Consider the following 55,023-nt stretch of genomic DNA (forward strand, 5'->3'; position numbering starts at 1 on the left):
GCGCGGCGGCGACGTCGGCGCCGATCACCGCATCGTAGAGATCGTCGAACGCCCTGCCCTGCGCGAACGCCAGGGGATGCTTGGCGCCGTAGTGGTAGTGCTCGAAGAAGCCGGTGCTGGTGCCGACCACCCGGTAGCCGCGGTAGGAATCGCCCAGCGAGAGCGGCACCGCCCACTTCACTTCGGGCATCGCGCTCAGGTCCTGGTAGCTCTTCCACGACACGTTGTTGGTGGCGTCGCCGATGTGGAACACCGAGTACAGCAACAGGTTCACCGGGCCCGAGCGCGCGCCGACGATCAGGTCGGTGCCCGACACGGTGCTGGCAAAACCTTCGTGCGCCTGGGTGCGGATCCGCTCCACGCCCAGCAGCAGGGTCACGCTCAGGGTGATCACCAGTACGGTCAACGCCACGCCCAGGCGCCGGCTGCGCAGGCTGGCCAGGGCCAGCTTCAACAGGCTCATCGTGCACCTCCGGCGCCGGCGCGGTTGAGCGTGGCCAGGTCGGCCTGGGCGTCGAACAGCGGTGCGATCGACGGATCGTGACTGACCACGATCGAACTGGTGCCGCCCTGCCGGCACTCGGCGAACAGTAACTGCAGGAAGGCCTGCGCCGCGACCGGGTCGAGCGCGGAGGTGGGTTCGTCGGCGAGCAGCAGCGGCGGCCGCGCGATCAACGCGCGCGCGGCGGCAACGCGTTGCTGCTGGCCGACGCTGAGGCGGGCAGCCGGCCGCGACCATAGCGCCGCCACGTCCAGGCCCAGCGCGACCATCAGCCGCTCGATCTCGGTGTCCAGCGCCTGCGTGCCCGCCGCCAGCCGGCCGCGGCGCGCGGAGAACTGCAGGCCCAGCGCGATGTTGTCGCGGGTGCTCAGGAACGGCAGCAGGTTGAACTGCTGGAACACCACGCCGCAGTGGTCGGCGCGGAAGCGATCGCGTGCGGCCTTGCGCAAGGCCGCCAGGTCCTGCCCGGCCACGCGCACGCAGCCGGCCGTGGGCTGCAGCACGCCGGCGATCAAGGCCAGCAAGGTGCTCTTGCCCGATCCGCTGGCGCCGCGCAGCAACAGTTGCTGCCCACGCGGCAGCGCAAACGATGCGATGTCCAGCACCGGTGCGGCGGCGCCGGGATAGCCGAAGCGCACCTCGGTCAGTTCGACGACGTGGTGCTGGTTCATTCCGGCAGCTTCACCCGGGTCTGCCCGGGCACCACCTCGGTGCGGCCCTGGCCCGCAGCGGTGGCGACATCGACCAGCACCGTGTGCAGCCCGGGGAAACGTTGCGGCAACAGCACCTGCAGGTGATCCAGTCGCGCCGGCTGCGTGCAGTTGAACGCGTACCGGGCGTGGAACTCGGCGTGGCTGTGGCCGGGCTCGTCTGGATCGGCCATCGCCACGTCGTAGCCCTCGGTGGTGACCTGCGCGCTGCGCAGCGAACAGGCCGCCGCGACCGGGAACTGCAACCAGCCCGCACCGCGCAGGGTGGCGACCGCGGCCTCCAGCCGCTGGCGCTCGCCGGCATCGCGCGTCGGGTGTTCGAAATCGAGGATGCCGATGCCGGGCGCGCTGAGCTGCACGTCCACGGCGGTGCCGTCGACGGCGACCTCCAGGTTGGCCTGGCCGTGCACGTGCGGGCCATGGTGGCGGATCGCAGCGGTGGCTGGCGAGCTGGCGGAGAGGAGCAACAGGATCAGGGGAATGCCAGGTCGCATATGCAGCGCATCGGTTGAGTTACACTATAACATTAGTGAACTATCGAGCGCGGGCGCAAGCCTGCCGTTGCCGTCAGTCAGCCGCGGTTCGCATCCGGCCACCACCGACGCGCCTCGCGCGGCGGCCCTGTGCCGCGATGGGCGCCGAACTCCAGGGATCTTCATGTCTTCATCCATCATTCCCGACAGCTACACCGCCTGGCGCCACTGCATCGAGGTCGACTGCGGCCTGCGACTGGAGCCTGCCTACGTCGCGCAACGCATCGCCGCGCTCAACGACCTCACCGATCACCACACCCAGCAATTCGTGCGCTGCTGGGGCGAGTCGCATCGCCAGCAGGTGCTGCAGTGGTTTGCGCACGCGCAGGCCGCATTCGCCGACGGTCGGGCATGAATCTTCTCGCGCGGCACGACGCGGTCGCCGCCGGTGCCGTTGGACGGCGATGCATTCCTTCTGCGAACGCCGCGCGGCGCGGCATGGCGACGCCCTGATCCAATCAGGACCGTGAGTGGTCAAGCGATGAAGGTCGGCCGCGGCCTGCGTGCGCATTGGTGGCGCGCTCTGCCTTGAAGCGCTGACGCCCCTGGACGGGAACGCCAACTTAGCCGTAACCATCTCACTGACACATGCGCTGCAAAGCAGGCTGCCAAGCTACGACCGCTGCCGGTAGCATGCACGCGCATCGCCGCCCGGCATCCACTTCCCACGCTCCCGCAAGGACACCCAACGTGCCTCTCGCTTCCATCGCCAGCGTGCATCCCGCACGCCGCTTCCTGTCCGCCGCCATGGCCTGCCTGCTGCTGTCGGCAGCCACCGGCGCCCAGGCCCGGCCGCAGCCCTCGCAGTTCCAGATCGTCGAGAGCGTGCCCGAGGCCAGCGTCTACGGCGAACCCGGCGTGCCGCGCACCCAGCAGACCTGGCTGGCGATGATCAACGGGGCCAGGCAGCGCATCGACATCGCCGCGTTCTACATCTCCGAGAAGCCCGGCACCGGCCTGACGCCGGTACTGGACGCACTGGCCGCCCGCGCCCGCGCCGGGGTGGCGGTGCACCTGCTGGTCGACCACACCTTCCTGGCCAAGAACCCGGATAGCGTCGCCTGGCTGGGCAAGGTGCCGGGCATCACCGTGCGGGTGCTGCCGGTCGATACGCTGACCGGCGGCGTGCTGCACGCCAAGTACATGATCGTCGACGACGCCAGCGTGTTCGTCGGCAGCCAGAACTGGGATTGGCGGGCGCTGGAGCAGATCCATGAGATCGGCGCGCGCATCGATGACGCGCGCTTCGCCAAGACCTTCGCCGCGAGCTTCGACTACAGCTGGCGCCTGGCCGACGAAGGCAATCTGGCCAAGGCGCAGGCGCGCGGTGTGCAGCCGCCGGACTTCGTTCCGGTCACCGCCACCGATCCGGTGCTGCTGGATGCCGGCAGCGACGCGCCGCTGGTCGCCTTTCCCGCGTTCAGCCCGCCGGCGCTGCAGCCGGCGTGGGTCAGCGCCGAGGAGCCGGCCCTGGTCGAGATGATCCGCGCCAGCCAGCATGCGCTGCGCATCCAGGTGATGACGCTGTCGGCGATCCGCAGCTTCGGGCCCAAGGGCTGGTGGGCACCGGTCGACAGCGCCATCCGCGACGCCGCCGCGCGCGGCGTGCAGGTGCACATCATCGTCGCCGACTGGGCGCTGCGCGAACCGATGCAGGCCTATCTGAAAAGCCTGGCCGCGCTGCCGAACATCGCGGTGAAGTTCAGCCGCCTGCCGCCGGCGCCGCAGGGCTTCATCCCATACGCGCGGGTCGAGCACGCCAAGTACGCGGTGGCCGACGACCGCAGCAGCGTGATCGGCACCGGCAACTGGGAATGGAGCTACTTCAATACCGCGGTGGACGCCTCGGTGTTCGTCAAGGGCAAGGGACCGGCCGAGACGCTGACGCGCATCTTCGACCGCGACTGGAACGGCCCCTACGTCACCACGCTGCAGCCTGGGCAGAACTACGAGGCGCCGCGGACCGAGTAGTCGCTGAGTCGTCCTGCGCGGCCTGTGCGTCCATGGGCGAGCCGGCGCGTGTCAAAGCATGCGCTCGGCCCGAAGATCCAGCGCCGCGTCAATGCGCTGCGTTAACCCGTCGAATGTTGCTGCGACGGTCTTGCGCGCCGATCCCTACGAAGCCTTAACCAGCACTCCCTATCCTGGCTCCGCGCTGGAGGGCTGCCGCGGCGCCGGGCATTGCCGCATGCGCCGCAACGCACGCCTCCCACCGCGTACGGACATCAAAACAAGGAGACGCCATGAAGACGCTGCACGCACTCGTGTTCGCAGGAAGCTTGTTGGGCCTCGCCTCGCCGGCCTTCGCCGAGGTCGCCAATCTCACCAACAGCGCCGACGGTGCCAACCGCGACGCCGGCATCGCCGCGGTCAAGAAGAAGTTGCAGGACGCCTGCACCGAACGCAAGGGCAAGCCGGACGCCAACTCGTTCGAGGTGGTGTTCGAGAAGACCAGCCAGAATCCGGACGTGCCCAAGCCGTACTACGTGGATGGAAAGATGAAGTGCGATATCCCGTAGGGGGCGTGTGGCCATTTAGCCTTGCCTGTCCAGATGGCATGGCCTAGGAACAAGACCCCGCTTGCGGGGTTTTGTTTTTCTGCTGGTCCCAAATATCGGACTGCCTGACGCATACGAAGCAGTAGGCTGTAGCGGGCTGAGCGGAGTTCGGCCCCTGCTGATGAGTGCGACGCTGAGGGAATGCTGTCGGCTCAGGAAGCCCGATCAGCCAACAGCAGCGGCGACACGGTCCCGCGTTGCACCATCACGCACTGGTCGGCGATGGCGGTCAGGCCGAGGCGGTGCGAGACCGCGACCAGGGCGGTCTGCGGCAGCCGTCGCCGCAACGTGCTCAGGACCTGCTGTTCGGCGGCGGCGTCGAGCGCGCTGGTGGCTTCGTCGAGCAAGGCGACGCGCGGTTGCCGCAGCAGCACCTGGGCCAGCAGCAACCGCTGCAGTTCGCCGCCGGACAGGCGCGCGCCGGCGCCGTGCGCGGCGGTGTCCAGGCCGGCGCCGCCCTGCAGGCGCGCGGCCAGGCCGACGTCGCGCAGGGCTTCCCACATCGCCGTCTCGCTCGCGCTCGGCGCCGCCCAGGCCAGGCACTGCCGCACGCTGTGCTGCCAGGGCCGCACGCCCTGGGCGACATAGGCCAAGGGCTGCAGCGCGGCGCGGTAGCCGGCGAAGTCGAGCGCACGGCCGTCGCAGTGCGCGGCGAACTGCGGTGGCGCGACCATGCCGGCCAGCGCGTCCATCAGGCTGCTCTTGCCGACGCCGGATGGGCCACTGATCAGGGTCAGTGTGCCTGGCGCGAGGACCAGACCGGTCAGGGCCACCGCGGCCAGCGGCGGTGCCAGGCCGATGCGTTCGATCTGGATCGGCGCCGTCGATCCTGTCGCCGCCCTGGGCTGTGCCGCCACGGTGCCAGGTGGCGTTGGCAGCGTGCCGAGCGCGACGTAGCGCTGCCACAATACCAGCGCAGGCGCGGCAGAGCGCAGTTGCTGCACGCTCTGCCGGGTCGAGACCAGGTACGGCAGCAGCCGCCCCAGCAGCAGGCCGACGGTGATCAGCGCGCCGCGGTCGATGCCGTGCCACACTCCGGCCAGCAGCATGATCGCGGCGATGGCCGCCACCGCCGCCAGTTCCAGCAACAGGCGGCCGGAGGCGACCAGCGCCTGCTGGCGCGCGTAGCCATAGGCGAGCCGACCGGCGATCGCCTCGTAGGCTTCCTGCTCGCGCGCCTCGCGGGCGAACGAGCGCACGTGGCGCAGGCGCCGCGGGAAATCCTCGCTGAGCCAGAACAGCCGGGTCATGTCGGCGACGTACTCGCGGCTGACCCGGGCCTGTTCGTGGCCGGCGATGCGGAAGGCGAGCAGGCCCAGCGCCAGCAGCGGCGGCAGTGCCAGCACCAGCATGGGCGAGACCAGGAACGCCGCGGCCAGGCTCACCGCCGCGGTGATCGCCGCCACCAGCAGTTGCAGCAGCGCGCTGAAGCCCTGCACCACGATCTCGACGTTGTAGGTGAGCAGGTTGGCGATTTCCGCCGAGCTGGCGTCGGCCAGGGCCGGCAGCGGCGCCTGCAGCAGCCGCGCATGTACCTGCCGGCGCAGGTCCAGCGCGTGGCGGCTGGCCAGGTCCGCGGCCAGTCGTGTGCCCCACCAACGCAGCAGGGCGAAGCCGCTGCTGGCGGCGACGAACAGCAGGGTCTGCGCGAGGAAGCCGGTCGGCAACGGCAAGGCGTGGCCGGCCAGGGTCAGCACGTGGCCGGGTTGCACCAGCGGCACCAGCGCGACCGCGGCCAGCGCGCCGGCCAGCGCGCCGAGCAGCGACAGCAGCACGTACCCGGCGATGCGCAGGCGCTCGCCGCGACCGAGCACGGCGACGAAGGCGCGCAGCAAGTGCGATACCGGTTCCGGGCGTGTGCTCATCGGTGGGTGTCCTTGGGGCGGACCATCGACGCGGTGCGCCATCCGCACTCCCCTGCGTCGGCGATGCGCGTCGCCGGCACCGTCACGTTTTGCACGGGATCAGGCCAACAGTGTCTGCACCGCATCGACCGAGGCCTCCGGATGCGTGCCGCGCTGCAGTTCGTACACGCCCAGCCGCTGCAACTTGCGCGCGAACAACGGCCAGTGCGGCTGGCCCGCGGCGTAGGGCTGGTCCGCGGCCAGGCGTGCCGCCACGTCCGCGTCGGGCATCGGCTGCAGCAGCCGCTGCGGATCGGCGGCCATGGTGGACGAGACGAACACGGCCGCGGCCAGCCGCAACGGCGCCTGTGCCAGGCGCCCCTCGCCCTGGCGGATGTCCACCTCGTGCTTCAGCGCGCCGCTGCGGCGGCGGATCATCGGCGCCGCGGCGATCCAGGCGTGGGTCTGCGGATCGAGCAGGTGCAACAGTTCCGGCCGCAGATGCAGGAAGTTGCCGATGCCGGTGGCGAGCAGGTAGTGCGGGGCGACGAACAGCGCGTCCTCGGCAAGGAACTCCAGCCCGCGCAGCAGGCTGTGCAGCGCCAGGGTCGACTTGCCGGCGCCGCTGCCGCCGAGCAGCAGCACGCCGCGGCCGTCGCGGCCGACGCAGGCGCCGTGCAGCGGCACCAGGCGCATGCCGTGCGCGGCAAGCACGAACACGGCGAACTCGATCAGTTCGTAACGCACGTGGTAGGCGTGCGCGAGCATGTCCTCGGACACCACCACCAGCGCCCTGCGCTGCTCGGGCACCAGCACGACGTAGTTGTGCGCATCGATCACCCCGCTCAATACACCCGCGCCGGAATGGGTCTGCACCGGCGGCGGCTCCATTGCCAGCGCGTAGGGCGCGTCGCCACGGTCCACCAGGGTCAGTTCGATACGGAACGCGGCGCTCTCCGGCAGGCGATGCGCTGGCACCGCGCCGAATGCCGCTTCCACCAAGGCCAGCAGCGCCGGACTGTTGCTCTCGAAGTGGAAGCGTCCACCGAGCAGTTGCTTGCTGAGGGTGTGGGGGCGCCGCAGCTGGGTGTGGAACGGATCGCAGGCACCGCCCGCAGCGACGACTGGCGTGGCGTGGTCGCTTGTTGCCACGTCCAGAACACGCACGGTCGATCGCTGCATCGGAGAAGAGTCGCTTGGGTGGATGCAGCGTGGGTGCGCCTGCCGCGGCCAAAGGTTGCGCGGGGTCATGCCGGTGTTTCGCGCAACCAAACGGCGCAGCCCCGGCACATACCGCCACGGCCACCTGCGCGCGGCCATCGCTGCATGCGCCCCTCCCCCGCGGCGCCGAACGAGACCTTTCGCCGATGCTCAAGATCCAGGTCAGCCACTCCTACTTCCTGCGCTACGACCCCAAGCAATGGGAACGCGGCAAGCCGTACCCGCCGCTGGCCACGCTGCAGGTGGCGGCACTGCTGCGTCAGCATGGACACCAGGTGACGCTGTTCGACGCGATGCTGGCCGAGGGCGTGGAGGACTACGACCACGCCGTCCGCACGCAGCGGCCGGACCTGGTGGTGTTCTACGAGGACAACTTCAACTTCCTCACCAAGATGTGCCTGAGCCGGATGCGCGAGGCCGCGTGCCGGATGATCGCCGAGGCGCGCGCCGGCGGCAGCCGGGTGATCGTCGCCGGCTCCGACGCCTCGGACCATCCGGAGGCGTTCCTTGCGGCCGGTGCCGACGCGGTGCTGATCGGCGAAGGCATCGCGGCCTTGCTGGACCTGGTGGCGCGGCTGCAGGCGGAACCGGACATCGACCCGGCGCGCTGGGTGGCCGGCCTCGCCGAGGTGGCCAGCGCGGTGCTGCCGCAACTCAAGCGCGCGCAGATCGGCGCGCGGCCGCCGGATCCGCGGCTGTCGGTGACGGCGGCCTGGGACCTGCTGGATATCCCGCGCTACCGCGCGTTCTGGCAGCAGCGACAAGGCCATTTCAGTCTGAACATGGCCGCCTCGCGCGGCTGCCCGTTCCGCTGCAACTGGTGCGCCAAGCCGATCTGGGGCAATCACTACAAGCGCCGCGAGGCGCAGGACGTGGCCGCGGAGATGACCCAGCTCAAGCGCAGCTTCGCGCCCGACCATGTGTGGATGGCCGACGACATCTTCGGCTTCCACGTGGACTGGGTGGAGGACTTCGCCGATGCGCTGGCCGCCACCGACGGCGCGGTGCCCTTCACCATACAGACCCGTGCCGACCTGTGCAGCGAGCGCATGACCGCCGCCCTGGCGCGGGCCGGCTGCCGCGAGGCCTGGATCGGCGCGGAGAGCGGCAGCCAGCGCATCCTCGACAAGATGACCAAGGGCACCGATGTGGACGGCGTGATCGCCGCGCGCCAGCGGCTGGGCGCGCAGGGCATCCGCGTCGGCTTCTTCCTGCAGCTGGGCTACCTGGACGAGCAACTCGACGACATCCTCGCCACGCGCCGGCTGGTGGCGCAGGCGCGCCCGGACGACATCGGCGTCAGCGTGTCTTATCCCCTGCCCGGCACCGTGTTCTACCAACAGGTCAAGGACCAGCTCGGGCGCAAGACCCATTGGCAGGACAGCGACGACCTGGCGATGATGTTCCGTGGCGCCTACGACTCGGCGTTCTACCGCCAGGTACGCGATCTGCTGCACCGGCAGGTGGACCTGCAATGTCGCGAGGATGCGCGCCCGGCGCCGACGCACGCGCAGGACTGGGCGGCGCTGGACGCCGACTGGGCAGCGCTGATCGCGCGCGAAGCCGAGCATCGGACCGACGCGCCGCCAGCGCCGGCGGCCAAGGCGGTCGCCGCCGGCGGCAGCCGCCGCATCCCGCTGGTGCAGCGCTCATGAGCGACCTGGCGACGCCCTCGTCTCCGACCGTGGCGGCCGACCTGCCGACAGCGGCAGCCGCGGCGACGCCGGCACACCTGCCGTTGCGGCGCATCGGCCGTGGCCTGCGCCTGGCCACCGAAACCCTGGCGCATGAGCTGGCACGCCCCGGTGCGCCGATGCCGGACTGGAGCGGCCTGCACTGGCAACTGGCCGCAGCCGCGGCGGTCGCGCACGGCGTGGCGCCACTGCTGAGCCAGCGCTCGCAATGGCCGGACCGGCCGTGGCGCGCGTTCCTGGAGGGGCAACGCGAACACGTGGCGCAGCGCTACCAGCGCATCGCGGCGTTGCTGCAGCGGATCGACGCCCTGGCGCAGACCGCCGGCCTGGCGATCGTGCCGCTGAAAGGCGCGGCGCTGCATGCGCAAGGCCTGTATCGGCCGGGCGACCGGCCGATGGCCGACATCGACCTGCTGGTGCGCCCCGAGGACGCCGAGCGTGCCGCGACTTTGCTCGCCGCGCTGGGCTACGTGGCCGAGTTCGCGCAGTGGAAGCACCAGACCTTTCGTCCAGCGCAGGCGCAGGCGGTGGGTGGCCTGGGCGAGCACCGCGACACGCCGATCAACATCGAACTGCACGTGCGCATCCAGGAACGCCTGCCGCTGCGCTCGGTCGACCTCGGTACGCAACTCCTGCCGCGCAACGGCAGGCCCGGCCTGAATCCCTACCCCAGCAACGGCGCGCTGATGCGCCACCTGTTGCTGCACGCGGCCGGCGGACTGTGCAGCCGCAGTCTGCGGCTGATGCACCTGCACGACCTGGCCTTGCTCGCCCCGCGCATGCGCGCCAGCGACTGGCAGATGCTGACCGGCACCGACGCCTGGTGGGCATGGCCGCCGCTGCGGTTGATGCTGCGTTACTACCGCGCGGCGATTCCGTCGGCGGTGCTCAAGCAACTGCGCGCGCAGTGTCCGCCGCTGTTGCGGCTGCGCGCGCGCGGACTGGATCTGACCGCGGCGTCGTGCTCGCAACTGTGGCTGCCGGCGCTACCGGGCATCGAATGGGCGCGTTCGGGCGGCGAGGTGCTGGACTATCTGCGCCAGCGCCTGCAGCCCTCGGCGGAAAGCCGCCAGGAACGCGCCGAGATGATTCGTACCCAACTGTGGTTGCAGGGCCAGGACTGGGTGCGCCTGCCGCAGCGCCGCCGCGTGCTGCAGCGTCTGCTGCGTCCGGTGCCGCGGATGGACACGCTGTACGCGGTGCGCACCGCGCTGCAGGGCTATGCGCCGTCGTCGGAGTGACGCACGCCCTCCTAGAGCGCGCAGTAAGCGACCGTCGCGGGAGCGGCTTCAGCCGCGACAGCCGTTGTGGCGGCGCACGTCGCGGCTGAAGCCGCTGCCACGAAAAGACACGAGGCCGCCTTAAAGGCGAAGCGCCTGCACGCCGCGCTGCGCGTCAACCGTTCTGCGCCGCGCGCCGCTCATCGGTGCTGCGCGGTGCGCACAGGCGCTGGTACAGCGCGGTGAAGCCGCGCACGCTGCAGTCGGCGTCCTCGCGCACGGCCCGGCATTGCGCCGCCCAGGCCAGGCGCAGGCGCAGGTCGTCGTCGCTGAGTACCTGGCGTAGCGCATCGGCCAGCCCGGCCCAGTCGCCCACGGGCACCGCCAGCGCCGCCGACGGCGCCCACTCCTGCAGATGCCCGACCGCGGTGCCCACGGTCGGCACGCCGGCCACGGCCGCTTCCAGCAACACCAGCGGCCCGGCCTCGTGCTGCGACGACAACACCAGCAGATCCGCCGCCTCCACCAGCGGCCGCAGGTCGCGCTGGGTCTTGAAGCCGAGGAAGCGCACGCGCGCGCTCAGGCCAAGCGTGGCGACCAGGCGCTGCATCGCGCCGTCGAGGGTGTCCACCCCGACCAGGTCGATGCGGAAGTCGACCCCGGCGCGGGCCAGTGCGGCGAGTGCGCGCAACAGGGTCGTCTGGTCCTTCACCGGATTGAGGCTGGCCACGTGCAGCAGCCGCGCCGGGCCCTCCCCCCGCGCGCGCGGCGGGCGCGGCGGCCAGGCGCGCAGGTCCACGCCCAGGGGCACGCGTTCGGCGGCGATGCCCAACGCCCGCAAGCTGTCGAGGATGGGCGCACTGGCGGCGGTCACCGCACTCGCCAGGCGCAACACCAGCGCCTCGCGCAGCCGCCCCTGCCATTTGCGCCGGCCGCCGTAGCCGATCGCATGCAGTGCGACCAGTTCGCCGCCGGCGATGTGCACCAGGCTCGGCCGCCGCAGCCAGCGCGCTGCCGCCACCGCGATCAGGCTGCAGTGGCCGGAAAACAGCGACTGCACCACGTCGAACGGCGCGCGGCGGTGCTCGGCGCGGATCGCGGCGATCGCCCGCCAGCGCGTACGCGCCGCACCGATGTTGTGGATCCGCGCGCCCAGCAGGTCCCATTGCGCCGGCAGCGTTTCCTGGTGCAGCACGAAGACGTGTAATTCATGCACGCGCGCCAGCCGCTCGATCAGGCTCAGGAAGGCCGGAATCACCCGGTACTCGCCGCTGCGGTCGACGCCGCCCGGCACCACCAGGGCCAGCTTCATGCCGCGCTCCGCGACGTGGCACCGAGCAACTGCGCATAGGCGCGCGCCCAGCGCCGGCCGACTGCCGCGAACGACAGCTGCGCATCGAAATGCGCGCGCACCAGCGCTCGCGAAGGCCCGTCGCGCGAGGCCTGCAGCAGCGCGGTGGCCAGGCGTTCGGCGTCGCCGCACGGCCACAGCGCGCCGACCCGGCCGCCGTCGCTGAGCGCACGGAACGCCGGGATGTCGGTCAACACCGGCACCGTGCCGCAGGCATAGGCCTCCAGCGCCGCGTAGCCGCAGCTCTCGCCCAGGCTGCCGGACACGAACAGGTCGGCCGCGCGCATCAGGGTCTGGATCTGCGCGTGCTCCACCCGGCCCAGCAGGTGCACGCGGCCGGCCAGCCGCGGATCGGCCTGGATGCGCTGTTGCACCACCGGCAGCAGCGGCGCATCGCCGAACGCGCAGAACAACTGCAGCCCGCTCAGTTGCTCGCTGGCGCGGGCCACGCCGTCGAGCACGGTGAGCGGATCCTTGCCCTCGCTCAGATGGCCGACCCACAGCACGCAGGGCGCGCCATGCAGCCCGCTGTCGCGGCGCGCCTGGTCGCGCTCGCCGGGAGTGAAGCGGCAACTGGATTCGGGAATGGCGAACAGGCGCGTGGATCCGGCGAACAGTCCGGCGCCGACGAAACCGCGCGCCAGCTCCAGCGAGGTGAAGGCGATGCCGGCGGCGGCGGCGTACCAGCGCCGCCACTGCGGCCGCCGCCACCAGCGCGGCGGACGGTTGGCGTGGTCCTGCAGCAGGATCGGCAGCGACGGCCGCCAGCGCGCCAGCGTCGCCGCCTCGCGCGCGAACTGCAGGCCGTGCACGTGCACCACGTCGGCCTCCAGCTCGGCCAGCAGCGCGGCGATGCGGCGCAGATGGCGCCGGCGCGCGGTCTCGGCATGGCGCACGAAGTGATAGTTCACGCCGTTGCGCTGCAGGTGCGCATCGACCGCGGCGGCCTGGATCACCGAAACGCGGGTGCCGGCGCTGGCCACCGCCTCGGCGATGTCGGCCAGCGACGGCCACAGCGCGAACGCCTGCTCCGGCGTCACCCCGTCCGGCAACGGCACGAAGTTGAGTTGCACGGCATGCACGGCGCGGTCGACGTTGCCGTCCATGCTCAGATCCCGGATACCTGCGGCCGGTGCAGGCGCACCAGCCGGTTGGCCAGGTTCAGTTCCCATGGCCGGTCGTAGCGCCGGTAGCGGTAGCGCCACGCGGCCAGCGCGCTGAGGCCGCGCTTGGCCCAGCCCGGCGAGCGCTGGTCCTGCGCGGTGGGATAGCGGCAGCCGAGCACGGTGACGAAATCGCGGATGCGCTGGCGCAGCGCATCGGTGAGCCAGGGCGCATCGGCGTGGCAGGCGTAGTCCACCCACTGCGGCTGCGCCCATTCCTCCGGTGTGCGCGGGAACTGCACCGGCACCCCGTCGCGGTCGAGCAAGGGTGTGCCGGCGCGGCGGCCGCGGTCCTTCTCGTGGCGGCTGCTGTCCGGCAGCGGCGTGTACACGTAGACGATGATTTCCGACTGCGGGTTGATCCGCTTCAGCTCGCGGATGAACTCGAAGGTCTGCTCGGTCTCACGCTCGCTGTCCTGCGGCGGCGCGACCATGAACGACAGCTCCGGAATCACCCCGTTGCGCCGGCACAGTTCGGCCACTTCCAGGGTCTGGTCCGGGCGCGTGCCCTTGCGGATCTCCTTGAGCATCGCCCCGCTCGGCGACTCGGCGCCGATGTAGGCCATGCGCAGGCGGCTCTTGCGCACCAGTTTCCAGGTGCTCTCGGACAGGTTGAGCAGCGCGTCGGCGCGGGCGTAGCACCACCACGGCAGTTCCAGCTTCGCCATCACATCCAGCAGCGGGATCATGTCGGCTTCGCGGTCGAAGAAGTTGTGGTCGAAGAACTGGATCGAGTCCGCGCCCAGGCCGTATTTCAGATAGCCCAGCTCGCGTTCCAGGCGGGCCGCGGTCGGCAAGGCGGTGGCGCCGCCGAACATCGCCGCCACCCCGCAGAAGGTGCAGCGGAAGCGGCAACCCAGCGCGGCCTGGTGCGAGGCGGTGCGGCGGCCGAGGAAGGTACGGCCGAGATAGCGGCGCGGTTCGCCGAGTTTCTCGTACGGCAGCGATGGCAGCGCGTCGCCGCGCTGGAACGCGCGGTTGCGGTTGTGCACCACGGCGCCGTCGTGCTTCCAGGACAGCCCATCGACCTGCGCCAGCGTCGGCCCCTCGCCACGCAAGGCGGCCAGCAGTTCCGGCAAGGTGTCCTCGCCCTGCGCGCGGATCGCGTAGTCCACGTACGGCGCGGCCAGCGCGGTGTCCGGGTACAGCGTGGGAAAATAGCCGCCCCACACGATCGGCAGCGCCGGGAAACGCGCACGGATGGCCTGCGACAGCGCGATCGACGGCGCCAGTTGCGGCCCGCCCATCACGCTGATGCCGACCGCATCGAAGCGCTGCTCCTGCAGCGCCTGCAGGCTGCGGTCGATGAAGTCGCGGTCGACGTTGCCGTCGATGATGCGGCTGTCGCCAGTGCGATCCAGCGCCGCCGCCAGGTTCAGCAGCGACAGCGGAAAGCGGGCGCTGGACGGCTTGGCGATGGTGGGATTGACCAGCAGCGTGTTGGGTGTGGAGGACATACGGGGCGAACGCAGGACGGGGGTCACGGCAGGCGCCGCAGGCGCAGCACCAGGGCCACCGGCACCTGCAATGCAGCGGGATCGAAATGGGCGCCGGCGGGGATGTCCGCCGGGTCGAGCATCGGTTCGCTGACCGCGTCGATGGCCAGACCGAGCGCGGCGCAGGCGGCGTGCCAGTGGCTGTACAGATGCTGGGTGTGGCGCACCGCGTAGCGCTGGCCACCGGCCTTGAAGTCGCGGCGCCAGCCCAGCGCCGGGCCGATCGGGTGCACGTCGCTGCACAGCACCCAACCGCCGGGACGGGTGACCCGGCGCAGTTCCGCCAGGGCCGGCGGCAGCTGCGGCAGGTGCCCCAGCGCCAGCGCGCACAGGCTCAGGTCGGCGCTGGCGTCGGCCAGCGGCAAGGCCTCCAGGCGGCCTTCGTGCAGCGTGTAGCGGCCGGTATCGACGTCGCCCAGTTCCTGCGCGGCGCGTGCCAGCATCTGCGGCGACAGGTCCACGCCGGTGACGTGGCCGGCGCCACGCTGCAGCGCATGCAGCAGGTAGCGGCCGCTGCCGCAGCCGGCATCTAGCACGTGCTGGCCGCGCAACGACGGCGGCAGCAAGGCCAGCATGGCGCGCTGCTCGGCCTGCATCACCGGGTTGTGCGCCTGCGCCGGGTAGCTGTCCGCCCACAGCGCATAGGCGGTCAGCGGATCGAGGGTCGGGATCGCGCTCATGCCGGGCATTCCTGCGACAGTTGTGTCGTGTGTGAACGCGGTGGCGCAACGTGAAGTTCCAGGCCCGGCTCCAGCGCGAGCAGCGTCGGGTCGGCCAGCTCCACTGCGAGCAGCTTGGGGGTCCCGTCCAGCGTCACCGGTACCGTGTCCACGCCGGCGGCAGCGAACCACGCGGCGAAATCTGGATCGGCGATCCGCGGCCGCCCGTCGCGCACCACCGCGCGCAATGCGCTGCGCGGCAGCCCGACCAGGCTGTTGGCAGGCGCCCCGCCACGGTCGGCGACGATCAGCAGATCGGCGTGTGCGCCCGGCGCCAGATGCCCCCGATCCGGCACGCGCAGGATGTCGGCCGCGGCGGTCGTGGCCAGGCGCAGTGCCTGGGTCGCGTCCAGGCCGTGGGTGGCGGCCAGGCGCAGATCCTCGAGCAGGTCGCGGCCGCCGCTGACCCGCGCATCGCTGCCCAGCGTCAGGCGCCCGGCCGCGCTCAGGCGCTGCGGATCGAGGGTGCGTCCGAGCAGGGTCAGGTTGCTGCTCGGGCACCACACCACCGCCGCGCCGCACGTGAGCACGCGGGCGACGTCGTCCGCGCCCAGGCCCACGCCGTGGATCAGCACCGTGTTGTCCGCCAGATAGCCGCGCCGCTCCAGCTCGGCGAGTTCGCCGGCGGCCACCGCGTCGGTACCTTCGGCCAGGTGGATCATCCACGGCCAGCCGGCGGCGGACGCCGCGGCGAAGCTCCGTGCCAGCGGCGGTCCGTAGTCGGGGCCGTGCAAGGTGTAGCTCCAGCCGAACTCGCGCAGCAGCGCCACCGGGAAGTCGGCCGCATCCAGCGCGGCATGCCAGGGATCGTGGTGGGCCACGCAGGTCACCCCGGCCAGAAGGTTCTTCAGCCCGCCATGGCGCAGCCGCAGCGACTTGGGCAGGGCCAGCGCGGCGGTCACCGCCGGCGTGCGGAAATGCGCGGCGAAGGCGTCGATCCAGGCATAGCTGTTGGCGAACGGCGCAGCCTGCGGCAGCGGCGGCACCGCATTGACGTGCAGATGCTCGTGGGCGTTGATCAAGCCGGGCAGCACCAACTGCCCGTGCAGATCGATGCGCAGCGCGGCCGGCGTGGCCGCCGCGGCGATCCGGCCGGCGCGCAGCGCCAGCGGCGCGTGCACCGCCCCACAGGCGTGCGCGACACGCGCACCCTCCAGGCAGAGGTCGATGGGGGCGGCAGACGCGGCCATGCTCAGCGCTTGCGCATCACGATCAGGAAGTGATCGCCCATGTCGCGCAGCAGCGGCCAGCCGCCGATGCGGTCGTCGAGGCGGCCGAGCGCCTCGCCCAGGCGCGGATGGCGCTGGTAGTGGTCGACCAGGTACGGCGGCGGCAGGCACAGGCTGAGCGCGCGGTACGACTCCAGCGCGAAGTGCGGCGCGAACGCGCGGTAGAACTCGCGTGGGAAGTAGTACCAGGTCCAGATCGTGTGCCCGTTCATGCCCACGGCGGTGGCGCCACGTGCGGCGCGCACGGCGGCACGGCGCAGGCGGCCGCGCAGCAGGTAGTGGCCCAGCTCCCACGGGCACAGGCGGCCGATCACCGAGAACACCAGGCGGCCGTCGCGGCGCAGCAGCCGTGCGCAGTGGCGCGCGACGTCGGGCAGGTCCGGCGCGCAGTTGAGCGGGCCGAAATTGGAGTACATGCCGTCGAACTCGCCGTCGAGCAGATCCAGTTGCTGGATGCCGACATGGGCCACGCTGAGCCGGCCGCGCAGACTGGGATCCTGCGCGCGGGCACGGGTGCGCTCCACCATCTGCGGCGACCAGTCGGTGGCCAGCACGCGGTAGCCGCGCTGGGCGAAGGCGTGCGCATCCAGGCCGGTGCCGCAGCCCAGATCGACCAGCCGCGAGCCGACCGGCAACTGCGTCGCCACCGTGTCCCACAGGGTGGTGCGCATGCGCTGGATCAGCGCGTTGTTGCCGCGCGGGCCGTCGTAATCGGCGGCCACGCTGTCGAAGGCGCGTTGCGTGTCCAGCAACCGCACCGGGTCCAGAGTGGTCGTGTGCGCCGTTGCACCCGCCTTGCCATTCGCTGTCACCTGCACCTCTCCACTGCCCTGCCCTTGTCGGAATCCGCGCGCATCGAGCACGCGGTACTGCAGGTAGGTGCGGCGGCAGCGCCGTTTGGTTGAATCGGCGAATTGCTGTTACGCGGCGGCGAGGCTCGCCCCTGCCCGCCGGACATGGCGGCGGCGCAGCGCATTGCGCGCCACCGCGGCCAGCACGCCGCCGCCGAGCCCGGCCAGCAGCGCCGCCGCCAGCACCAGCACCGGGTTGGGAAACGCCGCGCGCGGCGGCACGTAGGTCTCCCAGGGCGCCGAGGTGTCGTAGGTGTAGCGCGTGCCGAGCCGGCCGAGCAGATCCTCGCGCTCGGCCTTGAGGCCGCGCAGCGTGGTGGTCTTCTCCGACAGCAGCATGTTGCCGAGCAATTGCTGCTCGACGCTGCCGCGGCCTTCGCGTTGCTGCTGCAGCAGGCGCTCGCGCTCGGCCTGGGTCGCGGCGATGTCCGCGGCCAGCTCCTGCAGCCGCGCAGTGGCCTGCTGCAGCGGACCGGCCTGGATGCGCCGGTGCAGCGCCTGCAACTGCGCGATGGTGGCCGTGGCCAGTTGTCGCGCCTGCTGCGGCGATTGCGCGCGCAGGGTCAACTGGATCAGGTTGGCGTACGGGTCGGGATCCAGCTTCAGGCTGTCGCGGTACAGCGCGGCCTGGCGGCTGTCCAGGGCCACGCCGGCGCTATGCAGCACCTGTTCCTGGAACTGCCGGGTCTTGATCCGATCGATCACCCGCTGGAACGGCTCCAGCTTGGGGTCGCGCCCGGCCGGGGTCGGGCCGAATTCGCCGACCTGTACCCAGGCGGTCGCTTGCCACTGGCGGGTGGCGCCGTGCAGGAACAACGCCGCCAGCGCCAATGCCAGCAGCAGCGGCAGCAGGCACCAGCGCCATTCGCGCCGCAGGATCCGCCACAGGTCGAGCAGGTAGATTTCGTCTTGGGGCATGGCGGTGTCGGTCATGGCAGCGGGGATCTCGGGGAAACGGAAGGCAGGGCCGCGTCCGCGGCGGGCTCGCGGCGGTTCGGCAGCAAGGCGCTGCAGGCGTGCAGCAGCAGGCACAGCGCGACGAAGCCGGCATTGGTCCAGGTGAACGCCTGCGGCGCGAACGGCGACATCACGCAGGCGTAGGCGATGCGCAGGAACACCAGCAGGTTGAACAGCGCCACGCCGCGTCCGAGCAGACGCACGCTCCACAGCAGCGCCGCGTACAGCGCCAGCATCGCCACCAGCGCGGCACCGGGGCCGCCGGCCAGCAGGAACGGCAGGAACTCGGTGCCGACATTGATGTTCGGCGCATCCAGCGGGATGCCGGTCCCGGCCGTGGCGATGGAACCGCTGAGCGGCACCAGTTGGTTGATCAGGAAACTGGCGTTGGCGTAGCCCTTGCTGAGCAGCGCGCCGAAGTTGTACGGGCCGGCGCCGATGTACAGCAGCAGCCACTTGATGCCCTGCGGTGCGGCCCGGTACAGCGCGCCGAACGGCAGCGCCACCGAATCCAGCGAGCCGGAACGCAGCGTGCCCAACAGCGAGAACGCGGCGGCGCCGGCGCACAGCAGCGCCAGTACCCGTTTCCAAGGCAGCGGCCGCGTCGGGTGGCGGCGCAGCAAGAGCAACAGGCCGACGCTGAACACTGCCGCGAACAGGCGGTTGCGGTCGATCACCAGCACCGGGAAGGCGAAGCCGGCCAGCAGCAGCGCATTGCGCACGCTGCGCTCGCGCGCACACAGCAGTCCGATCGGCGGCAGGATCCAGCACATGTTCGACACATGCCGCACGTGCGCTTGCAGCGGGCTCAGGTCGGCGTAGGCGGAGGGGTTGTGCAGCAACGGGATCGGGAACAGCAGCAGGTCCAGCACGCAGAACAGCCCCACCGCCGCGGCCAGGCCGAGCGCGACGAAGGCCTCGCGCGTGCCGGCGTACTCGCGCGACCGGAACGCCGCCAGCGGCGGCAGGCGGATGCCGAGCAGCGCATCCAGGCCCAGCGTCGCCAGCGCCACGGCGGCCAGCAGTGCGATGCCGGCGAGATAGCCCAGCGGCAGGTCGAAGGTGAGCAGGGTCAGCGCGCAGCTCAGCAGCAGCGGCAGGCCGAAATACGCCGACGGCAGGCGCAGCAGGCGGCTCATCCGCGCTGGGCCAGCGTCGGTTGGCCGCCCTGGCGCAGCCGCGCCAACAGCGACAGCCACACATGCGCCAGCAGGTGTCCGCCCAGCGCCAGCGGGCTGCGCCGCAGGAACGCGATCTTGGCGGCGATGTAGTGTGCCTGCGCGTGCAGCAGGGTGCGGCAGGCCGGATCGAACAAGCGTGCGCGGCGCAACGCCACCTGCCGCGACTCGGCCAGGTTGGCCAGGCGGCTGGGCAGATGCCGGGTGCGGCTGGCGTTGTGGTCGTGCACGCGGTAGGCGCAGACCGCCACATCCAGGAAGCCCAGCGCGTCGCGCGCGACCAGGCGCAGGAAGAAGTCCCAGTCCTCGATGCGCAGGCCCTCGTCCCATTCGGCGCCCGGCTGCAGCGCGCTGCGCCTCACCAGCGCCACGGCCCCGCTCACCGCCCAGTGCCGGATCACCGCGCGGCGGATGCCGGCCTCGCTCAGGTACAGGCGTTTGTCCACGCCGTGCAGGTCGCGCATGCTGCTCTGGTGCACGGTGCGGCCCTGGCTGTCGACCACGATGGCGTCGCCGATCACCGCGGCCTTGTGCGGATGCGCGCCCAGGTAGGCCACCTGCACACCCAGCCCGCCGGGCAACAGGTAATCGTCGCTGGCGCCCAGGCGCAGGAACTCGCCGCGCGCCATCGCCACCAGGTGGTTGAGCGTGGCGGCGATGCCGAGGTTCTCGCGCGGCCAGAAGCGCACGTGCAATCTGTCGCCGTGCTGCGCGATCCACTCGGCGATGCGCTCGGCGGTGCCGTCGCTGGAGCCGTCGTCGACGATCACCAGTTCCTTGTTCGGGTACGGGTCTTCCAGCACGCTGTCCAAGCAGCGCTGCACGAAGCGCGCGTGGTTGTAGGCCGGAATCAGCACCGACACCAGCGGCAGCGTCGGCGGGGTGTGCGTTGCGTCCATCAGCCCAGTCCTCGCAGGTAGCGGCGCACCACCAGCATGTTGAACGCCAGGTACAGCGCGTAGTTGCAGGCGAACGCGTAGACCGCGCCGATCAGGCCCATGCGCGCGGTGAACAGCACCACCAGGCCGAGGTAACTGGCGGCGAACAGGCATTCGGAGAGCACGAACAGCCGCGTCATCGCCTTGGCCAGCATCAGGTAGGACAGCACGAAGGAGGCGATCTTGAGCACGTCGCCGAGCAGTTGCGGCGCGTACAGCGGCAGCGCGGCGGCGAAATCGGCCGAGAACAGCAGCCGGGTGATCCAGTCGCGGCACAGGTACACCGCCGCTGCGGCGAGGAGCACCGCCGGCAGCACGTAGCGGTAGGCACCGCGCAGTTCCTGCCACAGCGCCTGCCGCGTATGCAGCGCCGCCAGCTTGGGCAGGTAGTAGACGTTGATGGCGGTGGTGAAGAACAGCAGGTAGGCATCGGACACGCGGCTCACCGCCTGCCAGTAACCGACCTGCTGCCAGCCGAACTGGCCGGCCAGATGATCGCGCACGCCGATGTTGACCAGCAGCGGCAGCAGCGCCGAGGCCAGGGTCATGACCGAGAAGCCGGCCAGTCGCCGCACCATCGCCGGATCGAAACGGATGCGCAGCATCTCGCGACGAAAGTACGGGCTGCGTCGCAGCGCCGGGACGCCGGCGCACAGCCAGGCCACCTGCCCCAGCACCAGGCCCAGCAGTGCCCCGGACAGGCCCATGCCGTGCGCCAGCGCGGCCACCAGCAGCACGCTCAGCACCGCGCCGGCCACCTGGACGAAGGCCAGTCGGCGCACGTCCATGAAACCGTTGACCACCGCCAGGATGTAGTTGGCCAGCGCGATGCCAAGCTGCGCCACCGCCAGCACGCAGATCAGCGGCTGGTACTGCGCATCGCCGAGCAGGCGCTCGGCGATCAGGCGGCTGCACAGCAGCGCGGCCACGCCCATCGCGACCGCAGCGACGCAGGCGTACCCGAGTGCGCTGCCGAGCAGCCGGGCCAGTGCCGGTGCATCGTCGCGGTACTCGGCCACGTACTTGACCACGCCGGCGCCGATGCCGCCGCCGGCCACCACCGCCAGCAGCGACATCAGGCTGGTGAACTGGCCGAGCCGGGCGACCCCGGCCGGGCCGGCGTACACCGCCACCAGCTTCAGCACCAGCAACGCGGACAGCAGCTTGGCCGCAGTGGCCACGCCGCTGTACACGCCGCTGCGCAGCACGTTCATGCCGCCACATCCCCGAAACGCTGGCAGGCATCGATCACCTGCGCCACGGCCGCAGCGTCCAGCGTCGGGCCGATCGGCAGGCTCAACACCTCGGCACCCAAGCGCTCGCACAGCGGCAACTGCAGGGTGGCCAGTTCCGGATAGGCCGGCTGACGATGCGGCGGCGTCGGGTAATGCACCAGGCAGTGCACGCCCTGGGCCTGCAGATGCCGTTGCAGCGCGTCGCGCTGCGCGCAGCGCACCACGAACAGGTGCCAGGCATGCGCCGCCGGGTCGGCCACCTGCGGCACGGCGATCTGCGGATGCGCGATGCCGTCGAGATAGCGCTGGGCGATCGCGCGGCGCGCGGCGATATCGGCGTCCAGGTGGCGCAGCTTGACCCGCAACAGCGCCGCCTGCAGCTCGTCCAGGCGCGAGTTCACGCCTTGCACGAGATGCCGGTACTTGATGTCCGAGCCGTAGTTGCGCAAGACGCGTAGCTGCGCCGCAAGTTCGGCGTCGTCGGTGGTCACGGCGCCGCCGTCGCCCAACGCGCCCAGGTTCTTGCCGGGGAAGAAGCTGAAGCCGGCGGCATCGCCGAAGCTGCCCGCATGGCGGCCGTCGCGGCGCGCGCCGTGCGCCTGCGCGGCGTCCTCAAGCAGCAGCAACCCATGGCGCTCGGCGATGGCGCGGAGCGCGGCCATGTCCGCCAGCTGCCCGTACAGGTGCACCGCCAGGATCGCCCTGGTGCGCGGGCCGATCGCCCGCTCCACCTGCCCCGGATCCAGATTGAAGCTGGCCGCCTCCGGCTCCAGCGGCACCGGCCGCAGCCGGTTCTCGCTGATCGCCAGGAAGCTGGCGATGAAGGTGTTGCCCGGCACCAGCACCTCGTCGCCTTCGTGCAGCCGGCCCAGCGCACGGTAGCCGCGCAGGATCAGGGTCAGCGCGTCCATGCCGTTGCCGACGCCGATGGCGTGAGCGGTGCCGCAGTAGGCGGCGAACTCGCGCTCGAACGCCTCCAGCTCCTCGCCGAGCACATACCAGCCCGAATCGATCACCCGTGCCGCTGCGGCCTTGAGCTCATCGGCATAGCGTGCATTGCTTGCCCGCAGATCCAGGAACGGCACGCTGGCCGGCGGCAGGCTCATTGCAACTCCCAACGGTAGAAATCGTGAACCAACGCGCGCGCGCCGAAGCGCTCCTTCTGCTCGACCAGGCCGGCATTGAGCACCTGGCCCTGCTGCTCGGTGGAAATGCCTAGGCTGAGGAAGTCGCGCTGCGCGTAGACCTGCTCGATCAGCTCGGCCAGCAGCAGGCTCAGCGCATCGGTGCGGCGGCCCTGCTCCGAGCAGGCCAGGTATTGGGTGTGGACGACGTGGCCGAAGTCGTACACCAGCGTGCCGGCCAGCAGGTCGCCGCCGTCGCGGACTTCATACGGCACGATCTGCGCCGGGAAGCGCGCGCACAGCAGGCGCAGTTCGTCCAGGCTGTGGGTCGGACGCGCGTCGTGGCGTTGCAGGACCTCGCCCAGCAGCGCATGCAGCGGCGCCGGGTCGTCCACACGCTGCACGCGCAGCCCGGCGCGGCGCGCCTTGGCCACCGAGCGCTTGCGTGCGGCAGCGAAGCGCGGCGGCACGCGCAGCGGCACCGCCGAGGACAGGTCGCGACGGTAGAGGCGCGCATCCAACCGATGCAGCGCGTACAGATCCTCCTCCGCCGGACTGCGGTGGAACAGATGCGGCACCGCCTTGTACAGCAGTATGCGCACGCCGGCGTCGCGGTAATGCGCCGCGATGCGCTCGAACACTTCCAGCGTGGCCGTCGCGCGCAGCGCGTGGGTCGACACCAGACCGGCATAGCTGAGTCCGGCATGGCTGGTCACCACGTCGCCGTCGCGGTTGGCCGGGAACACCGCCACCGGCGTGCCGGCATCCTCGACCAGCAAGGAGGCATCGACGAAGCGCGCCGCGTGATACTCCATGTAGCCGCGCCGGTGCAGCAGATTGCCGTTGCGCGAGGCCTCCACCACCGCATCCCACAGCGGTGCGTCGGCCGCGGTGTAGGCCCTAACCGACAGCATCGTCATCCTCCCAGACGGTGCCAGCGGGCAGCACCGCCTCGGCCACGCCGAAGCCGTCGCGGCCCATGTCGTTGCCGTTGTAGAACAGCAACAGCCGCTCATCATGGCGGATCAGTGCCGGATAGCACAGCGTGCGCGCATCCCAGCCATCGGCCGACAGCGGCAGGCCCAGCGCCGCGTCGCAGCGCTGCCAGTGGCGGCCGTCGTCGCTGATTGCCATGCCCGGCAGATAGGCGCCAGCGCGGCTGCCGTGGGTGAAGTACATCAGATAGCGGCCATCGTGCCGGTACACCCGCGGGCGGCCGATACGGTATTCGTCGCCTTGCGGTTGCAGGCAGACGGTGTCCTGCCGCGGGACCGCCTGCAGGTCGTCGGTCTCCACGCAGCGGATGTGGTAGCGCGGATACGGCGTGCCGCCGAGCCATTCCCAGTCGTCGCCCACCGCGTACCAGAGCTGCCAGCGGCCAGAGCGATAGCGCGCCGAATGCACCGCGGCGATGGTGCTGCGGCCCGGCGCGCGGTCCAGCAGCGGCGTGTCCTGGCGGCGCTGGAACGTGTCGCCGCCGTCGGTGGACACCGCCAGGCCGGTGAAGGCCAGGAACTTGGCCTTCGCCACCTGCTGGAAGCCGACGTAGAACATGTAGAGACCGTCCGGCCCGTGCACCACGTCGCCGAGGATTATGCCGTTGTCGTCGAAACAGCCGGCACGGCCGATGTCCAGTACGGGGGCTGCGCTGACGCCCAGCACCCGGGTCGGATCGTCGGCGCGCACGTCGACGTAGCCGATGCGGCTGACGCCGGCGTCGTCGCGAAAGCCGGCGTAGATGCGCAGACGCTCGGCATCCAGGCGCAGCGGCGTCGGCGTCAGCGCCGAATGCCGCATCCAGCCGCCGACGCCATCGCGTGCGGTATCGAAGACAAGACCACGTTTGTGCCAGGCGAACATGTGCCTCACAGGTCCACGTCGAAGCTGGACTTGCCGGCCACCGCCCGCGCCGGCGCACCGACGTAGATGCGTCCCGGCTCGGTGTCGCGGGTCAGCAGCGCGCCGGCGCCGATCACGTTGTCGGCGGCCACCTTGACCCGGTCGCTCAGCGTGGCGTTGACCCCGACGAAGCTGCCCGCGCCGATCTCGCAGTAGCCGGAAATCACCGCATGCGAGGCCACGAACACGTGGTCGTGGATCACCGTGCGGTGGCCGATGTGGTTGCCGCTCCACAGGATGCAGTTGGCGCCGATGCGGGTGAACGGCTGCAGCACGTTATGCTCGAACACGAAGCAGTGCTCGCCCAGTTCCACGTTGCGCCAGACGAAAGCCTGCGAACTGACGTAGCTGGCCATGCGGTAGCCGCGACGCTTGGCGTCCAGGTAGAAGCGCGTGCGCAACCGGTTGAGGCCGCTGGCGGGAATCGCCACGAACACCTCCACCTGCGACGGCGGATAGCGTTGCTCGAGTTCCTCGTAGGCCACCACCGGCAGGCCGGCCAGGGTCGGCGTGGACAGGTAGTCGCGCTCCACGCTGAAGGCCAGCACGGCGTAGTCGCTGTCGTGGGTGAAGTATTCGCAGGCGATCTGCGCCAGTTCGCCGGCGCCGACGATGACCAGGGGACGTGCCATGGCTTCAGGCCTCCTGGCGGCGCAGGCCCGCGGCTTCGCGCAGGAACTCGTCGTAGTCGAAGATGTAGTCGGTGGGATCGTAGGCCTGGTCGGCGAGCACCATCAGCACGCAGTCCTCGCTGAAGTCGTAGAGATCGCGCCAGACCATGCTGCCGAGCAGCAGGCCCTGCCGCGGATCGTCCAGCACCACCTGCATCGGTCCACTGCCGTCGTCGAGCAGGAACGACACCGAACCGTGCAGCGCCACCGCCAACTGGTTGAGATGGCGGTGCGCGTGCTGGCCGCGGTGCACGCCGTTGCGGGTGGCGAACAGGTAGTACACGCGGCGGATGTCGAAAGGCACGTCGCGCTGTTGTTCCAGCGCCACGAGCTGCCCGCGCGCATCGCCGTGCGTCCGCAACTGGATTCGTTCGATTGCCATCAGAGTGCCCGACCGGGCTCCACATCGGAGTGTCCAGGCTGAGTGCCGCGGGTCTGCGGAAAGGTTGCGCGAGGCCGACGCGCCGCGCGACGCAACCTTTCGCCGCAGCGCCGGCACCCATCGACGCAACAGCTGCAGCGATGCCCCCGGCATGGCGCGGCGCCCCACCTCGTCGCCTCCAAGGACACCGCGTACCACCATGACCTCGCCCACGCCGGCCGCTCCGAAACCACCTGTGTCCCCTGCCGCCGCGCCGGCCGCCTTGCCGCGGCCGATGGTGTGGCTGCACTGGCTCACCGTGCTGTGCCTGGTGCTGGCGGCGGGGCTGATCCTGCTGCGCGAAGAGATCGAAGGCCGCATGTGGCGGCAGTGGCTGCTGGAAGGCCACCGCCACTTCGGTCTGTTCGTGCTCGGCCTGTTCTGCCTGCGCGTCGTGCTGCGGATGCGCCTGGGCAAGCGCCACGACCCGGAGGCCGGTTCGGCGCTGATGCGCCTGCTGGCCGGCGCCACCCACGTGGTGATGTACGCGCTGCTGCTGACCCTGCCGGTGCTGGGCTGGGCGCTGAGCCAATCGATGGGCAAACCGGTGCATCTGTTCGGCGCGACGCTGCCGGAGCTGGTCGCGCCCGATCCCGATCTCGCCGACACCCTGGGCGCCTGGCACGTGGACGCGGCCTGGCTGCTGCTCGGCCTGATCCTGCTGCACATCGGCGCGGCGCTGTGGCACCACCTCGTCCGCCGCGACGCGGTGCTGCAACGGATGCTGCCGTTCCTGCGCCGCCGCTGAGCCGCGTCTCCCTCCCCCGTTTGCGTCCGTCGCCGCCCCCACCCGCCCGCCAAAGGACTTTCCGCATGCACCAGGCCCCGTCGTCCCCCTCCACCTTCTCCCGCAGCGACAGGACGCGCGGCGCCGAGCAGGCGCTGCTGTGGTCGGCGCTCGGTTCGCTGCTGCTGGTGCTGAGCCCGCGCGCGGCCGCGGTGCCTGCATTCGCGCGGCAGACCGGCTCGTCCTGCGCCGACTGCCACATCGGTGCCTACGGCCCGGCGCTGACCCCGTACGGCATGCGCTTCAAGCTCGGCGGCTACACCGACAGCGACGGCAACGGCACCAAGATCCCGGTCTCCGCGCAGCTCACCGCCACCCGCAGCGTGCCGGCGCGCGGCGAGAGCCGCACCCGCTTCAGCGAAGCCGACCTGTACCTGGCCGGACGCATCACCGACAACGTCGGCGGCTACGTCAAGGTCGCCAGGACCAACAACGGCAAGAACGACTACACCACGCGCCTGGACAACGTGGACCTGCGCGCGGTGGTCAAGAGCTTCCAGCTCGGCGGCAAGGACACCCTGCTCGGCGTCAGCGTCAACAACAATCCCGGCAGCCAGGATCCGATCGGCATGCTGCCCAACGCCTCCGGCCTGGGTCCGGCCTCGGCCTATGCCAGTTCGACCACCCTGCTCAACCAGTCGTCGCTGTCCAACCGGGTGATCGGCACCAGCGTCTACGGCCTGTACGACCGCAACTGGTACGGCGAGGTCGGCACCTACACCGCCCTGCCGGTGTCGACCCAGGACGATCTCGGCTACGCCATCGGCGGCGATCCCGGCAAGCTCAGCGACACCGGCTACCTGCGCCTGAGCTACATGAAGGACCTCAAGCGGCAGTTCTTCTCCGCCGGCGTCGTCGCGCTGACCACGCGCCGGCAGCTGCCGCGCAGCACCGGCCCGCGCGACGACTTCACCGACCTCGGCTACGACCTCAACTATCAGTTCCTGGGCACCCGCGAGCACATCCTCAAGCTCGGCTACCTCAACATCTACGAGCGCCGCCGCTACGGCAGCGCGTTGATCGACCCGACCAACCCGGCCCTGGCCGGCCCGCGCCGGGCCAGCGTGCGCGACCAGTCGATCAGCCTCAACTACACCTACAAGCAGAGCTACAGCCTGCTGCTGGCGCACTTCATCAACACCGGCTCGGACGATCCGTTCCGCTACCGCCCCTACGGCGCGCCGGACACCACCAGCAACCTGATCAGCGCCTCGTGGGCACCGTTCGGCAAGGACGACAGTTACTCGTCGATCTCCAACCTGCGCCTGTCCGCGACCTGGTTCCGTTTCAGCAAGTTCAACGGCAGCACCGGCAACGTGTTCGGGGCCATCCCGGTCACCCGCCCGCGCGACCTCAACCAGTTCGCGCTGAGCCTGAGCCTCGCTTTCTGATTCCCCCGCACGGAGCTTCCCCCATGAAACGCACCCATGCCCTCCCCCTGCGCACCCTGCTGGCCGGCCTGCTGCCGCTGGCCGCCGTGGTGGCGCCGTCCGCACGGGCCGCCGGCGGCATGCCCGGCGCCGGCGTGTTCGCCAGCGAATGTGCCGAATGCCACAGCGCCGCGCCGGCCAAGAACAAGAAGGGCCCGACCCTGTTCGGCGTGGCCGGGCGTCGCGCCGGCAGCGTGCCGGACTACGCCTATTCCGACGCGATGAAGCAGAGCCAGTGGACCTGGAGCGACGACAAGCTGCGCAGCTACCTGTCGCAACCGGCGTCCAAGGCCCTGCCCGGCGGCAAGATGAAGTACGACGGCCTGGACGACGCCAAGCAGTTGCAGGACCTGATCGCCTACCTGCACAGCCTGCATTGAACTCGCTGCCCGATCCGGTCATATTCGGCGCCCGACGGGCCGGCCAGCGTGCCGCGCCCGTGCCCGATTCCTGACCTGCGAGCATCGAGTCACCGTGCGTTTTTTGCCTGCCGTCCGCGGTGCCTCGTCCCGGCCACCCGCCGTCGCCCAGCGTTGCAGGACGGGTACCGCGGCCCGGCGGTCAGTGCATCCGTGCGCCGGCGCGACGCTGGCCCTGGCGCTGGCCGCCCTGCACGCCCCGGCGGCGACGGCCGGCGACATCGGCGGCGCCGCCGGGATCAGCTCGCAACTGGTCGACCGCGGCATCGCCGTGACCCGCGCTACCCCGACCCTGCAGGGCGCGCTGTTCTGGCTGCCGGCGCCGGGCTGGTCGCTGAGCGGCTCGGCCAGCGTGGCGCTGGACGCGCCGGGCACGGTGCTGATGAGCAGCGTCGGCCTGTCGCGCAGTTGGACCGTGTCCGACAGCTGGCAACTGCAGGCGGAGGCGCTGCTGTACCGCTACCCCGGCGCGCGCGCCAACCGCCTGTTCAACCGCGACGAGGTCAGCCTGGGCTGGAGCTACCGCGACCGCCTGAGCCTGTCGCTGGCCGCCTTCCGCATGCCCGACAGCGGCCTGCAGCAGCGCTGGTACGGGGCGCTGGACCTGACCGCGCACCAGCCACTGACCGGCCCGCTGTCGCTGTCGGCCGGGGTCGGCGTCAGCCAGGCACCGCCGACCCTGTACGGACTGGAGTACACGGCGCACTATCGCTACGGCCACGCCGGGCTGATCTGGAACGCCGGGCGCTGGAGCCTGGAGGTGGACCGTGTGTTCAGCAACGCCCGCACCGGCTATGCCGACCGCGGCCTGTGGCCGTGGGTGGCCAGCGTCTCCCGCAGCTTCTGAGGCGAGCGCAACCTTTCCGTGCCGCCCCGGCACATACCGGTGCCCGTTGCCACACCTGCCCCCATGAACGACACCGACCTGCTCGGCGATGCCACCGACCGCATGCTGCTCCGGCGCATGGCCGCCAGCGACCGCGAGGCGCTGACCCGCCTGTACCGCGCCTACCACGGGCGCCTGTGCCGGTTCCTGTCGCGGCTGACCCGGCGCCCGGACATCATCGAGGAAGCGATCAACGACTGCTTCTGGATCGTCTGGCAGAAGGCCGGCGACTTCCGCGGCGATTCGCAGGTCTCGACCTGGATCATGGGCATCGCCTACCGCTGCGGGCTCAAGGCGATCCGCCACCACAGCGACGACGCCATCGACGACGGCGTGGCCGCCGAGGACCACGCCGCGGCGGCCGACCCGGACGAGGACCGCGAGCTGCGCGACTGGCTGGGCAAGGGCCTGGAACGCCTGTCGGCCGACCAGCGCCTGGTGGTGGAACTGGTCTACGGCCTCGGCCACAAGCTGGAAGAGGTCGCCGCGATCATGCAGTGCCCGGTGGGCACCATCAAAGCCCGGTTGTTCCATGCCCGGGTCAAACTTCGCAACGTGTTGCCGGGATTGGCCGGCGATGCGTCCACGCTGACGGAGAGCGCGTGATGAAAACGGGCTTCAACGAGCCGGGCAACGAGTGCGCGCATGCCTGGGACCTGATGCCGTGGGTGCTGCAGGACAGCGCCACGGAAGCCGAAAACGAGTGGCTGGTCGCGCATCTGGCCAAGTGCCGGCACTGCAGCGCCGAGTTCGCCCAGCAGAGCCGCCTGCGCATGGCCATGACCCTGCCCAGCGACGTGCCGGTGGACGCCGAGGCCGGGCTGCAGCGCCTGCTGCAGCGCCTGGACGCGCCGGTTCCGCAGGCGCCGCCGCAGCGCGGCCGCGCCAGCTGGACCACGCGGGCGCTGGTCGCCGCCGCGCTGCTGCAGGCGGTGGGCCTGGGCGTGCTGGGCATGCGCCTGTCCGCCGAGCACGAGCGCAGCACCGCCTACCGCACCCTCAGCGATGCCGCGCAGCCGCTGGCGGCCGACGCGATCCGGGTGGTGCCGGACGCGCGCATGACCCTGGCCGACTGGGACGCGCTGTTGCGCAAGCTGCAGCTGCGGGTGATCGGCGGCCCCAACGCCGCCGGCGCCTACACCGTGGTGCCGACCCAGGCCGGGTCGCCGGCGCAGCCGCAGCGCAGCGTGCAGCAGTTGCGCGCCACCGCCGGCATCCGCCTGGCGGAGCCGATCGCCGCGCCATGAAGCTGCGTCTCGCCAGCCTGCTCCTCGCCTGCCTGGGCCTGGGCGCCTGCGCCCACGCCGCGCCGGCGGCCGTCGCCGATCCGGCGCCCGCCACGGACGCCAAGGCGCCCAGCCTGGATCCGTCGCCGGCGCTGGACAGCGAGCGCCAGATCGTCCTCGCCGTGGCCAACCCGATGGCCGCGCCGAGCCGCCACGCCGGCTCCAACCTGCTCGGCTACGCCTCCGCCCGCTACTACGGCGCCGGCACCCAGGCGGTCGCCACCCTGGACGCGCTGAACAAGCGCTACGGCCTGCGCCAGGTCGCCGGCTGGCCGATCAAGGCGCTGGGGCTGTACTGCGTGGTGCTGGAGCCGGCGCCGGGCAGCGACCGCACCGCGCTGCTAGCGCAACTGGCCAAGGACGACCGGGTGGCGCTGTCGCAGCCGCTGCAGGACTTCGGCACCTATTCGACCGACAGCCAGGCTGCGGCCGCACCGGCGCAGCCGCTGCGCTACAACGATCCCTACGTGGACATGCAGCGCGGCTTCGCCGCGACCAACGCGGCCACCGCGCAGGCGCTGAGCCAGGGCCAGGGCGTGGACGTGGCGATCGTCGACACCGGCGTGGACACCGCGCACCCGGACCTGCGCGGGCGCCTGCGCAACACCCGCGACCTGGTGGCCGCCGACCCGGGCGCGTTCAACCGCGACCACCACGGCACCGAGGTCGCCGGCATCATCGCCGCCGGCAGCAACAACCACCTCGGCATCGTCGGCATCGCACCGAAGGCGATGCTCGACGTGTACAAGGCCTGCTGGTATCCGCAGCGCCCCGGCGCCGGCGCCGGCTGCAACTCCTTCACCCTGGCCAAGGCGCTGGCGGCGATCGGCGACACCCGCACCCGCATCATCAATCTCAGCCTCGGCGGCCCGGCCGACCCGCTGCTGCGCAAGCTGCTGGAACAGCTGCTGCGCGATGGCCGCATCGTGGTCGCGGCGATGCCGCCCAACGGCCGCATGGACGGGTTTCCCGACGGCATTCCCGGGGTGATCGTGGTGCGCAGCAGCGCCACCGCCCCGGCGCCGGCGGGCGTGCTCAGCGCGCCGGGCGAGGACATCCTCACCACCCAGCCCAACGGCGGCTACGACTTCACTTCCGGCTCGTCGATGGCCACCGCCCACGTCAGCGGCGTGGTCGCGCTGCTGCTGGCGCTGGCCCCGCAACTGGACGCGCGCAGCGTGCACGAGCTGCTGCTGCGGACCAGCCGCACGCGCGACGGCCTGCTGCAGGTCGATGCCGCCGCCGCCGTACAGGCGTTGCCGCGCAGCGCGCCCCTCGCCCGCTGAAGACCTCCATGCGTTCCTGGATCCCGCTCTGGTTGCACCGGCTCGGCGCGCCGCCGACCTTCTACCGCGTGGCCGGCGCGGTGCGCCCGTGGAGTCTGGCCGCGGCCGTGCTGCTCGGCGCCGTGGCGGGTTACGGAGGGCTGGTGCTGGCGCCGCCGGATTACCAGCAGCATGACGCCTACCGCATCATGTTCGTGCACGTGCCGTGCGCGTGGATGAGCCTGTTCGTCTACGCCGCGATGGGCCTGGCCGGCCTGGTCGCGCTGGTGTGGCGGGTGAAACTGGCGGAAATCGCCTGCATGGCCTCGGCGCCGATCGGCGCGGCCTTCACCTTCGTCACCCTGTGCACCGGCTCGCTGTGGGGCCGGCCGATGTGGGGCACCTGGTGGACCTGGGACGCGCGGCTGACCTCGGAACTGGTGCTGCTGTTCCTGTATCTGGGCGTGATCGGCCTGCACCGTGCCATCGACGATCCGCGCCAGGGCGCGCGCGCCGCCGCGCTGCTGGCGCTGGTCGGACTGATCAACCTGCCGATCGTGCATTACTCGGTGGTGTGGTGGAACACCCTGCACCAGGGCTCCACGGTGCGCGTGCTGGGCCCGTCGAAGATGCCGCTGTCGATGCTGTGGCCGCTGCTGATCGGCGTGGTCGCCAGCAAGTGCTACTACGTCGCCAGCCTGTGCGGGCGCATGCGCAGCGACCTGCTGGCGCTGGAGCGCGGCAAGGCCTGGGTGCGTGCGATCGCGCTGCAGGCCGCGCCGGTGCCGGCGACGCCCGCCGATGCCGTGCCGCTGCCCGCGGAACACGCGGCATGAGCGGGTTCTGGGCGATGGGCGGCTACGCCGTCTACGTGTGGAGCGCGTACGCACTGGCCTTGCTGGTGCTGATTCTGAACAGCGTGCTGCCGCGCCGCCGCCAGCGCCGCCTGCTCGCCGACATCCGTGCGCAAGTGGCGCGCGAACAGGCACGCCGTGCCCGCGGCAACGTTGCGACCAACGGAGCGCGCAATGCATCCCACCCGTAAGCGCCGCCTGCTGCTGGTGCTGCTGTTGCTCGGCGCCGCGGCGCTGGCCACCGGCCTGTTCGTGCTGGCCCTGCAGCACAACGTCAGCTACCTGTTCACGCCCAGCCAGGTGCAGGCCGGCGCGGCCCGGGACTACCGGGTGTTTCGGCTCGGCGGCATGGTCAAGGCCGGCTCGATCACACGCAGCGCCGATGCGCTGCAGGTGCAGTTCACCGTGATCGACAAGGCCGGCGCTACCGCGGTCGCCTACACCGGCATCCTGCCCGACCTGTTCCGCGACAACCAGGCGGTGATCGCCACTGGCTCGATGCAGGGCGCGCGCTTCGTGGCCACCGAAGTGCTGGCCAAGCACGACGAGACCTATATGCCGCAGGAACTGAAGGACGCGATGGCGCAGGCGCATGCCGGGCGCGCCCACGTCGGCAACACCGCGGCGGCCGCTGCAGCGACGGCACGGCCATGAGGCCGATCGCGCCCCACCGCGCCGGGAACGACGCGCGATGAGCGCCGAACTTGGCCAGTGCGCGCTGATCCTGGCCCTGCTGCTGGCATTGGTGCAGGCCGTATTGCCGCTGCTCGGCGCCTGGCGCGGCCAGCGCGCCTGGATGGCGGTGGCGCGGCCGGCCGCCTACGCCCAGGCCGGCTTCGCCTGGCTGGCCTTCGGCCTGCTCGGCTACGTGTTGCTGCAGTTGGATTTCTCGGTGCGCTACGTCGCCGCCAACGCCAACCTGGCGCAGCCCTGGTACTACCGGCTGGCCGCGGTGTGGGGCGCGCACGAAGGCTCGCTGCTGCTGTGGATCGCCATCCTCAACCTGTGGACGGTGGCGCTGGCGCGCAGCGGCCGGCACTTGCCGGAGGCGTTCGCCGCGCGCGTACTCGGCGTGCTCGGGCTGATCTCCAGCGGCTTCCTGGCCTTCGTCCTGTTCACCTCCAATCCCTTCGTGCGGCTCTCACCGATGCCGCGCGACGGCAGCGAGCTCAATCCGGTGCTGCAGGACCCGGGCATGGTGCTGCATCCGCCGGTGCTGTACACCGGCTATGTCGGCTTCTCGGTGGCCTTCGCCTTCGCCATCGCCGCCCTGCTCGGCGGCGAACAGCAGCAGGCCTGGGTGCGCTGGGCGCGGCCGTGGACCAATGTCGCCTGGGGCTTCCTCAGCGCCGGCATCGTCGCCGGCAGCTGGTGGGCCTATGCCGAGCTGGGCTGGGGCGGCTGGTGGTTCTGGGACCCGGTGGAGAACGCCAGCTTCATGCCGTGGCTGGTCGGCGCCGCGCTGATCCACACCCAGGCGGTCACCGAGAAGCGCGGCGCGCTCGGCGCCTGGACCCTGCTGCTGTCGATCCTGGCGTTCTCGCTGTCGTTGCTGGGCACCTTCCTGGTGCGCTCGGGCGTGCTGACCTCGGTACACGCCTTCGCCGCCGACCCGCGGCGCGGCCTGTACATCCTCGGCTTCCTGGTGCTGGTGGTCGGCGGCTCGTTGCTGCTGTACGCACTGCGCGCGCCGCGCCTGGCCGCGGGCAAGCCGTTCGCCGCGCTGTCGCGGGAGACCGCGATCCTGGTCGGCAACCTGATGCTCAGCGTGGCCGCGGCGATGGTGCTGCTGGGCACGCTGTTCCCGCTGCTCGGCGATGCGCTGCGGCTGGGCAAGATCTCGGTCGGGCCGCCCTACTTCGGCCTGGTGTTCCCGCTGCTGATGCTGCCGGTGGTGCTGCTGTTGCCGTTCGGTCCCTACCTGCGCTGGGGCCGCACCGAACCCGGCGCACTGCGCGCGGTGGCCGCGCGCGCCGGGCTGGCCGCACTGGCCTGCGCGCTGCTGGCGTGGCTACTGAGCGCAGGCACGCTGCGCGCGGTGGCCGGCGTCGCCGCCGCGGCCTGGGTCGGCGTCGGCACCGCGCTGTATGCGCTGACCCGCTGGCGCAGCGCGCCGCGTGGCCGCCGCTTCCCCGCCGAACTGGCCGGCATGCTGCTCGCGCATGCCGGGGTCGCGGTGTTCGTGGCCGGCGTGCTGCTGTCGGACAGCCTGTCGGTGGAACGCGATGTGCGCCTGGATCCCGGCCAGAGCGCGCAAATTGGAGCGCATGCATTCCGCTTCGATGGCGTGCGCCTGGTCGATGGCCCCAACTGGAAGGCCGAGCAAGGCACGGTGAGCGTGCTGCGCGACGGCGCCGTGGTGGCGGTGCTGCATCCGCAGAAGCGTCTGTACAGCAGCGAGCGGATCCAGACCGAGGCGGCGATCGACGCCGGCGTGCTGCGCGACCTGTATGTCGCGCTCGGCGAGCCGGTCGACGACCAGCACATCGAATACGGCTGGACCCTGCGCCTGTACGACAAGCCCTTCATCCGCTGGATCTGGGCCGGCGGCCTGCTGATGATGCTCGGCGGCTTCGTCAGCGCCGGCGCGCGCCGCTTGCGTGCGCAGCCGGCTGCGGCGAGCGCCGCCGCGCCGGCCGCGCTTGCGGGAGCCGTACCATGAGCCGGCTGCTGCCGCTGGCCGCGTTCGTGCTGCTGGCCGCGCTATTCGGATTCGGCCTGTGGTGGAGCCGCAGCCACGACCCGCGCGAGGTGCCCTCGCCGCTGCTGGGCAAGCCGGTGCCGGCGTTCGCGCTGCCGCGCCTGGACCGCCAGGACCTGCGCAGCGGCAGCCAGGCGCTGCGCGGCCGCCCGTATCTGCTCAACGTGTTCGGCAGCTGGTGCATGGCCTGCAGCGAGGAGCATCCGCTGCTGATGGCGCAGGCGCGGCAACTGGGCGTGACCCTGGTCGGCTATGCGTACCGCGACGATCCGCAGGACACCGCCGCCTGGCTGGCGCAGCGCGGCAATCCGTATGCGCTGGTGCTGGTGGACACCGGCGGCCAGCGCGCCATCGACCTGGGCGTGTACGGCGCTCCGGAAACCTTCCTGATCGATGCCGACGGCGTGGTCCGCTACAAGCACGTCGGCGTACTGACGCCGCAGGTGCTGGCCGACGAACTGCGTCCGGCGATTGCCGCGCTCGACGGAGCACGTCGATGAGCGTGCTGGTCGCACGGACGCGCAGGCGCACGCCGTGGTGGCGGCTGTTGGTGCTGCTGTGGCTATTGGGCGGTGCAGTGCCGGCCTTCGCCCAGGCAGTGGACCCACTCCCGTTCAAGGACCGCGCGCAGGAACAGCGCTTCCAGCACCTGACCGCGCAGTTGCGCTGCCTGGTGTGCCAGAACGAGAACCTGGCCGACTCCGACGCGACCCTGGCGCGCGACCTGCGCCACCAGGTGTTCGCGCAACTGCAGGGCGGGCGCAGCGATGCGCAGATCAAGCAATACATGGTCGATCGCTACTCGGCCTTCGTGCTGTACGACCCGCCGCTGGCGCCGGGCACCTGGCTGCTGTGGTTCGGGCCGGCACTGTTGCTGCTGGGCGGCGCCGCGATGGTGCTGGCGACGCTGCGGCAACGCCGCCGCGCCCTTGGCGCCGTTACGGCGGGAGTGGAAGCGGAGGACGCCTGGTGACGCCCGGCTTTCTGCTCGCCGCCGCCGCGATGCTGGGCATCGCCCTGTTCGCGGTGTTGCGCCCGTTGCTCGTCCAGCGTTCCGGCGCAGGTCGGCAACGCGGCGTCGCGCTGCTGCTTGCGCTGCTGCTGCCGTTGCTGGGCGCCGGCCTGTACTGGCGCATCGGCACACCCGCGGCCCTGGCCGGCGTCCCACTGCAACCGCTGCCGCCGCCCGCGCCGGACCAGACCGCGCAACTGCTGCAAGGCTGGCTGCAGCAGGCCTGGGATGCGCAACAGGCGCAGCACCCACACGAAGCGCAGCAGGCCTATGCGCAGGCGCTGCGGATCGCCCCGGACAACGTCGAGGCCCTGCTCGGCTGGGCCGAGACCGACATGGCGCAACGCACCGATCTCACGGTGGGCAGCGCCGCACGCGCCATGCTCGACCGGGTGCTGGCGCAGCAGCCGGACAACCAGCGGGCGCTGTGGATGCACGGCATCGCCGCCTTCCAGCAGCAGCGCTATGCCGATGCGGCCGGCGACTGGCGCCACTTGTCGACCCTGCTGCCCGCCGCATCGCCACTGCGCGAGGCAGTGACGCAGAAGATCGCCGCCGCCGAAGCGATGGTCGCAAAAACAGGCGCAGCGGCCGCCACGCCACACTGATGCGAGCACCAGATCGCACCTGCGCTCCGCTGTCCACTCACAGCGCGGACGCGATCTTCTCCTTCAGCATGTCCGCATTGAAAGGCTTGACGATGTAGCCGCTGACACCGGCTTCGCGGATCTCGATCACCTTGTCGCTGCGCCCCTCGGTGACCGTCATCAGGAACGGCGTGCTTTTCAGCTTCGCGTCGCTGCGAACCGCCCGCAGCAGCTCCAGCCCGGTCATCGGCGCCATGTTCCAGTCGGAAATGACCAGGCCGATCTTCTCCGCCCGCATCGCGGCCAGCGCCGCCTCGCCGTCGGCTGCTTCGACGATGTCGTCATAGCCGAGTTGGCCCAACAGCATGCGGATGACGCGCCGCATCGTGCGGTAGTCGTCGACGACCAGAATCTTCATGACGTCCCCAGGCAGTCCGATGGCAGGACCGATGGTGGAGGAGTCCTGCCTCCGATGCCACCGACCAAGCCGGGTACCTGGTTTGAGAGGCCGGGACAACGCGAAAAAACGGGATGAAACGTCACGAAACCTAGTGATGGCGCGGCTTTCGGCGCCACGCGGCCGCCGACGCTGAGCTGCGGCTTAGGCTTGCGAAATCGGCGCCAGACTGGCGAGAGAGACACTTGAAATGAAAAACGCCGCCCCCGAGGGAGCGGCGTTCTATGGGCGTTTGAAGGCCCTACCAGGTGTAAATGTCTGAACTGACAGGGTGCATGTCAGGGTAAAATTTCAGCAAAGAAAAACGGGCCTTTTAGGCCCGTTTTTTTTGGTCGCAGATGTCGAAGATACGCTTAACTCATGCCCCTTCGGAGCCGCAGGCTTTCCTAGCGTACTTGTAGTCGACCAACACCCAAGTGCCTCCGTTCGAGCCAGAAACGAACTTGTAGCTCCACGACTGGGAGACGCCACCAGTGCAGTTCGAGACGGAATATGTGTCTCCGGGCTGTCCGGGCGGTAGCGGGCCCGGCGGGGCATCCCCAGGCGACTGCGGGCGTACACGACCGTCCGTTGTACGGGTATATGTGACGGTAACGTCCTGTAGCTTATCGAACTCCCCGATCAGATGCCCGTTTACATACTGAGCATGCTGCCGAAGCCAAGCCACAACCGCCTGCTGCTCAGGAGACTTGTCGGCATATGTTGCCGTGGTCGTGATGATGAATGGCGACGAGGGGGCAGCGCCGGCGAAAAGGGGGGCAACGAGAAACTGAGCCGCGAATACAACTTTCAGCAGGTTCTTCGCGAGGTTCATGGTGATCTTCCATGGCGGATAGGCGCTTACATCAAAACGCTATTCCCATCCCTAACCAGCCACAAGACCTGGTGACATTTGTCTACCAGATAAGCCATTCAGCTAGACCAAAGCGAGGTCTCTCAGCCCTGGAGATCGACGGCGATAGCATTGGCCCATGCTTCCGGACGACTTCCAGTGGGACCCGGAAAATCAGTGGCGCCAGCACTGGCTGAGGTGTGGCCGGGTGATCGTCGCTGGTATGAGCACGACTGCATTTGGTGGGATATGGATTGGCAGCGTGTCAATCGGCACGAGGAGCGCGCAGCACACTACGCCTACTTCGGAAAGCGGGAGGTGGCCCCGCATATGGCCGAGCGATGGGCGTACGCATGCGCGGTCCGAATACGCCATGAGATCCTGACGGACAGCCGCCGACTGGCCGCCTGAGAGGCCGGCCAGTCGGGAAGAAGCGGATGCAGCGCCGGCTAAGGGGATAGGCTCCCAGCCCGCCAGGGCTGCACGGCCCGTTTTACTAGTCGGAGGCTTCTCATTGATGGGCCTTCAAAGGGACTTCAAACTGGCCTGTAGGACTTTGCAGACCATGTGTCCCGGCTTCGCAAAATATATGTCCGCTTACACCGGGGCAACCTGCAGACTCCGCAGTGCCGATCCACCTGCACATTGCGCCGAAAATAAGAATGCGTATCATTAACGAACTGACCGCCTCGCTGCCATCCCGCTCCGCCTAGCCCTGTCGCCAAGCCGGTGCCTCTCCCGACGGGCCCCCATGCATCCAGTTCCGCCAGCGCCGCCGCGCCTCTCCACGCCGCCCACCGCCGCCTCGCGCGGGCTGCCGCCCTGGCTGGGCGTGCTGGCGCGGACCCTGGCCGCGATCGTCGGCGGCTATGCGCTGGCCGCGGCCACGTCCGTGCTGCTGCCATTGCTCTGGCCATCGGTGCGTGCGCAGGCGGTGTTGAGCGGCATGATGCTGGGCATCCTGGTCTGCGCCTGCACCGCGCTGTGGGCGTTCGCCGCGCGCAGCGCCGGGCGCGCCTGGCTGGGCATCGCCGCGCTGCTGGCGCCGATGGCGCTGGCCATCGCCTGGCTGCAGCAGCACGCGCCATGAAGCAGGGATTCCGCCAATCGATGGCCTGGCTGCACACCTGGAGCGGCCTGCTGGTGTCGTGGGTGCTGCTGCTGATCTTCATGGCCGGCACCGCCAGCTATTTCCGCAACGAGATCAGCCAGTGGATGCGCCCGGAACTGCCGCGTGCGCAGCCGAGTACCGACGTGGTGGCCGCACGCGCGGTGGCGCTGCTGCAGCGCGAGGCGCCGCAGTCGCCGCAGTGGTTCGTGTCGCTGGCCAACCCGCGCGCGCCGTTCACCGACCTGTTCTGGCGCAATCCGCCGCCGGCCGACGGCAGCCGCCCGAGCCGCAAGGAACTGTTCGGCAACGCACTGCTCGACCCGGTTAGCGGCGAGGCCAGCGAGACCCGCGAGACCCGCGGCGGCGACTTCTTCTACCGCCTGCACTTCGACCTGCACTACATCCCGGCGCTGTGGGCGCGCTACATCGTCGGCTTCTGCGCGATGTTCATGCTGGTGGCGATCATCAGCGGCGTGATCACCCACAAGAAGATCTTCAAGGACTTCTTCACCTTCCGCCCGGCCAAGGGCCAGCGCTCGTGGCTGGACTTCCACAATGCCAGCGCGGTGCTCGCCCTGCCCTACCACGCGATGATCACCTACACCGGGCTGGTCACGCTGATGCTGATGTACCTGCCCTGGGGCATCCAGACCGCCTATCCGGACGCCGAGCAGGCGTTCTACGCCGAGGCCTTCCAGGAACCGCAGAACCTGCGCGAGGCCAGCGGCACGCCGGGGCACATGCTGCCGATCGCGCAACTGCTGGACGTGGCCCGCCGCGAATGGGGCGCGCAGGCGCCGATCGCCGGCTTCTCCGTGTACAACGCCGGCGACGCCGCTGCGGCCATCCAGATCCGCCAGGGCGACGGCCAGCGCCTGGGCTACAGCACACCGTCGCTGCTGCTGGACGCGGCAAGCGGGCAGATCCTCGGCCGCAGCGGCGAACTCGGCGCCGCCGCGGAAACCCGCAGCACCCTGTACGGCCTGCACCTGGCGCACTTCGCCGGTCCCTGGCTGCGCTGGCTGTTCTTCGGCTGCGGCCTGCTCGGCTGCCTGATGGTGGCCAGCGGCGCGATCCTGTGGGCGGTCAAGGAACGGCCCAAGCACGCCAAGGCCGGCCGCATCGGCCTGGGCCTGCGCCTGGTCGATGCGCTCAACATCGGCACCGTGGCCGGGCTGCCGATCGCCTTCGCCGCCTATTTCTGGGGCAACCGGCTGCTGCCGCTGCACCTGGAATCGCGCCCGGAAAGCGAAGCGGCGGTGTTCTTCCTGGCCTGGGCCGCGGCCCTGGTCGCCGCGCAGGTGTGGCCGAAGCGCGCGATGTGGGCCTGGCAACTGTACGCGGGCGCGGCACTGTTCGGCCTGCTGCCGCTGCTCAACGCCGTCACCACCGATGCGCACCTGGGGGTGAGCTTGCTGGCCGGCGACTGGGCGCTGGCCGGATTCGACCTGGTCTGCCTGTTCCTCGGTATCGCGCTGGCGCTGGCCGCGCGGCGCATGCAGCGCTGGCAACCGCCGCTGTCGGCGGCCGAACGCCGCGCCCGCGACCGCGGCGGATCCGGCAAGCCGGTCCTGGCCACGGAGGGCGCATGACCGTCCTCGGCCTGTGCCTGGCCTTCTCCGGCTTCGTTGCGCTGTGCCTGGGCATGGAGAAGCACCAGCTCGACCTGTACGGCGCACGCCGCGCCGCCGCGCCGCGGATGCGGCAACTGCAGGCCGCCGGCTGGCTGCTGCTGGGCACGGCGTTCGCCTGCTGCGTGGCCGCGCGCGGCTGGGGCATCGGCCCGGTGCTGTGGGTGGGCTCGCTCAGCGCCAGCGCGGCGCTGCTGACGCTGGGCCTGCTGCCGTACCGGCCGCGGCTGATCGTGCCGCTGGCGTTGCTGGCGCCGCCGCTGGGCGTGGGCGCCGCGTTGTTGGGATAAGCGCACGCCCGGCTGTTCAGCGGTCGGCGGTCACCGTCGGTGCCCGCAGTTCGGCCGCGGTGCGCGCGCCGGCGAACACCAGCACCAGCCCCGCCGCCAGGGTGATCGCGAGGTACAGCGGCACCATGCCGAGGCGGCCGTTACGCACGAACACCATGCTTTCCATCATCAGCGAGGAGAACGTGGTCAGCCCGCCGACCAGGCCGACGATCAGCAGCGCCCGCCAGTACGGTGCGCTGGCGCCGCGGCCCTCGATCCACACCAGCAGGAAGCCGCCGACGAAGGCGCCGGCCAGGTTCACCGCCAGCGTGCCCCACGGGAAGCCGGCGCCGTAGCGCTGCAGCAGCGCACTGCCCACCGCGAAACGCAGACCGGAGCCGACCGCACCGCCGGCCATCGCCAGCAGCAATTGCTGCCACCACAGGGTCAGGTTCATGCGCGCCTCCGCGAAACGAACGCGGGAGCGGCAGCACAAAAACGAAAAGGAACGGGCATCGGATTCTCCACAAGGACGATGCCGGGGCGCACGCCTGCCACCCCGGCGGGGGTTGGGCAGGCATCATCAGCGCGCAATGCTGCGGGCGGTTCGAGGAGGAATGCCATCTCCTGTACGCCGATTATGAAGCCGATCGCCCGGCCTTGTCAGCCCGCGCCTGCTCGCGCGCGGCGCGCAGGCGATCCAGCTTGTCCTTGAGCTTGATCTCCAGGCCGCGTTCCACCGGCCGGTAGTAGACGCGCTCGCCCATCGCATCGGGAAAGCCGGTCTGGTCCAGGGCGATGCCGCCCTCGGCATCGTGGTCGTACTGGTAGTCGGCGCCATAACCCAGGGTCTTCATCAGCTTGGTCGGCGCGTTGCGCAGATGCAGCGGCACTTCCTGGGTGCCGGTCTCGCGCACCTCGGCCTTGGCCTGGTTGAACGCGGCATAGCCGGCGTTGGACTTGGCGGTGCTGGCCAGGTACAGCACCAGTTGCGCGAACGCCAGTTCGCCTTCGGGGCTGCCCAGGCGCTCGTAGATGTCCCAGGCTTCCAGCGCCATCGACTGCGCGCGCGGATCGGCCAGGCCGATGTCCTCGATCGCCATGCGGGTCAGCCGCCGTGCCAGGTAGGACGGGTCGCAGCCGCCATCGAGCATGCGCGTGAGCCAGTACAGCGCCGCATCCGGATTGGAGCTGCGTACCGACTTGTGCAACGCCGAGATCTGGTCGTAGAACTGCTCGCCGCCCTTGTCGAAGCGGCGGGTGCGGTCGGCCAGCACCTGCTGCAGGGTCTGCGCAGTGATCTCCCCGCCCTCGTCCTGGGCCAGTTCGGCGGCGATTTCCAACAGGGTCAGCGCGCGCCGCACGTCGCCATCGGCGGCGCCGGCGATCTCCAGCAGCGCCGCATCGGAGACCCGCAACGGCTCGGCGCCGAGCCCACGCTCTGGATCGTGCAGCGCCCGCTGCAGCGCCTCGGCGATGTCCTGCGGCGACACCGCCTCCAGCACGTGCACGCGGCAGCGCGACAGCAGCGCCGAATTCAGCTCGAACGAGGGATTCTCGGTGGTGGCGCCGACGAACAGGATGGTGCCGCGTTCGATATGCGGCAGGAACGCGTCCTGCTGCGCCTTGTTGAAGCGATGCACCTCGTCGACGAACAGCACCGTGCGGCGCCCGTCGGCGAAACGCTGCGCGGCCTCGGCCAGCACCCCCCGCACCTCCGGCAGGCCGGACAGCACCGCCGAGATCGCCTTGAACTCGGCCTCGGCGTACTGCGCCAGCAGCAGCGCCAGGGTGGTCTTGCCGCAGCCCGGCGGCCCCCACAGGATCATCGAATGCACCCGGCCGGACGCGACCGCACGGCGCAGCGCACTGGTCGGCGCCAGCAGGCGCTTCTGCCCGACCATCTCGTCGAGCGTGCGCGGACGCATGCGCTCGGCCAGCGGGCGCATGGCCTCGCGGTCGACGCTCAACAGGTCGGGGGTATCGGAAGCGAAGGGTCTGCGTTTGGCCATCTGCCCATTCTATCGCCGCGGCCCGTATACGCCGTGCCGCAATCCTGCGTGGCACGGACGCCAGCGCTAGAATCGCGGCGCCTCCCTGCCCGGCCGATCCCGCCATGAGCCACCACGACACCCTGGACGCGTTCACCCATCAGCACGACTTCCTCGGCACCCGCCACGAGCGCAATGCGCGCCGGACCTGGTCGGTGGTGGCGCTGACCGCCGCGATGATGTTCGTGGAGATCGTCGCTGGCTGGTGGACCGGCTCGATGGCGCTGCTGGCCGATGGCCTGCACATGGCCACCCATGCCGGCGCGCTGTCGCTGGCCGGCTTCGCCTACTGGTTCGCGCGCCGGCACCGGCACAACCCGCGCTTCACCTTCGGCACCGGCAAGGTCGGCGACCTGGCGGGCTTCTCCAGCGCGCTCATCCTGGCGCTGATCGCCCTGGGCATCGGCGTGGAGTCGGCACTGCGCCTGGCGCAGCCGGTCCATATCGCCTACGACGAGGCGCTGTGGATCGCGGCGCTGGGCCTGCTGGTGAACCTGCTCAGCGCCTGGATGCTCGGCGCCGATCACCATCACGATCATGGGCATGGCCATGGCCATGGTCACGGGCACGGGCACGGGCATCATCACGACCACGCTCATGCCGCGCACCGGCATGGCAACCATGCGCACGCGCACCACGATGGGCACGACCACGACCACGATCACGCGCACGGTCACGGCCATCACCACCCGCACGATCACCACGGGCATGCGCACGCCCATGCCGCGCCTGCGCCGACGCACAGCCACGACCGCCACGCGCACGCCGATCACAACCTGCGCTCGGCCTACATGCACGTGCTGGCCGACGCGCTGACCTCGGTGATGGCGATCGTCGCCCTGTTGCTGGCCAAGTACCTGGGCTGGACCTGGACCGATGCGTTGATGGGCATCGTCGGCGCCATCGTCATCGCCCGCTGGTCGCTGGCGCTGCTGCGCGACACCGGCGCGGTGCTGCTCGACGCCTCGGCGCCGGCGGCGCTGCAGGCGCAGATCCGCGACCGCCTGCAGCAGGACGACGAGCGCATCGCCGACCTGCACGTGTGGCGGGTCGGCCCCGGCCAGCATGCGGCGATCGTGTCGCTGGTGACGCACAAGCCGCGGCCGGCGGCGTTCTACCACGCGCGCTTGCAGGGCGTGGCCACGCTGGGCCACGTCAGCATCGAAGTGCAGGCCTGCCCCAACTGAGCGGAAAGGCCGCCGCGCACCGACCCGGCGCGCGGCGGCGGGGCGGCTGGCTCAGCGGTCGCCGACCACGTCCACGTCCTTGTCCGGGACGTAGCGGAAGGTGCCGGCGGCGAAGGCCGGATTGCGCTTCCAGTCGCTGAAGCTGATGTCGGTGCGCTGGCCGACCGGGTCGACCACTTCCATACGCGCCAGGCCATTGCGGTCGAAGCCGAGCTTGGCCATCTGGAAGCTGGCCTCGGTGTCCACCTTCGGGGTCATGGTCAGCCATTGCAGCCCGTCGCGGGCCACCGCCTCCTCGCTGACGTCGTACTGGCGGTCGAGCCGGCCCGGGTCGATCAGCGCGGTCAGCGGGCTGTTCTGTTCCTCGCTGCCCTGCGCGCGCACCGTGGCCTGCTTCAGGTCCGGGTCGTAGACCCAGACCTTGCTGCCGTCGGCGACGATCAGCTGGGTATACGGCTTGCGGTACTCCCAGCGGAACAGGCGCGGCGCCGACAGCGCGACGCGGCCGCTGGAGCTTTCCTTCAGCGTGCCCTTGCCGTCGTAGACCTTCTGCGCGAACTGACCGTCCAGGCCCTTCAGCCCGCGGGTGAAGGCGGTGAGGTCCTCGCGGGCGCCGGCGAAGGCGGAGCCGGCCAGCAGCGCGGTGGCGAGGACGGTGTAGCGGAGTGTGCGAAGCATGCGGATGGGTTTCCGGATGAAGTGTGGGAAGTGTGACGCGCCGCGCCTGAATAGGCGATCAGAGGATGGCCGGCCGCACCAGGTCTACGGCCCGGTCTGCATCCGGCCGAGGTCGCCGTACAGGATCTGGCCGCGGAAGCCGCGCCGCACCTGCTGGTACAGCTCGCGGAAGGCGGCGTAGTCCTGCGGCTGGCACAGCGCCGCCGGCCCGTGGATCGCGCGGCGGTGCAGCGTATGCGTGGCGGTCACGGTCTGCCCGTCGCGCACCCAGGTCGCGGCGTACTCGCCGGCGGCGTTGCGGAAATGCGTGTCGGCCGGAATCGCGATGATCGGCACGCTGTCCGGGAAGGTGAGCCGGTAGGTTTCGCTGCGCGCGTTGTCGTTGCAGTAGAACGGGGTCAGGTTGCGCTCGGCCGAGGCGGTGCTGTAGACCCCGCGCACCGAATCGGCGCCGGGCATCAACGGCAGGCTCATGCCGCCAACCACGCCGAAGTCGACGTAGTCGTGGGCGCGGAAGCGGTAGGCGTAGCCGAACGGCCGGCTCAGGTCCTGCGGCGTGCCCTGCAGCAGCAACTCGCCGCTGCCGTCGAAGCCGGACGCGGCGACGATCGATTCCTCGATGCGGGTGCGGTTCTGCGCGTTGAGCTGCACGAACATCGTGCGCAGGCCGACCTCGCCGACGTCGCCGCTGTCCAGCCGGGTGATGCCGCTGACGCCGCCGTCGGCGTCGAAGCGGTAGTCGGTCTCGGCCAGGTAGCGGTTGCGCTTGGCGTCGTCCGGCGGCGTGCGCGCCACGGTGCCGTCGGCCGTGTGCAGCACCGGCGCGCCCAGATCGCCGGCAGGCAACTGGCCGAAACGCGCGTATGGGCTGGTCGAATCCACGTACAGCTTGAACTCGGGCAGATAGGTGATGGCGTGGTTGAAGCGGCCCAGCACCGGCACCTCCGGCAGGGTCGGCCCGCCCTGCGCGCCGATCAGCACCGGCGTACTGGCGATGCCCTTGGCCGCCAGCAGCGCTTCCAGCACCACGGTGTGGTCCTTGCAGTCGCCGTAGTGGTTGTCGAGGATGCTGTCGGCGCTGTTCGGCTGCAGCCCGCCGTTGCCCAGGTACACCGCCACGTAGCGGATGTTGCGCGCCACCCACTCGTACAGCGCCGCGGCCTGCGCGCGGCGATCGACGATGCCGGCGGTGATCTGCTCGGCGCGGGCGCGCACCTTGGGCGTGACCTGCGCGGCGGCGGCGCTGCTGTGCTGGTAGGCCTGGGCCATCTGCGACCAGCGGCGGAAGCTGCTGGCCATGATGGTCGGGCTGAACTCCCAGGTGGCCGCCGACCAGTTCTGGCTCTTCATCGGCTCGCGGCGGCTGTAGCGCCACTCCCAGCGGGCCTGTTCGCCGTCGATCGTCGGCGTATCGCTGCCCTGCACGCCGCGCGTGTACAGGTGCATCTGCAGGCGCCGCGGCGCCACCAGGGTCACCGTGGCGTCGTCGTACTGCGAGAACACGCTGAAGGTCTCCCACAGGCTGAAGTAGCCCGGGAAGTACGGCACGTTCTGAGTGCGCCGCACCCGGTACACCAGGCGCGCGCCGGGCATCAGGTTGGGGAACACCACCACCTTGACCTTGCGGTCGGCGTACATCGCCGCCGTCGCGCTGGAATAGCTCTCCTGGGTATAGATCTTGTCGGCCGGCACGTCGTGGCGCAGCCCGTCCGGGGTCAGCGTGTAGGCGGCCAGCACCTCCAGCATCTCCAGCTTCTCGCTGTAGCCCAGCCGCACTTGGCTGAACTGGTCGACGCCGGCCTTGGTCTTGAGCAGCAGCTCGTACTCGTCGGTCTCGACGCTGGTGGCGTCCTCGCGCACCTCGTAGTCGGCGCGGTAGCGCACGTAGCTGTAGTTGTTGCTGACCACGGGGGCAGTCGCCGCGCCCGCGGTCTGGTCGGCATTGGAATGCGCGGCCGGCGCCGGTTGCGCGCCGGCGAGGCCGGACAGCGCCAGCAGCGCCGCGCCGAACAGCCAGCGCGAGGCGCGCGCAGGCCTCCGGTCAGGCAGACGCAGGCCACGGCCGGCGGACGGCGCGGTGCGCGTCACTTCGGCGGCGGCGGCGCCAGCACGCTGCGGTCGCCGTTGTGTTCGGGCGGGCTGACCACGCCGGCGGCTTCCATCGCCTCGATCAGCCGCGCGGCGCGGTTGTAGCCGATCTTCAGCCGCCGCTGCACGCCGGAGATCGAGGCGCGGCGGGTCTCGGTGACGATGCGCAGGGCCTCGTCGTACAGCGGGTCGGATTCGTCGCCGCCACCGCCGCCGGCTTCGGGCAGTCCGGTGGCGCCGATCACGGTGCCGTCGCCCATGGTCTGCACTTCGTCGAGCACGCCCTCGATGTAGTCGGCCGGGCCGCTGGCCTTGAGGTGCTCGACCACCCGGTGCACTTCCTCGTCGCTGACGAAGGCGCCGTGCACGCGGTCCGGCATCGCCGTGCCCGGCGGCAGGTACAGCATGTCGCCATGGCCCAGCAGGGTCTCGGCGCCGGACTGGTCGAGGATGGTGCGCGAGTCGATCTTGGAGCTGACCTGGAAGGCGATGCGGGTCGGGATATTGGCCTTGATCAGGCCGGTGATCACGTCCACCGACGGGCGCTGGGTGGCCAGGATCAGGTGGATGCCGGCGGCGCGGGCCTTCTGCGCCAGGCGCGCGATCAGCTCTTCGACCTTCTTGCCGACGATCATCATCATGTCGGCGAATTCGTCGATGAAGATGACGATGAACGGCAGTGTGTCCAACGGCCTCGGCGCCTCGGCCAGGTCCGGGTTGGGCTTGAACAGCGGGTCCATCAGCGGCTGCCCGGCGTCCTGCGCATCCTTGACCTTCTTGTTGAAGCCGGCCAGGTTGCGCACGCCGACCGCGCTCATCAGCTTGTAGCGGCGCTCCATCTCGGCCACGCACCAGCGCAGGCCGTTGGCGGCCTCCTTCATGTCGGTGACCACCGGCGCCAGCAGATGCGGGATGCCCTGGTAGACGCTCAGTTCGAGCATCTTCGGGTCGATCATCAGCATCCGCAGGTCCTTGGCCGAGGCCTTGTACAGCAGGCTCAGCACCATGGCGTTGACCGCCACCGACTTGCCCGAGCCGGTGGTACCGGCGACCAGCAGGTGCGGCATGCGCGCCAGGTCGGCCACGGTCGGACGCCCGGCGATGTCCTTGCCCAGGGCCAGGGTCAGCGGACTGGCCGACTTGTCGTATTCCTTGGAGCGCAGCAGCTCGCTGAGATAGATCATCTCGCGGCTGACGTTGGGGATCTCCAGGCCGATCACCGACTTGCCCGGGATCACGTCGACCACGCGCACCGACTTCACCGACAGGCCGCGGGCGATGTCCTTGTCCAGCGAACTGATCTGGCTGACCTTGATGCCCGGCGCCGGTTCGATCTCGAAGCGGGTGATGACCGGACCCGGATAGGCGCCGACCACCTGCGCCTCGATGCGGAAATCCTTGAGCTTGAACTCGATCTGCCGCGACAGGGTTTCCAGGGTCTCCTCGGAATAGCCCTTGGCCTGCGGCTTGGGGTCGTCCAGCAGGGCCAGCGGCGGCACCCCGGACGGGTCGCTGCCGGTACCGTGGAACAGCGGGATCTGCTGCTCGCGCTTGGCGCGCTCGCTCTTCTCCACCACCGGCGCCGGCGGCGGCTCGATCTTGACCGGCTCGCGCTTGGCGCGCTGCACCGCGTCGACCTTGCGCACTTCCTCGCGTTCCTCGCGCATGGCGCGGGTCTGCTGCCATTCGTTGGCCTGCTGGGTGCCGCGCCGGGCCAGCGCCGGCAGGGTCATCACCGCCTTGCCGATGCGCTCCATCACCGCGAACCAGGACAGCCCGGTGGCCAGGGTCACCGACACCAGCAGCAATACCAGCACGAACAGGTTGGCGCCGAGCGCGCCGAAGCCGGCGCCCAGCGAATTGCCGACCAGCTTGCCGAGGATGCCGCCGGCGCCGGCCACGTCGCCGGCGAACAGGCGCAGGTGCAGCAGCCCGGTGGCGGCGATCAGGAAACCGACGATGCCGACCAGGCGCAGCGCCGGGCCGAGATCGGCCTCGCCGTCGCCGTCCTGGTCCATGCCGAACAGCGCGATCCAGGAGATCGCGCCGATCACCACCGGCAGCAGGAAGGCCACGTAGCCGAACAGCTGCAGCAGCACGTCGGCGATCCAGGCGCCGAACTTGCCGCCCATGTTGTGCACCGGCGCGACCACGCTGCCGGTATGCGACCAGCCCGGATCGGTCGCCGAGTACGTGGCCAGGCTGGCCAGCAAGTACAGCAGCAGCGGCGCGATCGCGATCAGCGCCAGATCGCGCCACAGCTTCTGCCGGCGTGGGTTGGGCGCGGCGCCCTGCTTGCGTGCCGCCGCATTGGCGCCCTGGGTTTTGCCGCGTTCCGGAACCTGCTTCGCCACGCTATGACCAGACCTTAGAAATGCATCGTTAGTGATTGATAATAAACGACTCGCCCTTGCATTTCAGCAGGCGGTACCTGAATCGTCCGGACTTGCGCAGGCCGATGCTGGCAGCGCCCGAACGAGGCGGGCAACGACGCGCGAAACCCGAAGTCTGTCGCCGCGGGCCGCAGCGTTTCCGCCACGCGGCTTGATTCGTTCCAGGCCGGCCGCCACTCTATGCGCCTTCGCCGGAACCCGCGCAATGCCGCGTTTCCGCCGCCATTTCACCCTGTTCGCGAGTATACATGAGCCCCTCTGCCGCCAATTCCGCCAAGCATTCCCGCCTGCTGATCCTGGGTTCCGGCCCGGCCGGCTGGACCGCCGCGGTCTACGCCGCGCGCGCCAACCTCAAGCCGGTGGTGATCACCGGCCTGCAGCAGGGCGGCCAGCTGATGACCACCACCGAGGTCGACAACTGGCCCGGCGACCCGCACGGCCTGATGGGCCCGGACCTGATGGCGCGCATGCAGGCGCATGCCGAGCGCTTCGAGACCGAGGTGATCTTCGACCACATCCACACCGCCGACCTGTCGCAGCGCCCGTTCCGGCTCAGCGGCGACAGTGGCGACTACACCTGCGATGCGTTGATCATCGCCACCGGCGCCACCGCCAAGTACCTGGGCATTCCCTCGGAAGAGGCGTTCAAGGGTCGCGGCGTGTCCGCCTGCGCCACCTGCGACGGCTTCTTCTACAAGGACCAGGACGTGGTCGTGGTCGGCGGCGGCAACACCGCCGTGGAAGAGGCGCTGTATCTCTCCAACATCGCCCGCAAGGTCTATCTGGTGCACCGCCGCGACACCCTGCGCGCGGAAAAGATCATGCAGGACAAGCTGTTCGCCAAGGTCGCCGCCGGCAAGATCGAGACCGTCTGGCACCACCAGGTGGACGAGGTGCTGGGCAACGAGGCCGGCGTCACCGGCGTGCGCGTCAAGTCGGTGCAGGACGGCAGCACCCGCGACCTGGAGGCGCACGGCTTCTTCGTCGCCATCGGCCATCACCCGAACACCCAGCTGTTCGACGGCCAACTGGCGATGCACAACGGCTACCTGGAGATCCGCTCCGGTCTGGGCGGCGCCGCCACCGAGACCTCGGTGCCGGGCGTGTTCGCCGCTGGCGACGTCGCCGACCAGCACTACCGCCAGGCGATCACCTCGGCCGGCTTCGGCTGCATGGCCGCGCTGGACGCCGAGCGCTATCTGGACAAGGGTGCCTGAGTCCGCGCACGCCTTGAACTGCCGGCGTCAGGCCGGCAGCGGCCGTGCGCCCGCGCGCGCGGCCGATGACGCCGGCGGCCGCTGCGCCGCCTTCCACCGCGAGCAGCGCCGGCGATGAGCCGGATCCGCTGGCTGCACCAGCTCGATACGGTCGCCGCCGCCGACTGGGACGCCCTGCACGACGGTCGCAATCCCTTCATCGCCCACGCCTTCCTGGCCGGCCTGGAACAGCACGGCTGCCTGCGCCCGGACTGGGGCTGGAGCCCGCTGCATCTCACCGTGTGGGACGGCGAGACGCTGGTCGCGGCGGCGCCCGGCTACGTCAAAAGCAACTCGCACGGCGAATTCGTGTTCGACCATGCCTGGGCGCATGCCTATGCGCGCTACGGCCAGGACTACTTCCCAAAGTGGCTGTGCGCGGTGCCCTACTCGCCGGTGACCGGGCCGCGGCTGCTCGCCCGCGACCTGGCGGCGCAGCAGGAACTGCTCGCGGCCATGCAGGCGCTGACCGAGCGCACCGGCCTGTCCTCGGCCCACGTCAATTTCCACCGCGCCGACGAGGACGCCGCATTCGGCGCCGACTGGCTGGAACGCAACGACGTGCAGTACCAGTGGCACAACGACGCCGGGTGGACCGGCTTCGACGATTACCTGGGCGCGATGGACCACAAGCACCGCAAGAACATCCGCCAGGAGCGGGCCAAGGTGCAGCGCGCCGGCATCGGCTTCCGCGTGCTGCACGGCGACGAGGCCAGCGCCGCCGACCTGCAGGCGATGCACGGCTTCTATCTGCGCACCTTCGACGACTACGGCAATTCGCCGGCGTTGACCCTGGACTTCTTCTCGCATCTTGCGCGCACGATGCCGCGCAACCTCTTGATCTTCCTCGCCATCCATGACGGCACGCCGGTGGCCGGCGCGTTCTGCCTGCGCGGCGGCGACACCTTGTACGGCCGCTATTGGGGCGGCGAGCCCCTGCCCGGCCTGCACTTCGAGACCTGCTACTACCAGGGCATCGAGTACTGCCTGCGCGAGGGCCTGACCCGCTTCGAGCCGGGCGCGCAGGGCCAGCACAAGATCGCCCGCGGCTTCCTGCCGCGGCTGGTACGCAGCCGCCACTGGATCGCCGACCCGGGCTTCCGCGTGCCGTTGGCCGAGTGGTGCGCGCAGGAGCGCGCCGAGGTGCGCCAGCACGCGGCGGCGCTGCAGCGCCACTCGCCGTTCCGCCACGACGCCTGAGGCATCGGCTACGCTGCCGGCGATGCGTCGTCTCCCTGTCCTGCTCGCGGCCGATCCTGCCGCCCCGTTCCCGCCGCCGTCCAGCGCCCTGCGCGAGCCGGACGGCCTGCTCGCGGTCGGCGGCGACCTGTCGCCGACGCGCCTGCTCGCGGCCTACGCCCAGGGCATCTTCCCCTGGTACTCCGACGGCGAGCCGATCCTGTGGTGGAGTCCGGACCCGCGCACCGTGTTCCGCAGCGACGGCGTACGCCTGTCCTCGCGCTTCCGGCGCAGCCTGCGCCACTGTCCGTGGACCGTGCGCGCCGACACCGCCTTCGCCCAGGTCATCGATGCCTGCGCGCAACTCCCCCGCCGCGGCCAGGACGGCACCTGGATCACCGCGCCGATGCGCGACGCCTATCTGGCCCTGCACCAGGCTGGCCACGCGCATTCGGTGGAAGTGTTCGACGGCGACGAGCTGGTCGGCGGCATCTATGGGGTGGCGCGCGGGCGCATGTTCTTCGGCGAGAGCATGTTCAGTGCGCGCAGCGGCGGCTCCAAGGTGGCGCTGGCGGCACTGGCGCGGCGCCTGCACGGCTGGGGCTGGCCGCTGATCGACGCGCAGGTGGAGAACGACCACCTGCTCAGCCTGGGCGCCGAGCGCTGGCCGCGTACGCGGTTCCTGGACACCATCGCGCCGCTGGTGGCGGCGACTGCCGAGACCGCGCCGTGGACGCTGCGCTTCGGCACCCTGGCGGCCGCGGAACTGGCCCAGGGCTGAGCGGGATTAACGCAAACTTTGCATGGCGCGGCCCAGGCGAGTAAAATCCTCGCTCTTCAGGCCTTTGGCCGTTCCGAATCGCACAGGATTACATGTCGAAAGACGACTCCATCGAATTCGAAGGCACCGTCAGCGAGACGTTGCCCAATACCACGTTCCGGGTCAAGCTGGAAAACGGGCACGAAATCATCGCCCACATCTCCGGCCGCATGCGCAAGAACTACATCCGCATCCTGACCGGCGACCGGGTGAAGGTCGAAATGACCCCGTACGACCTGACCAAGGGTCGCATCACCTACCGCATGAAGTAATCCGCCCCGGGCGGACATGAAGAAGGCGGCCACTGGCCGCCTTTCGCGTCTGCAACGATGGAACGACGGTGACCTCGCCAGGCGGCTGCAGCCTCTGCAGCCGCCTTTCGTCGTGCCCGTCGCCCGGTCCGGCCTCAGTCCACCGTGGCCGGCAGCAGGCGCTCCGGCTCGGCCTGGGTATCGACCACCAGCTCGCCGTCGCGCACGTCGATGGTCACGCGGCCGCCGTTGACCAGCTTGCCGAACAGCAGTTCGTCGGCCAGCGGGCGCTTGACCTTGTCCTGGATTACCCGTGCCATCGGCCGCGCGCCCATCAGCGGGTCGAAGCCGTGCTGGGCCAGCCAGTCGCGCGCGGTCGGGGTCGCCGACAGCGACACGTGCTTCTCCTGCAGCAGCATCTCCAGCTCGATCACGAACTTGTCGACCACGCGCAGGATGTGGCTGAAGGCCAGCGGCTGGAACTGCACCACCGCGTCCAGGCGGTTGCGGAACTCCGGGGTGAAACTGCGGCGGATGATCTCCATCGCATCGGTGGAATGGTCCTGCTGGGTGAAGCCGATCGAGCGCCGCGAGGCCTGGGTGGCGCCGGCATTGGTGGTCATCACCAGGATCACGTTCTTGAAGTTGGCCTCGCGCCCGTTGGTGTCGGTGAGCACGCCGCGGTCCATGACCTGCAACAGGATGTTGAAGATGTCCGGATGCGCCTTCTCCACCTCGTCCAGCAACAGCACGCAGTGCGGGGTCTTGACGATCTTCTCGGTCAACAGGCCGCCCTGGTCGAAGCCGACGTAGCCCGGGGGCGCACCGATCAGGCGGCTGATCGAATGCGGCTCCATGTACTCGGACATGTCGAAGCGCACCAGCTCGATGCCCAGTTGCAGCGCCAGCTGCTTGGTGACCTCGGTCTTGCCCACGCCGGTGGGGCCGGCGAACAGGAAGTTGCCGATCGGCTTTTCCGGGTTGGCCAGGCCCGAGCGCGCCAGCTTGATCGACGAGGCCAGCGTCTCGATCGCCGGATCCTGGCCGAAGATCACCATCTTCAGGTTGCGCTCCAAGTGCTGCAGCACGTCCTTGTCGGTGGCGCTGACCTGCTTGGCCGGGATCCGCGCCATCTTGGCGACGATGGTCTCGATCTCCTCGATGTCGATCAGTTCCTTGCGCTGGCCTTCCGGCAGCAGCCGCTGGCGCGCGCCGGCCTCGTCGATCACGTCGATCGCCTTGTCCGGCAGCAACCGGTCGCCGATGTGCTTGACCGACAGGTCCACCGCCGCCTGCAGCGCGTCGTCGGCGTAAGTCACGCCGTGGTGCGCCTCGTACTTGGGCTTGAGGCCCTGCAGGATCTCGAAGGTCTCGCCCACGGTCGGCTCGACGATGTCGATCTTCTGGAAGCGCCGCGCCAGGGCGCGGTCCTTTTCGAAGATGCCGCGGTACTCCTGGAACGTGGTCGAGCCGATGCAGCGCAGCTCGCCCGAGGACAGCGCCGGCTTGATCAGGTTGGACGCGTCCATGGTGCCGCCGGAGGCGGAACCGGCGCCGATGATGGTGTGGATCTCGTCGATGAACAGCACCGCGTTGGGCACCTTCTTCAGCGAGGTCAGCACGCCCTTCAGGCGCTTCTCGAAGTCGCCGCGGTATTTGGTGCCGGCGACCAGCGCGCCCAGGTCGAGCGAGAAGATCACCGCGTCGGCCAGCACCTCAGGCACCGTGCCCTCGACGATGCGCTTGGCCAGGCCCTCGGCGATGGCGGTCTTGCCGACACCGGCCTCGCCCACGTACAGCGGGTTGTTCTTGCGGCGGCGGCACAGCACCTGGATGGTGCGCTCGATCTCGTCGGCGCGGCCCACCAGCGGATCGATGCGGCCATTGCGGGCCTGCTCGTTCAGATTGGTGGCGTACTCGGCCAGTGCGTCGCCCTTGGGCTCGCCCTCGCCCGCCTCGCCCTTGGGCTCGCCGTCGGACGGCGCGGCGTGCTCGCCGTCCTCACCCATCTTGGCGATGCCATGGGACAGGTAGTTGACGATGTCCAGGCGGGTGATGTCCTGCTGGTTCAGGAAGTAC

Annotated in this window: 55 protein-coding genes and 1 riboswitch (2 of these 56 only partly in view); of the genes, 27 read left to right on the top strand and 28 right to left on the bottom strand. The window is 70.4% G+C overall.

What is annotated here, in order from left to right:
* The 3 genes in view from SLW55_RS10750 to SLW55_RS10760 are tightly spaced (at most 2 nt apart) and all read right to left on the bottom strand, a layout consistent with a single transcriptional unit that may run on beyond the window.
* Positions 1 to 457 carry the 5' portion of an ABC transporter permease gene (locus SLW55_RS10750; RefSeq protein ID WP_319020001.1) on the bottom strand. 797 nt of this gene lie to the left of the window's left edge, so the window shows 457 of its 1,254 coding nt (coding positions 1–457); its start codon is at positions 455 to 457; its stop codon lies beyond the left edge, outside the window.
* A gap of 2 nt (positions 458 to 459) precedes the next feature.
* On the bottom strand, positions 460 to 1,173 hold the full coding sequence (locus SLW55_RS10755) for an ATP-binding cassette domain-containing protein (protein ID WP_043092026.1): 714 nt from the start codon (positions 1,171 to 1,173) through the stop codon (positions 460 to 462).
* Positions 1,170 to 1,679, bottom strand: a complete 510-nt coding sequence (locus SLW55_RS10760; protein ID WP_052250733.1) for a DUF2796 domain-containing protein — start codon at positions 1,677 to 1,679, stop codon at positions 1,170 to 1,172. Before SLW55_RS10760 ends, SLW55_RS10755 begins: the two co-directional genes overlap by 4 nt.
* 190 nt (positions 1,680 to 1,869) lie before the next feature.
* Between SLW55_RS10760 and SLW55_RS10765 the strand changes: the two genes are divergently transcribed.
* The 3 genes from SLW55_RS10765 (at position 1,870) to SLW55_RS10775 (ending at position 4,264) form a co-directional block, all read left to right on the top strand.
* A complete protein-coding gene (locus tag SLW55_RS10765) occupies positions 1,870 to 2,100 on the top strand; it encodes a hypothetical protein (RefSeq protein WP_043092024.1) in 231 nt (76 codons plus the stop codon).
* A gap of 335 nt (positions 2,101 to 2,435) precedes the next feature.
* The gene (locus SLW55_RS10770) at positions 2,436 to 3,716 is read left to right on the top strand and encodes a phospholipase D-like domain-containing protein (protein WP_226975077.1); all 1,281 of its coding nucleotides are present in this window, start codon (positions 2,436 to 2,438) and stop codon (positions 3,714 to 3,716) included.
* 272 nt (positions 3,717 to 3,988) lie between these two features.
* Complete coding sequence (locus tag SLW55_RS10775) at positions 3,989 to 4,264, top strand: hypothetical protein (protein ID WP_267105827.1); 276 nt, start codon at positions 3,989 to 3,991, stop codon at positions 4,262 to 4,264.
* 191 nt (positions 4,265 to 4,455) lie between these two features.
* Here the strand turns inward: SLW55_RS10775 and SLW55_RS10780 are convergent, their stop codons facing one another.
* Positions 4,456 to 6,168 (bottom strand): ABC transporter ATP-binding protein, encoded by a 1,713-nt coding sequence (locus tag SLW55_RS10780; RefSeq protein WP_320745105.1) that lies wholly within the window; start codon positions 6,166 to 6,168, stop codon positions 4,456 to 4,458.
* 99 nt (positions 6,169 to 6,267) lie between these two features.
* A complete protein-coding gene (locus SLW55_RS10785; protein WP_320745107.1) occupies positions 6,268 to 7,329 on the bottom strand; it encodes a serine kinase in 1,062 nt (353 codons plus the stop codon).
* Between the two features lie 185 nt (positions 7,330 to 7,514).
* Between SLW55_RS10785 and SLW55_RS10790 the strand changes: the two genes are divergently transcribed.
* A complete protein-coding gene (locus SLW55_RS10790; RefSeq protein ID WP_320745109.1) occupies positions 7,515 to 9,023 on the top strand; it encodes a radical SAM protein in 1,509 nt (502 codons plus the stop codon).
* Entirely contained in the window at positions 9,020 to 10,303 is a 1,284-nt protein-coding gene (locus SLW55_RS10795; protein WP_320745110.1) for a nucleotidyltransferase family protein, read from the top strand. Before SLW55_RS10790 ends, SLW55_RS10795 begins: the two co-directional genes overlap by 4 nt.
* 154 nt (positions 10,304 to 10,457) lie before the next feature.
* Here the strand turns inward: SLW55_RS10795 and SLW55_RS10800 are convergent, their stop codons facing one another.
* The 15 genes from SLW55_RS10800 to SLW55_RS10870 form a co-directional block, all read right to left on the bottom strand.
* Positions 10,458 to 11,594, bottom strand: a complete 1,137-nt coding sequence (locus tag SLW55_RS10800; RefSeq protein ID WP_320745112.1) for a glycosyltransferase family 4 protein — start codon at positions 11,592 to 11,594, stop codon at positions 10,458 to 10,460.
* A complete protein-coding gene (locus SLW55_RS10805; protein ID WP_320745113.1) occupies positions 11,591 to 12,739 on the bottom strand; it encodes a glycosyltransferase family 4 protein in 1,149 nt (382 codons plus the stop codon). Before SLW55_RS10805 ends, SLW55_RS10800 begins: the two co-directional genes overlap by 4 nt.
* A gap of 2 nt (positions 12,740 to 12,741) precedes the next feature.
* Positions 12,742 to 14,253 (bottom strand): radical SAM protein, encoded by a 1,512-nt coding sequence (locus SLW55_RS10810; RefSeq protein ID WP_320695281.1) that lies wholly within the window; start codon positions 14,251 to 14,253, stop codon positions 12,742 to 12,744.
* A 23-nt stretch (positions 14,254 to 14,276) separates the two neighbouring features.
* Positions 14,277 to 14,972, bottom strand: a complete 696-nt coding sequence (locus SLW55_RS10815; RefSeq protein WP_267123823.1) for a class I SAM-dependent methyltransferase — start codon at positions 14,970 to 14,972, stop codon at positions 14,277 to 14,279.
* Complete coding sequence (locus SLW55_RS10820; protein ID WP_320745114.1) at positions 14,969 to 16,201, bottom strand: amidohydrolase family protein; 1,233 nt, start codon at positions 16,199 to 16,201, stop codon at positions 14,969 to 14,971. The genes SLW55_RS10815 and SLW55_RS10820 overlap by 4 nt, the downstream gene beginning before the upstream one ends.
* 2 nt (positions 16,202 to 16,203) lie before the next feature.
* Positions 16,204 to 17,052: a class I SAM-dependent methyltransferase gene (locus tag SLW55_RS10825; RefSeq protein WP_295916196.1), complete on the bottom strand. Its 849-nt coding sequence runs from the start codon at positions 17,050 to 17,052 to the stop codon at positions 16,204 to 16,206.
* A 108-nt stretch (positions 17,053 to 17,160) separates the two neighbouring features.
* Positions 17,161 to 18,009 (bottom strand): Wzz/FepE/Etk N-terminal domain-containing protein, encoded by an 849-nt coding sequence (locus SLW55_RS10830; protein ID WP_320745117.1) that lies wholly within the window; start codon positions 18,007 to 18,009, stop codon positions 17,161 to 17,163.
* An 11-nt stretch (positions 18,010 to 18,020) separates the two neighbouring features.
* Entirely contained in the window at positions 18,021 to 19,187 is a 1,167-nt protein-coding gene (locus SLW55_RS10835) for a hypothetical protein (RefSeq protein ID WP_320745119.1), read from the bottom strand.
* Positions 19,184 to 20,125: a glycosyltransferase gene (locus tag SLW55_RS10840; protein WP_320745121.1), complete on the bottom strand. Its 942-nt coding sequence runs from the start codon at positions 20,123 to 20,125 to the stop codon at positions 19,184 to 19,186. The genes SLW55_RS10835 and SLW55_RS10840 overlap by 4 nt, the downstream gene beginning before the upstream one ends.
* Positions 20,125 to 21,378, bottom strand: coding sequence for an O-antigen translocase (locus tag SLW55_RS10845; protein ID WP_267094099.1), 1,254 nt, complete (start codon positions 21,376 to 21,378; stop codon positions 20,125 to 20,127). The genes SLW55_RS10840 and SLW55_RS10845 overlap by 1 nt, the downstream gene beginning before the upstream one ends.
* Positions 21,375 to 22,505, bottom strand: coding sequence for a DegT/DnrJ/EryC1/StrS family aminotransferase (locus SLW55_RS10850; protein ID WP_320745122.1), 1,131 nt, complete (start codon positions 22,503 to 22,505; stop codon positions 21,375 to 21,377). Before SLW55_RS10850 ends, SLW55_RS10845 begins: the two co-directional genes overlap by 4 nt.
* Positions 22,502 to 23,437 (bottom strand): GNAT family N-acetyltransferase, encoded by a 936-nt coding sequence (locus SLW55_RS10855; RefSeq protein ID WP_320745123.1) that lies wholly within the window; start codon positions 23,435 to 23,437, stop codon positions 22,502 to 22,504. The genes SLW55_RS10850 and SLW55_RS10855 overlap by 4 nt, the downstream gene beginning before the upstream one ends.
* Entirely contained in the window at positions 23,424 to 24,383 is a 960-nt protein-coding gene (locus SLW55_RS10860; RefSeq protein WP_320745124.1) for a hypothetical protein, read from the bottom strand. The genes SLW55_RS10855 and SLW55_RS10860 overlap by 14 nt, the downstream gene beginning before the upstream one ends.
* 5 nt (positions 24,384 to 24,388) lie before the next feature.
* Complete coding sequence (locus tag SLW55_RS10865; protein WP_295916175.1) at positions 24,389 to 25,054, bottom strand: acetyltransferase; 666 nt, start codon at positions 25,052 to 25,054, stop codon at positions 24,389 to 24,391.
* Between the two features lie 4 nt (positions 25,055 to 25,058).
* Complete coding sequence (locus tag SLW55_RS10870; protein ID WP_017909879.1) at positions 25,059 to 25,475, bottom strand: FdtA/QdtA family cupin domain-containing protein; 417 nt, start codon at positions 25,473 to 25,475, stop codon at positions 25,059 to 25,061.
* A 274-nt stretch (positions 25,476 to 25,749) separates the two neighbouring features.
* Here SLW55_RS10870 and SLW55_RS10875 point away from each other — a divergent pair, with 274 nt between their 5' ends.
* The 14 genes from SLW55_RS10875 to SLW55_RS10940 all read left to right on the top strand — a co-directional run bounded on the left by SLW55_RS10875 (position 25,750) and on the right by SLW55_RS10940 (position 36,762).
* Positions 25,750 to 26,262: a cytochrome b/b6 domain-containing protein gene (locus SLW55_RS10875; protein ID WP_320745128.1), complete on the top strand. Its 513-nt coding sequence runs from the start codon at positions 25,750 to 25,752 to the stop codon at positions 26,260 to 26,262.
* Between the two features lie 65 nt (positions 26,263 to 26,327).
* On the top strand, positions 26,328 to 27,692 hold the full coding sequence (locus SLW55_RS10880) for a cytochrome C (RefSeq protein ID WP_295862676.1): 1,365 nt from the start codon (positions 26,328 to 26,330) through the stop codon (positions 27,690 to 27,692).
* A 23-nt stretch (positions 27,693 to 27,715) separates the two neighbouring features.
* Positions 27,716 to 28,111, top strand: coding sequence for a c-type cytochrome (locus SLW55_RS10885; protein ID WP_267099838.1), 396 nt, complete (start codon positions 27,716 to 27,718; stop codon positions 28,109 to 28,111).
* A 184-nt stretch (positions 28,112 to 28,295) separates the two neighbouring features.
* Positions 28,296 to 28,997 (top strand): hypothetical protein, encoded by a 702-nt coding sequence (locus SLW55_RS10890; RefSeq protein WP_267085313.1) that lies wholly within the window; start codon positions 28,296 to 28,298, stop codon positions 28,995 to 28,997.
* A gap of 63 nt (positions 28,998 to 29,060) precedes the next feature.
* Entirely contained in the window at positions 29,061 to 29,642 is a 582-nt protein-coding gene (locus SLW55_RS10895) for a sigma-70 family RNA polymerase sigma factor (protein ID WP_017913785.1), read from the top strand.
* Positions 29,642 to 30,283, top strand: coding sequence for a zf-HC2 domain-containing protein (locus SLW55_RS10900; RefSeq protein WP_150409100.1), 642 nt, complete (start codon positions 29,642 to 29,644; stop codon positions 30,281 to 30,283). The genes SLW55_RS10895 and SLW55_RS10900 overlap by 1 nt, the downstream gene beginning before the upstream one ends.
* Entirely contained in the window at positions 30,280 to 31,608 is a 1,329-nt protein-coding gene (locus SLW55_RS10905) for a S8 family serine peptidase (protein ID WP_295964437.1), read from the top strand. Before SLW55_RS10900 ends, SLW55_RS10905 begins: the two co-directional genes overlap by 4 nt.
* A gap of 8 nt (positions 31,609 to 31,616) precedes the next feature.
* Positions 31,617 to 32,423: a heme ABC transporter permease gene (locus tag SLW55_RS10910; protein WP_267099841.1), complete on the top strand. Its 807-nt coding sequence runs from the start codon at positions 31,617 to 31,619 to the stop codon at positions 32,421 to 32,423.
* Positions 32,420 to 32,632, top strand: coding sequence for a heme exporter protein CcmD (gene ccmD, locus SLW55_RS10915; RefSeq protein ID WP_267099842.1), 213 nt, complete (start codon positions 32,420 to 32,422; stop codon positions 32,630 to 32,632). The genes SLW55_RS10910 and ccmD overlap by 4 nt, the downstream gene beginning before the upstream one ends.
* Positions 32,616 to 33,095 carry a cytochrome c maturation protein CcmE gene (gene ccmE, locus SLW55_RS10920; protein WP_148828708.1) on the top strand — a complete coding sequence of 160 codons (480 nt, stop codon included), beginning with the start codon at positions 32,616 to 32,618 and terminating at the stop codon, positions 33,093 to 33,095. Before ccmD ends, ccmE begins: the two co-directional genes overlap by 17 nt.
* A 37-nt stretch (positions 33,096 to 33,132) precedes the next feature.
* Entirely contained in the window at positions 33,133 to 35,103 is a 1,971-nt protein-coding gene (locus tag SLW55_RS10925) for a heme lyase CcmF/NrfE family subunit (RefSeq protein WP_295964444.1), read from the top strand.
* Positions 35,100 to 35,642, top strand: coding sequence for a DsbE family thiol:disulfide interchange protein (locus SLW55_RS10930; RefSeq protein ID WP_267099844.1), 543 nt, complete (start codon positions 35,100 to 35,102; stop codon positions 35,640 to 35,642). Before SLW55_RS10925 ends, SLW55_RS10930 begins: the two co-directional genes overlap by 4 nt.
* A complete protein-coding gene (locus SLW55_RS10935; RefSeq protein ID WP_267099845.1) occupies positions 35,639 to 36,115 on the top strand; it encodes a cytochrome c-type biogenesis protein in 477 nt (158 codons plus the stop codon). The genes SLW55_RS10930 and SLW55_RS10935 overlap by 4 nt, the downstream gene beginning before the upstream one ends.
* Entirely contained in the window at positions 36,112 to 36,762 is a 651-nt protein-coding gene (locus SLW55_RS10940; protein ID WP_148828704.1) for a tetratricopeptide repeat protein, read from the top strand. The genes SLW55_RS10935 and SLW55_RS10940 overlap by 4 nt, the downstream gene beginning before the upstream one ends.
* 37 nt (positions 36,763 to 36,799) lie before the next feature.
* Here SLW55_RS10940 and SLW55_RS10945 read toward each other — a convergent pair whose 3' ends face one another.
* The gene (locus tag SLW55_RS10945) at positions 36,800 to 37,159 is read right to left on the bottom strand and encodes a response regulator (protein WP_150409093.1); all 360 of its coding nucleotides are present in this window, start codon (positions 37,157 to 37,159) and stop codon (positions 36,800 to 36,802) included.
* A 397-nt stretch (positions 37,160 to 37,556) separates the two neighbouring features.
* Positions 37,557 to 38,012, bottom strand: a complete 456-nt coding sequence (locus SLW55_RS10950) for a hypothetical protein (protein WP_267099846.1) — start codon at positions 38,010 to 38,012, stop codon at positions 37,557 to 37,559.
* Positions 38,013 to 38,781: 769 nt separating this feature from the next.
* Between SLW55_RS10950 and SLW55_RS10955 the strand changes: the two genes are divergently transcribed.
* From SLW55_RS10955 to SLW55_RS10965, 3 genes are read left to right on the top strand one after another with little or no spacing between them, the layout of a single operon-like run.
* Positions 38,782 to 39,120 (top strand): DUF3649 domain-containing protein, encoded by a 339-nt coding sequence (locus SLW55_RS10955; protein ID WP_267094086.1) that lies wholly within the window; start codon positions 38,782 to 38,784, stop codon positions 39,118 to 39,120.
* Positions 39,117 to 40,733, top strand: a complete 1,617-nt coding sequence (locus SLW55_RS10960) for a PepSY-associated TM helix domain-containing protein (RefSeq protein WP_295930242.1) — start codon at positions 39,117 to 39,119, stop codon at positions 40,731 to 40,733. Before SLW55_RS10955 ends, SLW55_RS10960 begins: the two co-directional genes overlap by 4 nt.
* Positions 40,730 to 41,062, top strand: coding sequence for a DUF3325 domain-containing protein (locus SLW55_RS10965; RefSeq protein ID WP_017915620.1), 333 nt, complete (start codon positions 40,730 to 40,732; stop codon positions 41,060 to 41,062). The genes SLW55_RS10960 and SLW55_RS10965 overlap by 4 nt, the downstream gene beginning before the upstream one ends.
* A gap of 16 nt (positions 41,063 to 41,078) precedes the next feature.
* Here the strand turns inward: SLW55_RS10965 and crcB are convergent, their stop codons facing one another.
* Complete coding sequence (gene crcB / locus SLW55_RS10970) at positions 41,079 to 41,498, bottom strand: fluoride efflux transporter CrcB (protein WP_017909551.1); 420 nt, start codon at positions 41,496 to 41,498, stop codon at positions 41,079 to 41,081.
* A gap of 110 nt (positions 41,499 to 41,608) precedes the next feature.
* Positions 41,609 to 41,678: riboswitch (Fluoride riboswitch) on the bottom strand.
* Position 41,679: 1 nt separating this feature from the next.
* The gene (locus SLW55_RS10975) at positions 41,680 to 43,053 is read right to left on the bottom strand and encodes a replication-associated recombination protein A (RefSeq protein WP_150409089.1); all 1,374 of its coding nucleotides are present in this window, start codon (positions 43,051 to 43,053) and stop codon (positions 41,680 to 41,682) included.
* A gap of 104 nt (positions 43,054 to 43,157) precedes the next feature.
* Here SLW55_RS10975 and dmeF point away from each other — a divergent pair, with 104 nt between their 5' ends.
* Positions 43,158 to 44,279, top strand: coding sequence for a CDF family Co(II)/Ni(II) efflux transporter DmeF (gene dmeF / locus SLW55_RS10980; protein WP_295970391.1), 1,122 nt, complete (start codon positions 43,158 to 43,160; stop codon positions 44,277 to 44,279).
* Between the two features lie 51 nt (positions 44,280 to 44,330).
* Here the strand turns inward: dmeF and lolA are convergent, their stop codons facing one another.
* The 3 genes from lolA to SLW55_RS10995 all read right to left on the bottom strand — a co-directional run bounded on the left by lolA (position 44,331) and on the right by SLW55_RS10995 (position 49,399).
* Positions 44,331 to 44,957 carry an outer membrane lipoprotein chaperone LolA gene (gene lolA / locus SLW55_RS10985; protein ID WP_017914052.1) on the bottom strand — a complete coding sequence of 209 codons (627 nt, stop codon included), beginning with the start codon at positions 44,955 to 44,957 and terminating at the stop codon, positions 44,331 to 44,333.
* An 84-nt stretch (positions 44,958 to 45,041) separates the two neighbouring features.
* Positions 45,042 to 46,841, bottom strand: a complete 1,800-nt coding sequence (locus SLW55_RS10990; RefSeq protein WP_320745129.1) for a DUF3857 domain-containing transglutaminase family protein — start codon at positions 46,839 to 46,841, stop codon at positions 45,042 to 45,044.
* Positions 46,842 to 47,041: 200 nt separating this feature from the next.
* Positions 47,042 to 49,399: a DNA translocase FtsK gene (locus tag SLW55_RS10995; protein WP_017913921.1), complete on the bottom strand. Its 2,358-nt coding sequence runs from the start codon at positions 49,397 to 49,399 to the stop codon at positions 47,042 to 47,044.
* Positions 49,400 to 49,686: 287 nt separating this feature from the next.
* Between SLW55_RS10995 and trxB the strand changes: the two genes are divergently transcribed.
* The 4 genes from trxB (at position 49,687) to infA (ending at position 52,965) form a co-directional block, all read left to right on the top strand.
* Entirely contained in the window at positions 49,687 to 50,655 is a 969-nt protein-coding gene (gene trxB / locus SLW55_RS11000; RefSeq protein ID WP_010341722.1) for a thioredoxin-disulfide reductase, read from the top strand.
* A gap of 114 nt (positions 50,656 to 50,769) precedes the next feature.
* Positions 50,770 to 51,894, top strand: coding sequence for a GNAT family N-acetyltransferase (locus SLW55_RS11005; protein WP_295964455.1), 1,125 nt, complete (start codon positions 50,770 to 50,772; stop codon positions 51,892 to 51,894).
* Between the two features lie 22 nt (positions 51,895 to 51,916).
* Positions 51,917 to 52,654 (top strand): leucyl/phenylalanyl-tRNA--protein transferase, encoded by a 738-nt coding sequence (gene aat, locus SLW55_RS11010; protein WP_267081427.1) that lies wholly within the window; start codon positions 51,917 to 51,919, stop codon positions 52,652 to 52,654.
* A 92-nt stretch (positions 52,655 to 52,746) separates the two neighbouring features.
* Entirely contained in the window at positions 52,747 to 52,965 is a 219-nt protein-coding gene (gene infA, locus SLW55_RS11015; protein ID WP_004425677.1) for a translation initiation factor IF-1, read from the top strand.
* Between the two features lie 134 nt (positions 52,966 to 53,099).
* Here infA and clpA read toward each other — a convergent pair whose 3' ends face one another.
* Positions 53,100 to 55,023, bottom strand: the 3' portion of a protein-coding gene (clpA, locus tag SLW55_RS11020) for an ATP-dependent Clp protease ATP-binding subunit ClpA (RefSeq protein WP_017908259.1). 359 nt of this gene lie beyond the right edge of the window; 1,924 of the gene's 2,283 nt are visible here — the last part of the coding sequence; its start codon lies beyond the right edge, outside the window; the stop codon is at positions 53,100 to 53,102.

This window comes from Xanthomonas sp. LF06-19, assembly GCF_034105425.1.
In the GTDB taxonomy this organism is placed as follows: Bacteria; Pseudomonadota; Gammaproteobacteria; order Xanthomonadales; family Xanthomonadaceae; genus Xanthomonas_A; species Xanthomonas_A sontii.

Excerpts from the sequence above, each read along its gene's own strand:
- SLW55_RS10755 (WP_043092026.1), bottom strand. The coding sequence starts at position 1,173 with ATGAACCAGCACCACGTCGTCGAACTGACCGAGGTGCGCTTCGGCTAT.
- SLW55_RS10765 (WP_043092024.1), top strand. The coding sequence starts at position 1,870 with ATGTCTTCATCCATCATTCCCGACAGCTACACCGCCTGGCGCCACTGC.
- SLW55_RS10775 (WP_267105827.1), top strand. The coding sequence starts at position 3,989 with ATGAAGACGCTGCACGCACTCGTGTTCGCAGGAAGCTTGTTGGGCCTC.
- SLW55_RS10780 (WP_320745105.1), bottom strand. The coding sequence starts at position 6,168 with ATGAGCACACGCCCGGAACCGGTATCGCACTTGCTGCGCGCCTTCGTC.
- SLW55_RS10785 (WP_320745107.1), bottom strand. The coding sequence starts at position 7,329 with ATGCAGCGATCGACCGTGCGTGTTCTGGACGTGGCAACAAGCGACCAC.
- SLW55_RS10790 (WP_320745109.1), top strand. The coding sequence starts at position 7,515 with ATGCTCAAGATCCAGGTCAGCCACTCCTACTTCCTGCGCTACGACCCC.
- SLW55_RS10795 (WP_320745110.1), top strand. The coding sequence starts at position 9,020 with ATGAGCGACCTGGCGACGCCCTCGTCTCCGACCGTGGCGGCCGACCTG.
- SLW55_RS10800 (WP_320745112.1), bottom strand. The coding sequence starts at position 11,594 with ATGAAGCTGGCCCTGGTGGTGCCGGGCGGCGTCGACCGCAGCGGCGAG.
- SLW55_RS10805 (WP_320745113.1), bottom strand. The coding sequence starts at position 12,739 with ATGGACGGCAACGTCGACCGCGCCGTGCATGCCGTGCAACTCAACTTC.
- SLW55_RS10810 (WP_320695281.1), bottom strand. The coding sequence starts at position 14,253 with ATGTCCTCCACACCCAACACGCTGCTGGTCAATCCCACCATCGCCAAG.
- SLW55_RS10815 (WP_267123823.1), bottom strand. The coding sequence starts at position 14,972 with ATGAGCGCGATCCCGACCCTCGATCCGCTGACCGCCTATGCGCTGTGG.
- SLW55_RS10820 (WP_320745114.1), bottom strand. The coding sequence starts at position 16,201 with ATGGCCGCGTCTGCCGCCCCCATCGACCTCTGCCTGGAGGGTGCGCGT.
- SLW55_RS10830 (WP_320745117.1), bottom strand. The coding sequence starts at position 18,009 with ATGCCCCAAGACGAAATCTACCTGCTCGACCTGTGGCGGATCCTGCGG.
- SLW55_RS10835 (WP_320745119.1), bottom strand. The coding sequence starts at position 19,187 with ATGAGCCGCCTGCTGCGCCTGCCGTCGGCGTATTTCGGCCTGCCGCTG.
- SLW55_RS10840 (WP_320745121.1), bottom strand. The coding sequence starts at position 20,125 with ATGGACGCAACGCACACCCCGCCGACGCTGCCGCTGGTGTCGGTGCTG.
- SLW55_RS10845 (WP_267094099.1), bottom strand. The coding sequence starts at position 21,378 with ATGAACGTGCTGCGCAGCGGCGTGTACAGCGGCGTGGCCACTGCGGCC.
- SLW55_RS10850 (WP_320745122.1), bottom strand. The coding sequence starts at position 22,505 with ATGAGCCTGCCGCCGGCCAGCGTGCCGTTCCTGGATCTGCGGGCAAGC.
- SLW55_RS10855 (WP_320745123.1), bottom strand. The coding sequence starts at position 23,437 with ATGCTGTCGGTTAGGGCCTACACCGCGGCCGACGCACCGCTGTGGGAT.
- SLW55_RS10860 (WP_320745124.1), bottom strand. The coding sequence starts at position 24,383 with ATGTTCGCCTGGCACAAACGTGGTCTTGTCTTCGATACCGCACGCGAT.
- SLW55_RS10865 (WP_295916175.1), bottom strand. The coding sequence starts at position 25,054 with ATGGCACGTCCCCTGGTCATCGTCGGCGCCGGCGAACTGGCGCAGATC.
- SLW55_RS10870 (WP_017909879.1), bottom strand. The coding sequence starts at position 25,475 with ATGGCAATCGAACGAATCCAGTTGCGGACGCACGGCGATGCGCGCGGG.
- SLW55_RS10875 (WP_320745128.1), top strand. The coding sequence starts at position 25,750 with ATGGTGTGGCTGCACTGGCTCACCGTGCTGTGCCTGGTGCTGGCGGCG.
- SLW55_RS10880 (WP_295862676.1), top strand. The coding sequence starts at position 26,328 with ATGCACCAGGCCCCGTCGTCCCCCTCCACCTTCTCCCGCAGCGACAGG.
- SLW55_RS10885 (WP_267099838.1), top strand. The coding sequence starts at position 27,716 with ATGAAACGCACCCATGCCCTCCCCCTGCGCACCCTGCTGGCCGGCCTG.
- SLW55_RS10895 (WP_017913785.1), top strand. The coding sequence starts at position 29,061 with ATGAACGACACCGACCTGCTCGGCGATGCCACCGACCGCATGCTGCTC.
- SLW55_RS10900 (WP_150409100.1), top strand. The coding sequence starts at position 29,642 with ATGAAAACGGGCTTCAACGAGCCGGGCAACGAGTGCGCGCATGCCTGG.
- SLW55_RS10905 (WP_295964437.1), top strand. The coding sequence starts at position 30,280 with ATGAAGCTGCGTCTCGCCAGCCTGCTCCTCGCCTGCCTGGGCCTGGGC.
- SLW55_RS10910 (WP_267099841.1), top strand. The coding sequence starts at position 31,617 with ATGCGTTCCTGGATCCCGCTCTGGTTGCACCGGCTCGGCGCGCCGCCG.
- ccmD (WP_267099842.1), top strand. The coding sequence starts at position 32,420 with ATGAGCGGGTTCTGGGCGATGGGCGGCTACGCCGTCTACGTGTGGAGC.
- ccmE (WP_148828708.1), top strand. The coding sequence starts at position 32,616 with ATGCATCCCACCCGTAAGCGCCGCCTGCTGCTGGTGCTGCTGTTGCTC.
- SLW55_RS10925 (WP_295964444.1), top strand. The coding sequence starts at position 33,133 with ATGAGCGCCGAACTTGGCCAGTGCGCGCTGATCCTGGCCCTGCTGCTG.
- SLW55_RS10930 (WP_267099844.1), top strand. The coding sequence starts at position 35,100 with ATGAGCCGGCTGCTGCCGCTGGCCGCGTTCGTGCTGCTGGCCGCGCTA.
- SLW55_RS10935 (WP_267099845.1), top strand. The coding sequence starts at position 35,639 with ATGAGCGTGCTGGTCGCACGGACGCGCAGGCGCACGCCGTGGTGGCGG.
- SLW55_RS10945 (WP_150409093.1), bottom strand. The coding sequence starts at position 37,159 with ATGAAGATTCTGGTCGTCGACGACTACCGCACGATGCGGCGCGTCATC.
- SLW55_RS10950 (WP_267099846.1), bottom strand. The coding sequence starts at position 38,012 with ATGAACCTCGCGAAGAACCTGCTGAAAGTTGTATTCGCGGCTCAGTTT.
- SLW55_RS10955 (WP_267094086.1), top strand. The coding sequence starts at position 38,782 with ATGCATCCAGTTCCGCCAGCGCCGCCGCGCCTCTCCACGCCGCCCACC.
- SLW55_RS10960 (WP_295930242.1), top strand. The coding sequence starts at position 39,117 with ATGAAGCAGGGATTCCGCCAATCGATGGCCTGGCTGCACACCTGGAGC.
- SLW55_RS10965 (WP_017915620.1), top strand. The coding sequence starts at position 40,730 with ATGACCGTCCTCGGCCTGTGCCTGGCCTTCTCCGGCTTCGTTGCGCTG.
- crcB (WP_017909551.1), bottom strand. The coding sequence starts at position 41,498 with ATGAACCTGACCCTGTGGTGGCAGCAATTGCTGCTGGCGATGGCCGGC.
- SLW55_RS10975 (WP_150409089.1), bottom strand. The coding sequence starts at position 43,053 with ATGGCCAAACGCAGACCCTTCGCTTCCGATACCCCCGACCTGTTGAGC.
- dmeF (WP_295970391.1), top strand. The coding sequence starts at position 43,158 with ATGAGCCACCACGACACCCTGGACGCGTTCACCCATCAGCACGACTTC.
- lolA (WP_017914052.1), bottom strand. The coding sequence starts at position 44,957 with ATGCTTCGCACACTCCGCTACACCGTCCTCGCCACCGCGCTGCTGGCC.
- trxB (WP_010341722.1), top strand. The coding sequence starts at position 49,687 with ATGAGCCCCTCTGCCGCCAATTCCGCCAAGCATTCCCGCCTGCTGATC.
- SLW55_RS11005 (WP_295964455.1), top strand. The coding sequence starts at position 50,770 with ATGAGCCGGATCCGCTGGCTGCACCAGCTCGATACGGTCGCCGCCGCC.
- aat (WP_267081427.1), top strand. The coding sequence starts at position 51,917 with ATGCGTCGTCTCCCTGTCCTGCTCGCGGCCGATCCTGCCGCCCCGTTC.
- infA (WP_004425677.1), top strand. The coding sequence starts at position 52,747 with ATGTCGAAAGACGACTCCATCGAATTCGAAGGCACCGTCAGCGAGACG.